48 protein-coding genes are annotated in these 42,168 nt (G+C 46.4%); 15 read left to right on the top strand and 33 right to left on the bottom strand.

Going from position 1 to position 42,168, the window contains the following annotated elements:
- Positions 1 to 339 precede the first annotated feature (339 nt).
- The 4 genes from PMG25_RS07690 to PMG25_RS07675 form a co-directional block, all read right to left on the bottom strand.
- Entirely contained in the window at positions 340 to 789 is a 450-nt protein-coding gene (locus PMG25_RS07690; RefSeq protein WP_283766314.1) for a hypothetical protein, read from the bottom strand.
- A 73-nt stretch (positions 790 to 862) separates the two neighbouring features.
- Positions 863 to 2,020, bottom strand: a complete 1,158-nt coding sequence (locus tag PMG25_RS07685) for an anhydro-N-acetylmuramic acid kinase (protein WP_283766313.1) — start codon at positions 2,018 to 2,020, stop codon at positions 863 to 865.
- A 22-nt stretch (positions 2,021 to 2,042) separates the two neighbouring features.
- Positions 2,043 to 2,741, bottom strand: coding sequence for a potassium channel family protein (locus tag PMG25_RS07680; RefSeq protein WP_283766312.1), 699 nt, complete (start codon positions 2,739 to 2,741; stop codon positions 2,043 to 2,045).
- A gap of 213 nt (positions 2,742 to 2,954) precedes the next feature.
- Positions 2,955 to 4,310, bottom strand: coding sequence for a TrkH family potassium uptake protein (locus PMG25_RS07675; RefSeq protein ID WP_283766311.1), 1,356 nt, complete (start codon positions 4,308 to 4,310; stop codon positions 2,955 to 2,957).
- Between the two features lie 151 nt (positions 4,311 to 4,461).
- Between PMG25_RS07675 and PMG25_RS07670 the strand changes: the two genes are divergently transcribed.
- The gene (locus tag PMG25_RS07670; RefSeq protein ID WP_283766310.1) at positions 4,462 to 5,691 is read left to right on the top strand and encodes a nucleotidyltransferase domain-containing protein; all 1,230 of its coding nucleotides are present in this window, start codon (positions 4,462 to 4,464) and stop codon (positions 5,689 to 5,691) included.
- Between the two features lie 2 nt (positions 5,692 to 5,693).
- On the opposite strand, the gene PMG25_RS07665 is transcribed toward PMG25_RS07670, so the two are convergent.
- The gene (locus tag PMG25_RS07665) at positions 5,694 to 7,487 is read right to left on the bottom strand and encodes an ABC transporter ATP-binding protein (RefSeq protein ID WP_283766309.1); all 1,794 of its coding nucleotides are present in this window, start codon (positions 7,485 to 7,487) and stop codon (positions 5,694 to 5,696) included.
- Positions 7,484 to 7,774 (bottom strand): hypothetical protein, encoded by a 291-nt coding sequence (locus tag PMG25_RS07660; RefSeq protein WP_283766308.1) that lies wholly within the window; start codon positions 7,772 to 7,774, stop codon positions 7,484 to 7,486. The genes PMG25_RS07665 and PMG25_RS07660 overlap by 4 nt, the downstream gene beginning before the upstream one ends.
- A gap of 43 nt (positions 7,775 to 7,817) precedes the next feature.
- Here PMG25_RS07660 and PMG25_RS07655 point away from each other — a divergent pair, with 43 nt between their 5' ends.
- The 9 genes from PMG25_RS07655 to PMG25_RS07615 all read left to right on the top strand — a co-directional run bounded on the left by PMG25_RS07655 (position 7,818) and on the right by PMG25_RS07615 (position 15,677).
- Positions 7,818 to 8,789 carry a hypothetical protein gene (locus PMG25_RS07655; RefSeq protein ID WP_283766307.1) on the top strand — a complete coding sequence of 324 codons (972 nt, stop codon included), beginning with the start codon at positions 7,818 to 7,820 and terminating at the stop codon, positions 8,787 to 8,789.
- A gap of 16 nt (positions 8,790 to 8,805) precedes the next feature.
- Entirely contained in the window at positions 8,806 to 9,102 is a 297-nt protein-coding gene (locus PMG25_RS07650; RefSeq protein ID WP_283766306.1) for a PqqD family peptide modification chaperone, read from the top strand.
- Positions 9,071 to 9,532, top strand: a complete 462-nt coding sequence (locus PMG25_RS07645; protein WP_283766305.1) for a lasso peptide biosynthesis B2 protein — start codon at positions 9,071 to 9,073, stop codon at positions 9,530 to 9,532. Before PMG25_RS07650 ends, PMG25_RS07645 begins: the two co-directional genes overlap by 32 nt.
- 159 nt (positions 9,533 to 9,691) lie before the next feature.
- The gene (locus PMG25_RS07640; RefSeq protein WP_283766304.1) at positions 9,692 to 11,593 is read left to right on the top strand and encodes an asparagine synthase-related protein; all 1,902 of its coding nucleotides are present in this window, start codon (positions 9,692 to 9,694) and stop codon (positions 11,591 to 11,593) included.
- A 40-nt stretch (positions 11,594 to 11,633) separates the two neighbouring features.
- Positions 11,634 to 11,780: a hypothetical protein gene (locus PMG25_RS07635; protein WP_283766303.1), complete on the top strand. Its 147-nt coding sequence runs from the start codon at positions 11,634 to 11,636 to the stop codon at positions 11,778 to 11,780.
- Positions 11,781 to 11,918: 138 nt separating this feature from the next.
- Positions 11,919 to 12,251, top strand: a complete 333-nt coding sequence (locus PMG25_RS07630) for a hypothetical protein (RefSeq protein ID WP_283766302.1) — start codon at positions 11,919 to 11,921, stop codon at positions 12,249 to 12,251.
- A complete protein-coding gene (locus tag PMG25_RS07625; RefSeq protein WP_283766301.1) occupies positions 12,241 to 12,624 on the top strand; it encodes a toxin-antitoxin system TumE family protein in 384 nt (127 codons plus the stop codon). Before PMG25_RS07630 ends, PMG25_RS07625 begins: the two co-directional genes overlap by 11 nt.
- Positions 12,625 to 12,642: 18 nt before the next feature.
- Positions 12,643 to 14,301: an O-linked N-acetylglucosamine transferase, SPINDLY family protein gene (locus PMG25_RS07620; RefSeq protein ID WP_283766300.1), complete on the top strand. Its 1,659-nt coding sequence runs from the start codon at positions 12,643 to 12,645 to the stop codon at positions 14,299 to 14,301.
- A gap of 422 nt (positions 14,302 to 14,723) precedes the next feature.
- Positions 14,724 to 15,677, top strand: a complete 954-nt coding sequence (locus PMG25_RS07615) for an NAD-dependent epimerase/dehydratase family protein (RefSeq protein WP_283766299.1) — start codon at positions 14,724 to 14,726, stop codon at positions 15,675 to 15,677.
- Positions 15,678 to 15,801: 124 nt separating this feature from the next.
- On the opposite strand, the gene PMG25_RS07610 is transcribed toward PMG25_RS07615, so the two are convergent.
- From PMG25_RS07610 to PMG25_RS07600, 3 genes are all read right to left on the bottom strand, one after another.
- A complete protein-coding gene (locus PMG25_RS07610; RefSeq protein ID WP_283754699.1) occupies positions 15,802 to 16,143 on the bottom strand; it encodes a ribulose bisphosphate carboxylase small subunit in 342 nt (113 codons plus the stop codon).
- Positions 16,144 to 16,195: 52 nt separating this feature from the next.
- Positions 16,196 to 16,582, bottom strand: a complete 387-nt coding sequence (gene rcbX / locus PMG25_RS07605; protein ID WP_283766298.1) for a RuBisCO chaperone RbcX — start codon at positions 16,580 to 16,582, stop codon at positions 16,196 to 16,198.
- A 125-nt stretch (positions 16,583 to 16,707) separates the two neighbouring features.
- Positions 16,708 to 18,138, bottom strand: coding sequence for a form I ribulose bisphosphate carboxylase large subunit (locus PMG25_RS07600; protein ID WP_283766297.1), 1,431 nt, complete (start codon positions 18,136 to 18,138; stop codon positions 16,708 to 16,710).
- A gap of 494 nt (positions 18,139 to 18,632) precedes the next feature.
- Here PMG25_RS07600 and gcvT point away from each other — a divergent pair, with 494 nt between their 5' ends.
- Positions 18,633 to 19,730 carry a glycine cleavage system aminomethyltransferase GcvT gene (gene gcvT / locus PMG25_RS07595; protein ID WP_283766296.1) on the top strand — a complete coding sequence of 366 codons (1,098 nt, stop codon included), beginning with the start codon at positions 18,633 to 18,635 and terminating at the stop codon, positions 19,728 to 19,730.
- 160 nt (positions 19,731 to 19,890) lie between these two features.
- On the opposite strand, the gene PMG25_RS07590 is transcribed toward gcvT, so the two are convergent.
- The 4 genes from PMG25_RS07590 to PMG25_RS07575 all read right to left on the bottom strand — a co-directional run bounded on the left by PMG25_RS07590 (position 19,891) and on the right by PMG25_RS07575 (position 22,114).
- On the bottom strand, positions 19,891 to 20,133 hold the full coding sequence (locus tag PMG25_RS07590; RefSeq protein ID WP_283766295.1) for an antitoxin family protein: 243 nt from the start codon (positions 20,131 to 20,133) through the stop codon (positions 19,891 to 19,893).
- Positions 20,134 to 20,222: 89 nt separating this feature from the next.
- On the bottom strand, positions 20,223 to 21,344 hold the full coding sequence (locus tag PMG25_RS07585; RefSeq protein WP_283766294.1) for an aldo/keto reductase: 1,122 nt from the start codon (positions 21,342 to 21,344) through the stop codon (positions 20,223 to 20,225).
- 8 nt (positions 21,345 to 21,352) lie between these two features.
- Complete coding sequence (locus PMG25_RS07580; RefSeq protein WP_283766293.1) at positions 21,353 to 21,859, bottom strand: bifunctional nuclease family protein; 507 nt, start codon at positions 21,857 to 21,859, stop codon at positions 21,353 to 21,355.
- Positions 21,860 to 21,991: 132 nt separating this feature from the next.
- Positions 21,992 to 22,114 (bottom strand): hypothetical protein, encoded by a 123-nt coding sequence (locus tag PMG25_RS07575; protein WP_283766292.1) that lies wholly within the window; start codon positions 22,112 to 22,114, stop codon positions 21,992 to 21,994.
- A 276-nt stretch (positions 22,115 to 22,390) separates the two neighbouring features.
- On the opposite strand from PMG25_RS07575, the gene PMG25_RS07570 reads away from it, so the two are divergent.
- Positions 22,391 to 23,068: a riboflavin synthase gene (locus PMG25_RS07570; protein ID WP_283766291.1), complete on the top strand. Its 678-nt coding sequence runs from the start codon at positions 22,391 to 22,393 to the stop codon at positions 23,066 to 23,068.
- Between the two features lie 45 nt (positions 23,069 to 23,113).
- On the opposite strand, the gene PMG25_RS07565 is transcribed toward PMG25_RS07570, so the two are convergent.
- Both PMG25_RS07565 and PMG25_RS07560 read right to left on the bottom strand, forming a co-directional pair.
- A complete protein-coding gene (locus tag PMG25_RS07565) occupies positions 23,114 to 24,604 on the bottom strand; it encodes a peptidoglycan DD-metalloendopeptidase family protein (protein WP_283766290.1) in 1,491 nt (496 codons plus the stop codon).
- A gap of 78 nt (positions 24,605 to 24,682) precedes the next feature.
- Entirely contained in the window at positions 24,683 to 25,474 is a 792-nt protein-coding gene (locus PMG25_RS07560) for a biotin--[acetyl-CoA-carboxylase] ligase (RefSeq protein ID WP_283766289.1), read from the bottom strand.
- 36 nt (positions 25,475 to 25,510) lie between these two features.
- On the opposite strand from PMG25_RS07560, the gene pgeF reads away from it, so the two are divergent.
- Positions 25,511 to 26,272 (top strand): peptidoglycan editing factor PgeF, encoded by a 762-nt coding sequence (gene pgeF / locus PMG25_RS07555; protein ID WP_283766288.1) that lies wholly within the window; start codon positions 25,511 to 25,513, stop codon positions 26,270 to 26,272.
- A gap of 19 nt (positions 26,273 to 26,291) precedes the next feature.
- Here pgeF and PMG25_RS07550 read toward each other — a convergent pair whose 3' ends face one another.
- The 4 genes from PMG25_RS07550 to pgl form a co-directional block, all read right to left on the bottom strand.
- Positions 26,292 to 26,708: an FHA domain-containing protein gene (locus PMG25_RS07550; RefSeq protein WP_283766287.1), complete on the bottom strand. Its 417-nt coding sequence runs from the start codon at positions 26,706 to 26,708 to the stop codon at positions 26,292 to 26,294.
- A gap of 268 nt (positions 26,709 to 26,976) precedes the next feature.
- Entirely contained in the window at positions 26,977 to 27,384 is a 408-nt protein-coding gene (locus PMG25_RS07545) for an FHA domain-containing protein (protein WP_283766286.1), read from the bottom strand.
- Positions 27,385 to 27,461: 77 nt separating this feature from the next.
- Positions 27,462 to 28,142 carry a double zinc ribbon and FHA domain-containing protein gene (locus PMG25_RS07540; RefSeq protein ID WP_283766285.1) on the bottom strand — a complete coding sequence of 227 codons (681 nt, stop codon included), beginning with the start codon at positions 28,140 to 28,142 and terminating at the stop codon, positions 27,462 to 27,464.
- 45 nt (positions 28,143 to 28,187) lie between these two features.
- Entirely contained in the window at positions 28,188 to 28,919 is a 732-nt protein-coding gene (pgl, locus tag PMG25_RS07535) for a 6-phosphogluconolactonase (RefSeq protein WP_283766284.1), read from the bottom strand.
- A 24-nt stretch (positions 28,920 to 28,943) separates the two neighbouring features.
- Here pgl and PMG25_RS07530 point away from each other — a divergent pair, with 24 nt between their 5' ends.
- Positions 28,944 to 29,591, top strand: coding sequence for a TIGR04282 family arsenosugar biosynthesis glycosyltransferase (locus PMG25_RS07530; RefSeq protein ID WP_283766283.1), 648 nt, complete (start codon positions 28,944 to 28,946; stop codon positions 29,589 to 29,591).
- A 16-nt stretch (positions 29,592 to 29,607) separates the two neighbouring features.
- On the opposite strand, the gene PMG25_RS07525 is transcribed toward PMG25_RS07530, so the two are convergent.
- From PMG25_RS07525 to PMG25_RS07495, 7 genes are all read right to left on the bottom strand, one after another.
- Positions 29,608 to 29,862, bottom strand: a complete 255-nt coding sequence (locus PMG25_RS07525; protein ID WP_283766282.1) for a TIGR02450 family Trp-rich protein — start codon at positions 29,860 to 29,862, stop codon at positions 29,608 to 29,610.
- A gap of 110 nt (positions 29,863 to 29,972) precedes the next feature.
- The gene (locus PMG25_RS07520; RefSeq protein WP_283766281.1) at positions 29,973 to 31,385 is read right to left on the bottom strand and encodes a multicopper oxidase family protein; all 1,413 of its coding nucleotides are present in this window, start codon (positions 31,383 to 31,385) and stop codon (positions 29,973 to 29,975) included.
- 107 nt (positions 31,386 to 31,492) lie between these two features.
- Complete coding sequence (locus PMG25_RS07515; protein WP_283766280.1) at positions 31,493 to 31,828, bottom strand: XisI protein; 336 nt, start codon at positions 31,826 to 31,828, stop codon at positions 31,493 to 31,495.
- A gap of 51 nt (positions 31,829 to 31,879) precedes the next feature.
- Positions 31,880 to 32,674 (bottom strand): SWIM zinc finger family protein, encoded by a 795-nt coding sequence (locus PMG25_RS07510; RefSeq protein WP_283766279.1) that lies wholly within the window; start codon positions 32,672 to 32,674, stop codon positions 31,880 to 31,882.
- Positions 32,675 to 32,775: 101 nt separating this feature from the next.
- Positions 32,776 to 33,087, bottom strand: coding sequence for a DUF4926 domain-containing protein (locus tag PMG25_RS07505; protein ID WP_283766278.1), 312 nt, complete (start codon positions 33,085 to 33,087; stop codon positions 32,776 to 32,778).
- Positions 33,084 to 33,437 (bottom strand): DUF6883 domain-containing protein, encoded by a 354-nt coding sequence (locus tag PMG25_RS07500; protein WP_283766277.1) that lies wholly within the window; start codon positions 33,435 to 33,437, stop codon positions 33,084 to 33,086. Before PMG25_RS07500 ends, PMG25_RS07505 begins: the two co-directional genes overlap by 4 nt.
- A gap of 61 nt (positions 33,438 to 33,498) precedes the next feature.
- Positions 33,499 to 34,905: a helix-turn-helix domain-containing protein gene (locus tag PMG25_RS07495; protein ID WP_283766276.1), complete on the bottom strand. Its 1,407-nt coding sequence runs from the start codon at positions 34,903 to 34,905 to the stop codon at positions 33,499 to 33,501.
- Between the two features lie 204 nt (positions 34,906 to 35,109).
- On the opposite strand from PMG25_RS07495, the gene PMG25_RS07490 reads away from it, so the two are divergent.
- Positions 35,110 to 35,493: a hypothetical protein gene (locus tag PMG25_RS07490; RefSeq protein WP_283766275.1), complete on the top strand. Its 384-nt coding sequence runs from the start codon at positions 35,110 to 35,112 to the stop codon at positions 35,491 to 35,493.
- 131 nt (positions 35,494 to 35,624) lie between these two features.
- On the opposite strand, the gene PMG25_RS07485 is transcribed toward PMG25_RS07490, so the two are convergent.
- The 7 genes from PMG25_RS07485 to proX form a co-directional block, all read right to left on the bottom strand.
- Positions 35,625 to 35,915 (bottom strand): nucleotidyltransferase family protein, encoded by a 291-nt coding sequence (locus PMG25_RS07485; protein ID WP_283766274.1) that lies wholly within the window; start codon positions 35,913 to 35,915, stop codon positions 35,625 to 35,627.
- Complete coding sequence (locus tag PMG25_RS07480; RefSeq protein WP_283766273.1) at positions 35,915 to 36,289, bottom strand: DUF433 domain-containing protein; 375 nt, start codon at positions 36,287 to 36,289, stop codon at positions 35,915 to 35,917. The genes PMG25_RS07485 and PMG25_RS07480 overlap by 1 nt, the downstream gene beginning before the upstream one ends.
- 54 nt (positions 36,290 to 36,343) lie before the next feature.
- Positions 36,344 to 36,697: a XisI protein gene (locus PMG25_RS07475; RefSeq protein ID WP_283766272.1), complete on the bottom strand. Its 354-nt coding sequence runs from the start codon at positions 36,695 to 36,697 to the stop codon at positions 36,344 to 36,346.
- A gap of 65 nt (positions 36,698 to 36,762) precedes the next feature.
- Positions 36,763 to 37,095, bottom strand: a complete 333-nt coding sequence (locus PMG25_RS07470) for a XisI protein (RefSeq protein ID WP_283752404.1) — start codon at positions 37,093 to 37,095, stop codon at positions 36,763 to 36,765.
- Positions 37,083 to 37,499, bottom strand: a complete 417-nt coding sequence (locus PMG25_RS07465) for an element excision factor XisH family protein (RefSeq protein ID WP_283752403.1) — start codon at positions 37,497 to 37,499, stop codon at positions 37,083 to 37,085. The genes PMG25_RS07470 and PMG25_RS07465 overlap by 13 nt, the downstream gene beginning before the upstream one ends.
- A gap of 26 nt (positions 37,500 to 37,525) precedes the next feature.
- Positions 37,526 to 40,741 (bottom strand): DEAD/DEAH box helicase, encoded by a 3,216-nt coding sequence (locus PMG25_RS07460; protein WP_283766271.1) that lies wholly within the window; start codon positions 40,739 to 40,741, stop codon positions 37,526 to 37,528.
- Between the two features lie 255 nt (positions 40,742 to 40,996).
- A complete protein-coding gene (proX, locus tag PMG25_RS07455; protein WP_283766270.1) occupies positions 40,997 to 42,046 on the bottom strand; it encodes a glycine betaine/L-proline ABC transporter substrate-binding protein ProX in 1,050 nt (349 codons plus the stop codon).
- Positions 42,047 to 42,168: the final 122 nt, after the last annotated feature.

Below are 42,168 nucleotides of genomic sequence, written 5' to 3'. Positions count from 1 at the left end.
CTTACCAAGAAGTTCGACAAGCTCATAGCGATTAAATAGAACACGGCCAATATTGGGGTCACTCATTAGACGTTACACCAGAATACTGGAATCAACTGGAATTATTCTTATACTTAATGACGGTATTGGGTAAGGAGAGCAAATGCACCTAATCTAAATTCTGCTGTTCCTTTTGCGTTTTACCGTCTACTCTAACCCACAGACCGATCGCTACTCCCTCAGATATAGGAGATCGGTTTGAGAAGGGTGTTGGATTTTTCAATTGTAATGGGTTCGACGATCGTGACAGTCGATCATTATCCTTTTATTGTAGCTTGAGTTCGGAGGGGTTTACCCGGTTTAGGTTTCGGTTTGTCGTTCTAATCGGGCTTCCATGGCACTGGTTAAGTAGTGTCCTGCCATGACTGCACTGGAGAGATGATAGGTGTCGTAGTCGATGCGATAGAGGGTTTCAAAGCTACTACGGCGTTGTTTATCTCCGAGAACCCAATAGCGCTGAATAATGGAGTCGGGGGCGACCCAACCTTCTCCTTCGACTTTTCCGAGGACGCTGTGTTGGAGAACAAAGGTATATTGGCGTTCGCCACTGTCGAGGCGGCCTTTGTACTGAAAGGAGATGGGGGGGCGATCGCTGTCGGTAAAGGTTAGTTTCATGACCATGGTAAACCAATTATCTTGAGACCATCGGACTAAGGTGGCTCCTCGGATGGCGAGGGGTAGACCATCTTTTTCTAGCCAGTTCCCTTCAATTGTCCAGCGTCCTGGTTCCATTAAGAATGTATGAGCCACGTCGATCGCCTCTAAATCGTTGTCTCAGATGGGTTCAAGTTTTAAGCAACAGTGCTTATGATATGGTTACTAATCATAACATTGTTGGCAGGTTGCTCCCAACGGGGTGCAGGTGTCCCAGAATTTGCCAAGAGTTGGCCCCGGTGACTTGGGGGAGATTACCGGGAATACCGAGATGATGCCAATAACCGAGGATGGCAAAGGCGATCGCTTCTTTAAATTCGGCATTTAAGCCCATTTCTTCAGTTGTGAGGACTGGAATGGGATTTAGGTGGTGTTGTATACGGTCTTTGAGGTACAGATTACGACTACCTCCCCCACACAGTAGCACGCGATCGGGCATCTGGGGCAGAAATTGGCGATAGTTTTGGACGACGGAAACGGCGGTAAATTCGGTGAGGGTGGCTAGGCGATCGGCATCACAGAGGTCATAGGCTTGGCTCTGTTGCCAACAGCGCTGCCAGAAGTCTAGCCCAAAATATTCGCGGCCGGTGGATTTGGGGGGCGGTTGCTGAAAATAGGGGTCTTGCATCCACTGGTTGACTAGGGGTTGGCAGGGGGTTCCACTGGCGGCCCATGCGCCCTGATTATCATAGTGTTGAGCGCCGTTGGTGAGCTGCTCTACGGCTAGATCTAGGAGGCTATTTCCGGGGCCGGTATCCCATCCCCGCACTTGGTCGAGGTGTTGATGACTGTTGGCGGGTAGATAGGTTAGATTGCCAATGCCGCCTAGATTCTGGATACATTGGCTGTGGGTGGGATGGCTGAGGAGGCAGGCATCTACGGGGGGGACAAGGGGGGCCCCATGGCCACCGGCGGCCATATCGGCTTGGCGAAAGTTACTGATGGTGGGAATACGGGTATTGTAGGCGATCGCCTCTCCGCGTCCGAGTTGCAGGCTATAACCGAGTCCTCCATTGGGGGGACGATGGAAGACGGTTTGCCCGTGGGAGGCAATGAGTTGGGCGGGGGGATGTCCTTGCTGTATGTTAAGGGCAGCTTGGCTAAAGGCGTGGGCAATTTGGTCATCAAGATTAGCCAGTTGGGGAAGGGAGAGGGATGCGCCAGAGGCGATCGCCAAAATTTCCCGTTGCAGCTCCTCCCCATAAGCATAGGTTTCCCCTGCCATCAAATTCACCCTTAAATCATATCCTTCCCCAGAAACTTCCACCAGCACCGCATCAATCCCATCTGCTGATGTTCCACTAATTAAACCAATAATATGCATCATTTTACCACGAATTTATTCATTCCTAAACCGGCAGTCGATTAATCGCCTTATTATGGCCAATTAACACCATAGAATCGCCTTTTTCCATCCGTTGAGTCGCAGTCGGGTTCACCTCCAGCTTCTGCCCCTGATGATTAATCGCAATCATCGTTAACCCATACTCATTTCTCAAATCCAACTCTAATAACGTTTTCCCCGCAAACTCTTCAGGAACCAACAATTCCACCATACTATTCTCTGGATCGAGTTCTACCCGCTCTAAAATATTCGGTTTCGTCAAAGAAATCGCCAAATTACATCCCATTTCATATTCCGGGAACACCACCCAATCCGCTCCCACCTTATTCAGTAATTTTTCATGAATTTTAGAAGAAGCTTTCGCCACCACAAATTTAACTCCTGCTTCTTTCAAGTTTAATGTAGTGATTATACTTTCTTCCACATAGTTGCCAATACTCACAATCACCGTATCAAACTCAAATACACCCGCCTGTTTCAATGCCATTGGATCGGTAGAGTCTAACTGCAAAACATGGGTTGCAATCTGACTATTGATGACTTGATTGACTTGATGTTCGCTCGAATCAATCCCCATAACCTCATAGCCCATATTATACAGGGTTAAACAAACAGCTTGCCCAAACCGTCCTAAACCAATCACCGCAAACTGTTGATTATTTTGACGCAAGCGACGAAACCACCCGAAAGATTCTTTTTTCACTGCACGATCTCCCCTGAGTTCATATGGGTACTCCAAATTTCAAGTTTAGAGTTTATATTTTTATTGTCCATGATTTCTAGGATAATCTAAGGATGGGTAGGATTCAAGAGGGCAAGACCTCAGAAACCAAATTTCTTCACCACATCAGCCAATTCTACAACCAGACCCTGCCCACCTGACTGGTATAGTTTAATTGATTACCCGAACTTAATATTATCCAATTAATAAATCTTCTTCAGAATAGCGAATAACCTTGGGTTTCGTATTTTGATAAAAAGAAGCCATAAGCAATAAAATACCCACTCTACCGATATACATAATCAGGATAATCACTAGCTTAGAAAATTGAGATAAACTAGCCGTAATTCCCGTAGATAAACCAACCGTACTAAAGGCAGAAACAACTTCAAAAAAGATAGCTAAAAATTCAATATCTTCAGAAGCAATGCTGACTAAAATTGTGCCACAAATAATCACAAACAGCGAAGCAATAATCACCCCTACCGCCTTAATGAGTAAAACATTGGGAATTTGCCGTTTATAACACAAGACTTGATCTCGCTCTTGCAGAGCGGCTCTAGTTGCACTGAGTAAAATTCTAAAGGTCGTGGTTTTGATTCCTCCCCCGGTGCTACCGGGACTCGCGCCAATAAACATTAAGGGAATGGTGATAAATAAGGAAGTGATGGTCATTTGACCAATATCAATGGTATTAAATCCAGCCGTTCTCGTGGTCACAGATTGGAACCAAGCGGCTAAAACCTTTTCCCAGAGATCCAAGGAGTCTAAAGTAGCTGGATTATAAAATTCGGTTTGAAAAAAGGCGAGTGCCCCAATCACAAACAGGGCGATATTGGTACTGGTGACAATCTTAAAATGGAGGGAAAAAGTAAATCCTTGATTGCGCTTAATCACGCGCCGATAGAACCAAGTATAGAGTTCCATGATCACTTGATAGCCAATGCCCCCCAGGATAATTAAGGCGGTAATTACAGTGACTAGGGGAGTGGACGTAGCATAGGAAGAGAGACTATCACTAAAGAGGCTAAATCCGGCATTATTGAAGGCGCTAATGCTGTGAAAAATGGCTAACCATAAGCCTTGGGCATCGCCATAATCGGGTTGAAACACTTGCATTAAGAGAAAGATACCGGTAATCTCAAAAATTAAGGTCACAGCAATAATAGATCGCACCAACTGCCCCACCCCTTCCATCCCCTGAGTGTCCAGAGACTGCTGAATGGCGAGTTTATCCCTGAGTCCCAACTGTCGCCCCAACAACAGCAGCAGAAAGGTGGTTGCCGTCATGTAGCCTAACCCCCCGACTTGGAAGAGCAAGCAGAGAAACAGTTGTCCCCAAAAAGTATAGAATTGACTGACATCAACAATGGATAAGCCGGTGACACAGACGGAGGAGGTGGCCGTAAATAGAGCTTTCATCATGTAATCGAGGGGCCCGTCGATGGTGGCGAAACCTTCTGAGGTGATGGCAAACGGTAGCATCAGTAACAGTGTACCGATCGCAATGACGGCCAAAAAACCAAGACAAATGGTACGGGCAACACTCATATCAATTAACAATTAACAATTAAAAATGGGCTTAGGATTCAATGCTCATTATAAATCACCAAGGGTTCCATCACTGCATCTGTGACCGAACACTTTCCCTTAAGTTAATCAGGTTACTATAGATTTCAATTTTAATGTATAATACTAAAACATGATTAAAAAAATAGACCAACCATCCTTAGACTTGCAAATATCCACTCCCACTAAAATTGATTCATCTGAAAATCAATTCCTGTTGTGCTGTATTCGTTCTCAACTCAATTCAGCCAAGGCTTCTGACGTTCAAGATTTGCTAAGAACTGATTTAGATTGGGATATTCTGCTTCAAAATGCAGTGAATCAGAATGTATTTATGCTGCTCTATCGAACCCTAAAACAAAATCAGTCACAGGGCGTGCCTTTATCTGTATTTGAGAGAATAGAAAACGAAGCTCAAAAACGGATGACGTATAATTTATTTTTGACCAATAAATTGTTACAAACGCTTAAATTATTTGCAGAACATAAGATCCAAGCTATTCCTTTTAAGGGGCCAATCTGGGCACACTTAGCCTATGGCAATATGGGACTTCGAGAGTTTTCTGATTTGGATGTTTTAGTGCGTCCTGAAGATTATTCTAAAGCTAAAGATGTACTGATCGAGCAAGGGTATTATGACAAACACTTTGGTGGACTTGAAGAGAGTATTGGAGAAGCTCAGATGGTGTTACCCGATGGCCGAGTCAATATCGACCTGCATTATAAGTTAACGCCACAAAACTTTTATCTACAGATCGAGAAGGAATCGTTTTTCGATAACTTGCAAACTTTATCTCTTTCGGGTAAAGAAGTCGCCACCTTCTCTCCAGAAAATTGTCTCGCTCTTGGTTATCTACAGGGAGCAAAAGACAGTTGGAATTCATTAAAAAGAATCTGTGATTTTGGAGCCTTAATTCAGACTTATCCAGAAGCAAATTGGCAGAAAGTCATCGCTCAATGTGGAACGGATGAGAACGATCGCGTATTTTTGCTAGGAATTGCGATCGCCCAAACCTATCTACAAGTTTCCCTTCCTGAAAGATTTTCAGAAAAGCTGAAGCAGTTTCCAGAAGTGGTGAAACTTGCCAGACAACATGAAGCATATATGTATCATAAAAACATGGAATATAGCTATATCTTCTATATTGTCAGTTTGTGGGAGAAAAGAGAAATCACGTTATGGAGTAAGCTGCAATATGTTTTGAAGATTACTTTTCGTGTAAATGCAAGCGATCGAGAAGCTCTTGCTCTGCCCAGGTTCTTGTTCTTTCTCTATTATCCCCTGCGGATAGTTAGGTTAATCAAAACCTATAAGATTGACCCCAAAAAAATATCATCTCTCTGGAATTCATTCAAAGGTTAACTTTATTGATAATACTTGGATTGAATAGAAAATAAACGGGCATAAGTTCCACCGAGATGTAACAACTCTTCGTGGCAACCTGTTTCTACAATTCTACCATTAGCTAAAACAAAGATGCGATCGACCATCTTAACGGTAGACAAGCGATGGCTGATTAGAATAGCCGTTTTTCCTTCAATCAGTTGACGGAATTTTTCAAACACTTCATATTCTGCTTCAGGATCGAGTGCGCTGGTGGGTTCGTCGAGAATCAGCAGTTGAGCATGACGCAAAAAGGCGCGGGCGATCGCTACTTTTTGCCATTCCCCAATACTCAATTCTTCTCCTTCCTCAAATTGGGTTCCTAACATGGTATCATAGCCTTTAGGGAGTCTAGAAATTGCCTTCTCTGCTCCTGATTTTTGGGCGGCTTCGATAATATCAGGATGATTGTCCATGTGGGCAATATTTCCCAAACCAATATTTTCTCGAACGGTTAAACTGTAGCGGACATAATCTTGAAATACCACACTAATTTGTCGTCGCCAATCTACAACATTGAATTCCCGTAAGTCAATGCCATCAATGGTAATTCGTCCGTAAGTCGGATCGTAGAGGCGACATAATAATTTAATTAGGGTGGTTTTTCCGGCTCCATTTTCTCCGACTAAGGCGACTGTTTCTCCTGCGGGAATGGTGAGATTAATGTTTTGGAGTAAGGGACGACTGCTATGGGGATATTGAAAAGAAACATTTTCAAATTTCAAGCTCTGTTTGATGGGTTGGGGAACCCATTGGGGATAGATCGGATTAGCAATCGTGGGTTTTAAGTCTAGGAATTCGTAAAGATGGGAAAGAAATAAACTATTTTCGTATAAACCGGCAAAACTAGACAGAAGTTGGCCTAAAAATGCCTGTCCCCGTTGAAAACCTTGATAATACATCACCAAACTTCCTAGGGTGATCTGTCCTTGAATGGTTTGATAGGCAATAAGGCTAAATACGGCAAAAAGAGCGAGAATTCCACTGAGTTGAGTTAAAAAATCGGCGATCGCCCGTTTTCGAGCCAGAGCTAACTTTTCTTGACGAATGTCCTGTCGTAGGTTATGGTAGCGTCTTCGGAACAAAGCTCCGAGATCGAATAGCCGGACTTCCTTGGCATAACTTTCGATGGTCAGCATCCAGTGAAAGTACCAGGCCATACGTTCTTTTGCTGTCCAAGTTTTTTGCTGTCGATAGAGTATTTTGCTCTGCTGTAAGCGAACGAATAAGACTGGAAGTGCTGCGGCTAATAAGACGATACTAATTGACCAATGGAGGGAAAGCAGTAATCCGGCGATCGCCACCAGAGAAATCGCATTTTGAGCCAACTGTAGCAAATTATTCAGTAAGTTTTGCGGTCGATAGCTGGCTTCTTGTTGAGCGCGGTGCAGGGAATTATAGAAATTAGCGTTTTCGTAATATTCTAAGTCAAGTTCAACGGATTTACTGTGTAAAATATCATTGACAAAATCGGTAACAATCTGGGATTGAGCTTGGGTAGCATATCCCGATAAAGACCGTAAAAGATTGGTGATGAGTGCCGTTATTCCCACCAGAAGAACGATCTTCAGGACATCATAAAAGGCCGACATGCCATTGCCAATCCCCGCAGTCACTGTATCGATGAGTAACTTCATTAAATACAGGGAGGCTAAGGGTAATACACCTTGTAAAAACACGAGAATAATCGTACAAGATGTCCAAAATGGTGTACTCTGCCACACTAGACCGATCGCTCTTTTCAGATTTTTGAGCAGTTGCAGTTTATCTTTCAAAATGGGGAATAATTGAACAGGGACTTGAATGGGTGACCGAGACGGATATAGCGCTTCGCGCTAGGGAATAGGGAATAGGGTTGTGGTACATGGCTTTGAGCCGTTAAGACTGTACACCATAACAGCGAAAACTGCTGTATCTCTAAACCAGTATATCTGAGCGGTTTATCTATCTTATCGATTGGGCCAAAATTGACCGCGATCGCCCCGTTGTTGGAGAAAATGGAGAGGTTAGGTAAAAATGGATAGCGCAGATATTGCCGGAGCAAGAAACCCCGTTTTTTCAAAAAACCGGTTTTCTAAGCCATCACATTCAACAAGCGGATTGCTATGAAAGAATCGAACACTCTCTATCGATATACGGTTTGTGGCTTGAATATTGCCTCTGAGCTAGTCTGTCCTGAATTGCGCCCCTACTCTGGCAATGACTCCGATTTTGATGTCCGCATTTCTGTTGGCCCTGTCAGCGATCGCCTCATAGAACCGGTCTATGAGGACTGGTTCAGTCAAATCAAACCAGGAGCTTATCTGCTAAAAGTGGATGAGATTGCCAAATATTTGGTGCTTGATGGCAAAGAGATTATCATCGATCCTGCTGCCGGTTGTCCTGAAGAACTCATACGTCTCTATCTTTTCTCCCAAGGTTTCGGCTCCTTGCTGCACCAACGCGGTCGTTTAATCCTCCATGCCAGCGCTGTTGAGAGCGATCGCGGTGCTATTATATTTCTGGGTCGTTCGGGTGCAGGCAAATCAACCTTAGCGGCTGGATTCCTAAAAACCGGTTATCAGATGTTAGCCGATGACTTGTGTGCGATCGACTGTTCTCCAGACCAAGGGCCGCAAGTTTGTCCTGCTTTGGCTCAAATTCGCTTGTGGAACGATACCTTACAACAGCTCGACTACGATCGCCAGACCATGCAACGGGTGTGGCACAAAGAAGACAAATATACGAAATATTTGCCAGAGTTGCTGGCCAGCCATCCCAGCAAATTGTACCGTATCTATTGGCTCAACCCTGCTGATGTGTCCACGGTTTCAGTCACCTCTTTAACCAAAGTGGAACAGTTTGAGGCATTGATGAAGAATGTATTCCGAGTAGAATTTATTAAAGGTCTGGGCGTGAGAGAAAACGTTTTCCAACAAATTTCTCAAGTCCTCGGCTCTAGGAAGGTAAAACGGGTGGTTCGACCACAAAGCTATTTTTCCCTCGGCCAAGTGATCGAATGTCTGGAAGAAGATATGGCTATAAACGCTAGAAACCCGGTTTCTCAAAGAAACCGGGTTTCTCTGGAGTTTGAATAAAAATAAGGTGTTTTTTATGGGATCGAATCAAACCATTACTCTGACTCAAAAACTCGTTCGCAACCCAGATATTTTGGCCTCCAATCTGGAGGACGAACTGGTGATGATGAACATAGAGAGCGATAGCTACTACGGTACGAACCCAGTCGGCACGCGCATCTGGGAGCTACTGGAGCAACCTTTGAGTGTGGCCGAACTCTGCGGCCTGCTGCAAGAGGAGTTTGACGTAGACGCTCGAACCTGTCAGCAAGATGTGTTGCCTTTTATCCAGAAGATCATCGATGAAAAACTGGTTCGCATTATTGCAGAATAAAGCCGCTCTATTTTGGCAACAACCGAGCCACAGAAAAATGGCTTTCCTAGAAGCGTTTCTCTGGCTCGGTTTAGCGCGAGGCTGCGTGCTGCTTTTTCCTTTTCGGTGGATCGCGCCCTATTTGGGGGGTCTCAACCAAGAAACCTCAGAAGACGGCATTCAGCCAGCAGAACAGGCAGTAGTTGAGCAGATCGCTTGGGCGATCGCCACCAGCAGCCGCTATACCCCCTGGCGCAGCAACTGTTTGGCACAGGCGATCGCCGCTAAGATCATGTTGCGGCGGCGCAAGATTGCCAGCACCCTCTATCTGGGTCTGAAAAAAAATGCCGATAAACTCGAAGCCCATGCGTGGCTCAGAGTCGGCCAAGAAATTATCACTGGTGGCGCAATTGAATCTCAATTTAAGGTTATTTCTTTTTTCGGTAGCTAGGGCTGTGTCAAACCTTATACTATTTATACTTCATTATCCAACACTTCAGCTCTCTAAATCCCCCTTTTTAAGCAGAAGTCCCTCTCCCGTGGGAGAGGGATGTAGGGAGAGGGCATTTCCCGTTGTACAACTCATTAATTTCTTGGGAGATGGCAAACATTGAGCGGAATCTACGGCATTTTTTATAAAGACGGTACAGCAGTCACCCCAGAGACCATCGAGCCGATGCGAAGAGCTATGGCAGCTTGGGGTAAAGATGGTCAAGGTTCTTGGTGTGAAAATTCCGTCGGGTTGGGTCATTTGATGTTACACTCCACTCCCGAATCTCTCCACGAAAAATTGCCTATTGCCCATCGGCAGAATCCCAATTGGGTGATGACCGCCGATGCCCGCATCGATAATCGGCAGGAACTATTGGCAGCGCTAAACGTGCCACCTGCCGAGGGTCGAACTATGCCCGACAGTATTCTAATTTTATTGGCTTACGAAAAATGGGGGCAAGACTGTGTAAGTCGGCTCATCGGCGAATTTGCTTTTGCCCTCTGGGATCGAAAAGAGCAGATCCTTTTTTGCGGTCGAGACCATATGGGCTTTAAGCCATTTTATTACTACGAAAACGATCGCAGCTTTATCTTTGCTTCCGATATTGAGGGGGTGCTGGCTCGCTCGGAGGTTCCGCACCGCCCCAACGAACCTTTACTAGCCGCTTATTTGCAGGAAGACACCTATTTTCCCGAAAAACGCCAGACGTTTTTGGCCGATATTGTCAAATTGCCGCCAGCTCATCAATTGACGGTGACGGCAAAGAGTAGCCAACTGACTCAATACTGGTCTCTCAATAATGTAAGAGAAGTGCGTCTTCCCTCGGATGAAGCTTATGCAGAGCAGTTGCGCGAGTTACTTTTGGAGGCGGTGCAGTGCCGCATTCGCACCCCTTTCCCGGTAGGCTGCCACCTCAGTGGTGGGTTAGATTCCTCTAGTGTAACGGCGATCGCCGCCCAATTGCTCCGCCAGCAAGGTAAAACCCCCACCGCCTATTCCTGGTCTCCGCCGCCCCCAGCTACAGGTGAATGCCCCGATGACGAGCGCCGGTTAATCCAGGCCGTTTGTCAGCAAGAAGGCATTGAATGCCAATATATCGACTTAAAGGTGGAGGATGTGGTCAGAACTTATATGCGAGACTTCAGCCGCGACCCAGCAGAGATGATGTTTCGCGAACAACTCGTCCAGAAGCAAGCCGCCCAAGATGACGTTCGCATCATGCTTTCGGGCTGGGGTGGAGACGAAGCGATTACGGGTCATGGTTGGGGCTTTTGGTCAGAGCTATTTTTGCGGGGACGTTGGAGGAAACTGCATCGAGAAATTCGTTGCTTGTCCCAACAGGAGGGCGCTAACCTATTATACGCTCTCAGATTAGATGCTCGTGTCGCCTACAAGAAAGTCTTACTGCCCCTGATTCCCGAAGCGATCTGGTCTTGGCGGTACGGCCGGAACAGTAGAAGCAGTTGCTACCCCATAACCTGCATCAATCCCAGCTTTGCCCAGCAGCATGAAGATGCCGTTTTGTCAATGCGTGGGCCCTCCTTGCAGGAGAGTCCGGGAGTTCAAGAAAATCAGTGGCGTTGGCTCAATAACGGGCATTTGACCAAACGAATTGAAGCCTGGGCAGTCAATGGCGATCGCCAGGGGCTGCTCTATTCTTACCCCCTACTCGACCGACGCATCCTGGAGTTTTGTCTTGGCACGCCCCCAGAGCAGTTCGTACAGCAGGGGTGCGGACGATCCTTGATGCGTAGAGCCGTTGAAGGTATATTGCCAGCCGCAGTACAATGGAACCGCTCTAAACGAGAAGCTGCTGCTTTTGCCGTCCTCGATCGCGTATGGCCGGCAGCTCTACCTGTTTTGAGCGATCGGCTTTGCCGGAAGGAGGGCGATCTTCCAGCAGCTAAATATGTAGACTTAAACAAGTTAGAGGAGGTGATATCCCAAACCAAAGAAATGAAACGGGATGTAGAAGTCCTGTTGATTACCCTAGCCTGCGTCAATTGCTTTAGAATTTAATCAGTTTCGTCACTTTAATCTGAGAAAGGAGTTCAATCTTATGAATGCAGATCCAAACAACCAGCCGCAACAGGCAAAAAAAATCTGGCTGGCCCCCGAGCTGAATAAAATTGCGGTACGAGAAACAGAAAGCGGTCCGTTCCAACCCAATGCTGAAAGTGGTGCATGTCAACCCGTCCCTTCTTAATGCAGGATTACCTCCCTTGAGTAGGGTTTGATCTATTAGAAACCCGGTTTCTTCAAGAAACCGGGTTTCTAGACCCTGTTTCTAGGCCCCAATTGCGATCAGAGCCATTGTTTTTCGAGCGGAGTGAAGGTAAATCAGATGCTAGAAACAAGCGATAGAGTAGTTGCACAAAAACGCGATAAGGCAGAACTCAAGATTAGATGTAGCGATCCAGAAGCGCTCAAGATATTCATAGAGAGAACCATGGCAGAACGATTGCGTTCTCTCTCAGATGGAATTCGGCAAACTGAAGACCGCTTGCAGGAATTTGAGGCCAAGTATCAGCAATCTACTGAGGAGTTTCTGCGTCGTTTCAAGAACGACGAGCTACAGCATACCTTTGACTTTGATGAGTGGATTGGCGAATCTCGGATGCTAAAGCGCTTGCGAGCAAAGGCAGAGCAATTGAAAGGTATTGAGTTTGTCGATTGAGAATTATTTTCAGCAAATTCGCGTCACAATTGAAGGATATCCCGGAGTGCAGTCGTTCGAGTTCTTTTCCCAAAAGCGGACTGAGTATGAGGGTTTTGTTCGTGGCAATATACTTTTTAAGGATGGCTCGATTCTCCACTGGCGCGAGTATGTAGATATTGAATACGGCATAGAGCGCGATATGTATTCGTACCAGTATATGGATGCTTCAAAACATCTGATTTTTCGCTATGATAATGCCGAACATCATCACAAGCTTAATTTAGCTAACTTTCCCCATCACAAGCATGAGGGTAGCGAGGATAATATCGTTTCTGCAAATGCTCCAATTTTGGAGGATGTGTTGAGGGAGATTGAAATACTGTTGCCATAGCGTAAGGAATTACTAATATTGCTTAACCCCAACCCACCAGCCCAAGCAGCAGAATACAACCGCATAGCGGCTTCCTTTCTTCGGCATCCACCAGACCCCAAACTCAGCGCCCTAGCCATTGCTTGGTATCGGCGGTCTCTGGAGGTGGAACCCAACTGTATCAAAACCCATCTGGCTTTAGCACAAGCCTATCACCAGATCGGTCAATTACCAGAAGCATGGGATTGTTGCCACAAAGCAGCAGCAATTGACCCAGAATCCCTACAGCCGGACTTTTATCGCTGTATGCTGCAATTGCCCATTGTCTATCGGCAGCCAGAGGAAGTATGGCACAGTCGCCAGCAATACCAGCAACAGTTGATCGCCTTGGGCGAGAAAATCGACCAAGCTCAACCAGAGGCGATCGCCGCTCTAGCATACGCAGTTGGCCGCATTGCGCCCTTTTATCTCGCTTACCAGGGCCAGGACGATCTAGACTTAATGGGCCTTTACGGGCAGATAATCACCCGGATCATGGCCGATCGCTATCCCCAGTGGGCGCAGTCTCTGCCAAGCGTTGCCCCCAAACCAAACGAAGCCATCCGAGTCGGCATAGTTTCGGGACATTTTTATCGCCATTCGATCTGGAAAGATATTCTCAAAGGCTGGATCGCTCAACTCGATCGCCAGAAATTTCACCTCATTGGCTACGCGCTCAACAAAACCGAGGATGAAGAAACCGAATTTGCCCGGAATTGTTTAGCCAAATTTGTCACCGGCTCTCATACCATTGAGGAATGGGGACAGCTCATCCAAGCCGACGAGTCCCATATCCTGCTCTATCCCGAAGTCAGCATGACTACCAAGGGCATTCAGCTTTCAGCCTTGCGACTGGCTCCGGTTCAAGTCACCACTTGGGCGACCTATGTTACCAGTGGTTTGCCCACGATTGATTATTGTTTAAGCGCAGCGCTCCTCGAACCAGAGCAGGCAGAAGAACAGTACACTGAAAAATTGGTTCGACTGCCCAATCTCTCCATGTACTACACCCCGCTAGAGGAAACCCTTTCATCGGAGCAACGCCAGGACTTTGGCTTGCGTTCTTCAGCCGTAGCCTACTTCTGTACCCAGTCCCTGTTTAAATATTTACCACAATACGATTGGTTCTACCCGCGCATTGCCCAAGCAGTGGGCGACTGTCAGTTTATCTTTCTGAAGCACAAAACGTCAGAAGCGCTGACGAAAATCTTTACCAAACGATTGCAGAATGCGTTTGCGCTTGAAGGTCTGGACATGCAACAATACGTCGTCATGCAGCCAGCCCTATCCCATGCCAGTTACCATCGCCTGAACGATATCGCCGATATTTTCCTGGACAGCATCGGTGTAGCTGGCACTACAACTACCCTAGAAGGAATTGCTTACAATTTGCCCATTGTCACCCTGCCAGGGGAGTTTTTGCGCGGGCGCGTGAGCAGTGGCATTCTGCAACACATGGGAGTTAGGGAAACTATTGCCAGCTCCCCGGAAGATTATGTCGAGATCGCGATTCGTCTGGGCAAAGATGCCCCTTTCCGAGAGCAGGTGAGGGCGCGAATGGCGGAAAACAAGCATAAGATTTATGCAGATAGGGCTTGCATTGAGGGCTTAGAACACTTTCTAGAACATGCTGTCAGGGGTGATATCATGTCCGGTTAAATAGTTGTCATTGCGACCGCAGGGAAGCAATCGCCAAGATTACCGGGATTGTTGGGATTGCTTCATTTCATATCAAGTCCGGTTAAACACTTGTCATTGCGACCGCAGGGAAGCAATCGCCAAGATTCCGAGATTGTTGGGATTGCTTCATTCCACTTCGTTCCATTCGCAATGACATACTAAACTGATCCAACGGACTTGATATCATTCCACTTGCGCGACCTTCGCAATGACATATAGTCAATTCAAATAACAGTGAGACATTTTTGTAGGGGCGAGCGGCCGCTCGCCCCTACAGATACGGGTATTCTAGACAGGTTGTGTGTGTATCGTCGTGTCTCAACCTTAATCCAATTGACTATACTAAACTGATGCAACGGACTTGATATGAGGGGCAATTGTAAGGCTAATGACAAAGATTAATGGCGATCGCAATTCAAGGTAAGCACATTCTCGTAACCGGAGTAAGCGGTTTTTTAGGACGGGTAGTCTGCCAGCAACTGAGAAAGCATGGCGGATATGTGACGGGTATGGATAGAAATCCACCGGAAGCAAAAGAGCCAGCAGCCGAACCCTTGATGTTGCCCCAGGACTTTATCCAACTGGATCTGACTAGCCCAAATTTGTTGGATCTTTTGGCTCACCAGCACTTTGATGCTGTTTTCCACCTGGCAGGATTCGTTTATTTTGCCGATTCCGTGAAAACTCCGGCTCTGGATTTTAATCAAAATTTGGTAGCAACTTTTAACCTGCTCGAAGCCCTCCGCAGCAGTGGGTTTTCCGGTCGCTTGGTCTATGCTTCAACCGCAGCAGTCTATGGGGAACCCCGACAAGTTCCCATTGACGAACAGACAGCGACTCGACCGATTTCTCCTTACGGCGCGAGCAAGTTGGCTGCTGAGGAGTACATTCGCGTCTTTTCCCAGTGCTACGGCTTTCAAAGCGCGATCGCCCGGATTTTTTCTCTCTACGGGCCGAGGCAACAGAAACAAGTGATATTTGATATTTTGTGTAAAACGCTGCTTTCTGACGAGGCGATAAAGCTGTTTGGCGATGGTTGCGAAATGCGGGATTTCGTTCACGTCAGTGATGCCGCTCGCGCTTTGATATGGCTGGCGAACGAAGCCAAAATCAATGCGCCAATCTTCAATGTTTGCTCTGCTGAAGGAATCACGATCCGCGACCTAGCCACCCTCATCGTTACTTTAGCCGATCGCCATCCCGATCGCATTGTCTTTACGGGCGATCGCAGAAGCGGCGATCCCATCCACTGGATTGGCTGCAATCAAAAACTGCTCGGCACTGGCTTTTCTTTGGAGCGATCGCTATCAGATGGCTTATCAGGAACTCTAGCATGGTTTCGCCAAGAGTTTTAAGTTGTAGTAATACAGCGCAAAGCGCTGTAATATGGCATCACTCCTGATTCATCCCGCTCGATCAGCAAAGGAGGGGTAAGCGACTTACCCCTCCTCAAATCCGATTAATTGACTAAGTTAGAACTTAGTAACGACGGAGGTTAGCATTGGGTTTGTGAACAATGAAGCTCAGAACTTGACATTGTTTAATGTTGTCAAATCCCATAACCCGCACATAGCTTTCGCGATATTCTGCACGACAAGCATCAATTTCAGCCATCACTTCATTCACGGTTCTGGCGTGGAACAGGGGAAGTTTCCACAGCGTCCAGTAGTGCATTTCGGGGCTGGAATCTTCACTAAATTCCACGCCAGCAATGTAGCCTTGATCCAAAATGTATTGGATTTGCATCTTGATCTGGGCATCAGTCAGAGGAGGCAGATAAGAAAGCGTTTCGTAACGGCGCTCTTTAGGTAAAGTTTGCATGGTTTTTAAGCAGTTGTGTCTAGAATTTGGACTCGAAGTGATCCAGCAATTATCAATCTGAATCGGCTGGTGATTCGGTATCAGAAGAAGAATCAGGGATATTAAGTCGCGTTACCCGTTCGAGATATTGACGGCGATGTTCCATATTGCTTTGTTGAATATTACTGCGAACCATTTCAGGTAAGAAATCAGTAACTTCTTGGGCAAGATGTTCTCGTACTGTCATCACCCGGAAGGCCATCTCTGGTTTGGCTTGGAACAGCTCGTCAAGATAGGCTTCTCCGTCCTGAATTTTCCCTGTTGAGGAAAATCCACTGAGCCAAACGGCTTCACCGGGGTTGGTTTCTCTTAACTGGTTCGTGACTACTTTGACCGCTTGATAGGTGAGATAACTCGCCAGTACACGGCTAGTAGCTTTGGCAACGTTTTTAATATCCATGTCCTGATCTCGGCCGCTAAGATGGAAGAATCCCCGATTTTAGAGGGAGAACTGGGGCAAGATTGTTATCAACAACACTCTTGCCTTTTCTTCCTCTTAACGGATGCTCTAACTCTGGGCAGAGATTAGACGGTATCCATGGCCTCGAACTCGAATTTGATTTCTTTCCAGAGTTCGCAAGCAACGGCCAATTCAGGAGACCATTTGCAAGCTTCGCGGATGACATCTCCGCCTTCACGGAAGAGGTTACGACCTTCGTTACGAGCTTGGATACAAGCTTCGAGAGCGACCCGGTTAGCGGTTGCACCGGGAGCGTTACCCCAGGGGTGACCCAAGGTTCCACCACCGAACTGTAAGCAGGAGTCGTCGCCGAAGATTTCAACCAGAGCTGGCATGTGCCATACGTGAATACCACCGGAAGCAACGGGCATTACACCAGGCATGGAAGCCCAATCTTGGGTGAAGTAAATTCCGCGTTGACGGTCTTGTTCGATGTGGTCTTCGCGCATGAGGTCAACGAAGCCCATGGTGATGCCTTTTTCACCTTCGAGTTTACCGACAACGGTTCCAGAGTGCAGGTGGTCGCCACCAGACATGCGTAAGCATTTGGCGAGAACGCGGAAGTGGATACCGTGGGCTTTTTGACGGTCGATAACGGCGTGCATGGCGCGGTGAATGTGCAGCAGTACGCCGTTGTCGCGACACCATCTGGCGAGGGTGGTGTTGGCGGTGAATCCTCCGGTGAGGTAGTCATGCATGATGATGGGGGTTCCGATTTCTTTGGCGAATTCGGCCCGTTGCATCATTTGTTCTACGGTGGGAGCGGTTACGTTCAGGTAGTGACCTTTGATTTCACCGGTTTCCGCTTGGGCTTTTTCGATCGCCTCTTGAACGAACAGGAAGCGGTCTCTCCAGCGCATGAAGGGCTGGGAGTTAATGTTTTCGTCGTCTTTGGTGAAGTCTAGACCACCGCGCAGACACTCGTATACCGCACGACCGTAGTTTTTAGCGGATAAACCGAGTTTGGGCTTAATGGTACAACCGAGCAGGGGACGACCATATTTGTTGAGTTTGTCCCGTTCTACGGTGATTCCGTGGGGAGGGCCTTGGAAGGTTTTCAGATAGGCGATGGGAATCCGCATATCTTCTAAACGCAGGGCACGCAAGGCTTTAAAACCAAATACGTTACCTACAATGGAGGTCAACATATTGGTTACGGAACCTTCTTCAAATAGATCCAGAGGATAAGCTACATAACAAATGTATTGGTTATCTTCTCCGGGAACCGATTCAATATCGTAGCAACGACCTTTGTAGCGATCGAGATCGGTTAATAGGTCAGTCCATACGGTTGTCCAGGTTCCGGTGGATGATTCCGCAGCTACCGCAGCGCCTGCTTCTTCGGGAGGAACGCCCGGTTGGGGGGTCATCCGGAATGCGGCTAGAACGTCGGTATCTTTCGGTGTGTAATCTGGTGTGTAGTAGGTTAACTTATAATCCTTTACACCAGCTTGATACCCAGATTTAGACTGGGCTTGAGTTTGAGCGTAAGACATGAAATCCCTTCCTAAAAACTAGCACTTAATACGTTTTGTGCCGATTGGCTAGATGTTTAAGAATATATCAAGATTCGGGCCTCTTTTTGTTCACTTCTACTTGTTTTGCAAATAATCCTTACTTATGTTTACAGGGATTGTTAAGCTTTATCACAACAAGATTGACAAAAGTGTATCTTTATTAAGAAAATATAAAACTCGATTTTGGGGGTCAGGTTGGCGATCGCCAGTAAACTTCAGTTTCCTAGAGATAAATGAGTAAAAATCCTTATTTTTACTCCTCAGTCAACGCAATATAACGTTATCTTTACCAAGAGCAATACTAGAGAGAATTGTTACAACCTGGCCATGATTTTTGACAAAAAGATAAGTAAATGCTAAGAATCAAGCTAAAGGTTCGATCGCTCCTTATGATGAGTCTGACCAGTTGAAGTGCTTCTAGCATGGGGCCATCTTTTGGTATAGTGCCTCTAGGATCGTTGAGACGGTAACTTATGGCTTTACTTCATACTCCACTGTTTGACTCGTGTGTAAAACTCAAGGCAAAGATGACTGAATTTTCCGGTTGGGAAATGCCGGTACAGTTTTCGGGAATCAAACAAGAACATGAAGCGGTCAGAACCCAAGTCGGAATGTTTGACATCTCCCATATGGGTAAATTCTTCCTCAGCGGCCCTTCAGTCATTGCCAGCTTACAAACCCTTGTCCCCTCAGATCTGGCTCGCTTAAAACCGGGTGAAGCCCAATATACGGTACTCCTAAATCCAGAGGGCGGAATTATTGACGATATTATTGTCTATCTGCAAAGCCAAGAGGCCAACGGAGAGGAAAAAGTGGCTATTATCGTCAATGCTGCCACTTGTGAAGGCGATCGCCAATGGATCGAGCAACACCTTGATCGCGATAAAATCCAATTCGACAATAAAACCCTCACTCAAGCGCTGATCGCTGTGCAAGGCCCCAAAGCCATAGAAACCCTACAACCCCTCCTCAAAACCGATCTCTCATCCATTCCCCGCTTCGGTCACGCCACCCTTCCCCTGCTCGGTAGCTCCGCATTCCTCGCTCACACCGGCTACACGGGCGAAGATGGAGTCGAAATTATGCTCGATCCAGAAACAGCCATTCAACTTTGGGACACCCTCCTGAAAGCAGGCGTTACTCCCTGCGGTTTAGGAGCCAGAGATACCCTACGCTTAGAAGCCGCCTTAGCCCTCTACGGTCAAGACATCGATCGCACCACCACCCCCCTAGAAGCGGGCTTAAAATGGTTAGTCCACCTCAAAACCAAAGGTGATTTTATCGGTCGCTCCGTCTTAGAAGACCAGCAAACCAATGGAGTCTCTAAACGCTTAGTCGGACTGCAAGGAGAAGGTCGTCGCATTGCTCGTCATGGCTATCCCCTTTTAGCCGGAGGAGAAGTCGTTTCTGAAGTGGCCAGTGGAACCCTTTCCCCCACCCTCGGTTATCCCGTTGCTATGGCTTACCTACCGAAGAAATGGGCTAAAACTGGCCAAGAAATTGAAGTGGAAATTCGCGGTAAACGTTATCCCATGAAAGTGGTGAAAAAACCCTTTTATCGGGCTGGGTAAAGTCAAAGTTAATATTGGAAAAAGTTTACGCACTGTCAAAAGGATTGACAATTTTGAGTCCATCAATCTCTGAGTACCCAAAATCTTCTGTATAAAGAGTGCTAACATTTGCTTCTAAACAAGCAGCAACTACCATTGAATGTAAATTAAGATGTTTGTGTCAACGGCTCTCATACAGCATATCTCGTGTAAACCGGGGGGCATTGGAGGGAATTGGGTTGTGTTGCATTTTTTCAACCAGTTGCCTTAAAAAATCCTCTCTGGCATTGGTATTGGAAATTTTTGGTGGAAGTGCTGGAGTAGATTGTACTAATAGCTCAACTTCAACTCCTTCAGGTAAATCACAAGCTGTCTGAAGGATAAATGTACCACTATGGTAAATAGCTTTTATGGTTGGTGGCATAGTCAATGATTTATATTGGCAATGACTTAATCATAACGAATTAGCCAGGTATGGTATTACCTTCCGTTGTCCATGACCAGCGCAAAGTGCTATTCATCTTCCCACAGTCTGCGCCCTTGTTTTCCTTTGAGTAACTCGTGGGTTTCATTGAGCAGTTCAGGAATATTGAGTTGAGAGGGACATCGGGGTAAACAGTCCCCACATTCGGTGCATCGGGAAGCCTTGTTTCCCGGAAACCAATGACCGGCATTTTCAAACATGCCGTAGCGATATTTTCCATACTCGACCATATTATAGGCGATCGCCAAATTCCGTAGGCGTAAAACTTCCGGAATATTAATGTCTTCAGGACAAGGTAAGCATTGATAGCATTGATGACATTGGGTTGGCCCCAAGCTGTCGCTCATGTGCTGGTCTAGATGGGATAAAACTTGTTGTTCTGCTTCTGTGAGGGGATGATCCTCGATGTCTAGGAATGGCCCCAACTCGTCTACAGTAGCGGGGCCGATGCTGAGGGTGGTAATCCTAGAATCGCCGAGTAAAAACCGATAGGTTAATTCTAGGGGTGAAAAGGGTTCGCACAAGGCTTTGAATTGAGCAGGAGGACTATACAAGCGTCCCCCTTTATCGGCTGGAGAGATAATAAAAACACCCATATCTAACTGATGGGCGATCGCCAACAGGGGAGCATGGCGTTGAAAAGACCAATAATAATGTAAATTGACAAACTCAAATAAACCCGTTTCTAGGGTCGATTGGATTAACTCCAGGGAACCATGAGTGGAAAACCCCACATGATCGATCTTACCGTCGGCGATCGCCTCATGCACCGCCTGCATACAGCCGCGATCGCTCTGTATCCACTCCAGATGCTCCCTAGTATTGACACCATGGAGCGCCAAACAATCAATTCGGTTTATCCCCAAACGGCACAAAGACTCATCGATCCATCCTGCCATCATTTTCGGGTCAGGAGTCGGCGGTAGTTTCGTCGTCAGATAAACAGACTCCCGGTCTAACTGACCCAATATCCGGCCTAAATAAACCTCACTTTTACCATATCCTCTCGCCGTCTCAATATGATTGATTCCTCTTGAGAGTGCCCGTAAAACAATCTGGCCAAACCCTTCCTCCGATCCCAAAGGTCGCATTGTCCCCAGGGAAAAAACCGATAAATCCAGATTCGTTTTACCAAAGCGCCGATATTGCACCCGCTCTCCTACTCACCATTCACCGATCGCCCTTTACCCCGTTGGGCAAAATCCTCCGGTCGCAAACTCGACACAAAATCGCGAAAGGCCTCCTGTTCCGCTTCATCCGCCTCTTGATCCACCGGAATAGAAGCATCGGCGATCACCTCTTCCATCACCCAAATCGACGTACCGGTACGCAAAGCTAAGGCAATAGCATCCGAGGGACGAGCATCAATATCACGGGTTACCTCTCCTTGGCGAACCGTCAACAGAGCATAAAACGTATTATCATGGAGCGCGTGAACCACCACTCTCTCCAGGGACATCTCCCAAGTTTCCAGCACATTCACCATCAAATCATGGGTCAGGGGTCGAGGGGGTTTTTGCCTCTCCAGAGCATTAATGATCGCCCGTGCCTGGTCTTGGCCAATATAAATCGGCAAGGCGCGGCGCTCAGTCGTATCCTTTAACAAAACAATGGGGCTGCGCGTGCCCGCATCTAATGCAATTCCAGCAACTCTCATTTCAATCATCGGGTAAAGCCTCTAGATCACTCTCTGGCAAGGGACGCTTATCCTTGGGCTGCGTTGCTCGTAGATAAGATCGGGTTTTGTCGGGGGTTTCCTAAAGGATAAACTGATTCAGGAAACGCCTATATAGCTAGTCTAAATCAGTTGTTCAATGGGAAAGTCCCTCTCCCTAAATCCCTCTCCCACGGGAGAGGGACTTTCCCCTTCTCCTGCGGGAGAAGGGGGTAGGGGGATGAGGGGCAATCGTTTATCACTCATTTAGGTTGGCTATCGTATTCTCTACCTTAAAATCGATTATCCTAATTAGACCATAAGTTTATATATAGCTCGTCTAAATGAGTTGTATCACAGGAAATGCCCTCTCCCTTTCATGTCCGCAGGAAAATCCCTCTCCCACGGGAAGAGGGACTTCTGCTCCCCTTCTCCTGCGGGAGAAGGGGCTGGGGGATGAGGGGCAGCCATTACATAACTCATTTCGGTTTGCTATAAAATCTCTCCTTCTCATCTTAAGCTCACTTTTCCAGAACTTTACTCGTGTTTACCGGATTAATTCAAGGCCTAGGGACTCTCACCCCTCTGAATGATTACCAAGTCCAAATTATCTGTTCTCCAGAAGGGAGACGGCTAATTTTGGCGGATTTAGCTATAGGCGATAGTGTAGCAGTCGATGGCGTATGCCTGACCGTAGAAACACTACTTTCCCAGGGATTTATCGCTGCTGTTTCGCCGGAAACCCTCAGTCGTACTACCTTGAAACATCGAGCCATGAGCCAAGTGCCTGTTAATCTAGAAACTTCTCTCCGGGTGGGGAGTAAACTAGGGGGTCACTTTGTCACGGGTCATGTGGATGGTACGGGGGAAGTCCTTTCGATTATACAGACGGCGATCGCCTGGGAAATGGTTTTTGATCTCCAAACTCCCAGTCTCGCCCGCTATATTGTCCCCAAAGGCAGCATCGCGGTAAACGGGATTAGCTTAACCCTAGCCCAAGATCAAGGCGCAACTCACACTTTTAAGGTCGCCGTGATTCCCCATACCTTCCAAAATACGAATTTACAGTATCTTCACCCTGGGGATGTGGTGAATCTGGAAGGGGACATTTTAGGCAAATATGTAGAAGGGTTATTGCGATGCTCCGCGCCCCATCAGAAACCAGAAAGTCCGATCACTGCTGATTTCTTGAGCGAACATGGCTATGGGATGGGGGGATAGGGGAATGGGGGAATTATCCCATTCTCCGCGTTCCCAGGTTTTACCCTACATCGGGCGAATGTTCACAAAAGGCAACTCTTCTACCGCCAATTCTGGAGCCGGTAAGACTTGCAACTCCTTAGCGTTGCCGCCAGTATAGGGGGTTGCCGAGGCCGTTTCCCAAGATTGGATTAACCGAGCTAAGGCATATTCCAACTGCGCCCCAGCATCTACGGCTACCCAGCCCTCTTCCGTTTTTTCTCGCAGCTCAAAGTGCAAATGGGGCCCGGTAGAATTACCGGTACTGCCCACACTGCCAATGACGGTTCCCTGCTCCACTTCTTCGCCCGGTTCTACAAACACTTCCGACAAGTGAGCGTAAAGAGTTTCTTGGGTTCCATTGCTGTGTTCGAGAACCACAGTTAAGCCATATCCGCCTAAGAAATTAGAGATCGCCACCCGTCCTGCTAAAGCGGCCAACACATGGGTTCCCGTAGCTGCCGCAATATCCGTACCGTTATGTAATCTCCAATCTCCATGAATGGGATGTAATCTCCAACCAAAATGGGAGGTAATTTGAGCAGGAATAGCCAGAGGATATAACAAACTCACATTGCCATTGCCGGGACGACCGACAGGTTGGCGAGAATTGAAATAAGACCGACCACTTGCCGTCGTTCCGCCAGCCACTGGTGCAGGTACAGGTGCAGGTGCAGCAGTATAGCCTTCATTGCTGGTTCCACCGGAGGGAGCCGGCTGATGATTGTCTGGAGACCAAGCGGGGATGGGTTCCGATGGGGCGCTAGGCGCGGGAGCTGAAGCCGTCTGATTCACCGGTGTCGGAGCAGCCGGAGCAGTCGGCTCATAAACTACTACTTCCGTGGGTTCTTCATAAACAGCCGTTGCTCCCGCCGTTGCCCCTGTATCAAAGTCGTTAGAGGTGTCAATATAGGCACTTTCTTGAGCTGTATTGTCTTGAGCCGTCGTTGTGTTTTCCGGCATCAAGTCCTCAGCAGAATAGGAAATGGGAGCCTCTTCACGGGTTTCTACCACCACCGGTACAGAGGTATCATCAATCGGTTCTGGGTCGTAGGCGGCTGGTTCCGGTGTCCATTCTGGCTCGTAGGCAGCCGGTTCGGGAGTCCATTCTGGCTCATAGGCGGCTGGTTCCGGTTCGGGAGTCCATTGCGGCTCATAGGCGGCTGGTTCTGGTTCGGGAGTCCATTGCGGCTCATAAGCCGGCTCATAGCTCGGCTCATAGCTCGGTTCATAGCTCGGTTCATAAGCGGGTTCCGTCCATTCCGCTTCAGGAACTGCGTCATAGGCAATGGGGTCAATGGAGTCTTGTTCGTAGGCAGCTCCTCGGTTAGGAGTCCAAACCATGGTGCCACTGAGTAAACCCAGGGCCCCTAACCAACCGAGTCCTTGCATGAGCAGGGAACGGTGACAGGTGAGGCAAAAGAAGGTGCGAGTATATTGGCGATCTGGGTTGGGATTGGGGGTTGGTGTTGTCTTATCCGTACTCATCTGGATTCGTTGTCGGTTAAGTGTTTTCACGATTAGGGGTTGGATCTTTATCCCATTATTGGGTCTCTGACAAGTTTTATCATATATTTCTTAACTTCTGTAGGCATTCTAATAGCCTAATTGAATTTCACCAGGGTTGAGGAGCCGTTGGGAAGAGTTAAAGTCAATACAGAGCTGACCCGTAGGAGTAATGCCTCTAATCTTGCCCTGTTGCCCTTGGATGGCGATCGCCTGTCCTCGATGGATCAGCAGTTGATTGTAAGCAGAGATTAGGGTTGCTCCTTTTTTCTGCTCGATCGCCTCATATCCGGAGATTAAACCCCTTAAGGTTAGGGCTAAAAGGTCTTCTAGGCAAGTAACATCTCTAGCAACCGATCGCTCTGTGAATCCTTCTTTGAGGCTAATTCCGGGTTCAGGAACGGGGTTGTCCCAATTAATGCCCACACCAATCACGGCCTGGTGAATTTGGTTTTGATGCAGGCGAGTTTCGGTGAGAATGCCGCCCAGTTTTCTTTGATGAAGGATTAAGTCGTTGGGCCATTTGATTTGAATGGGCAGGTTTTGGTGTTGGCGCAAGATAGTCGCGATTCCCCAAGCGCTGCTGATGGTGAGTAACAAGGCTTGCTCTGTGGGCAGGTTCGGGGCGATCGCCCAAGAGAGATATAAACCCCCAGCCGCAGACGACCAGGATCTTCCCCATTGTCCTCGGCCAGAGGTTTGCTGACGGGCGATCGCCACTGTACCGGGTGGGGCCCCTTCCCTGAGCAGTTGCCACAGGGTTTGATTGGTGGATTCTAAGGTTTCAAACCCATGGATCGGGGGCAGAGCATGGGGTTCTAGGTTCAGTTTTTGGGTAATCTGTTCCCAGGTTTGATGAATTCGTTCTCGATTCAGAGTCATAATGAGTAATGAGTAATAAGTAATGAGTAATGAGTAATGAGTTCAGTTTGGCATTGGCAAATGGCTCAGGGATTGACCTATCTGACCTGTAGCTTACTCGACCCTTGGAAACATGGATTTTTTACTCGCCAGTTTGCACCCCAAACCCCTGAATCTTTAGCGCTTCTTCTGGATGAGCAGGCCCAGGTGTATCGGGTGAAACAAGTCCATGGTCAACGGGTTTTGACCCCTTCAGAAGTTAAAGCGTTAGGGGTTGAGCGTCCAGAGGCGGATGGCTTGTTATCGGAACATGCCCATGATGCGGTTTGGGTTTGTTCGGCCGATTGTGTGCCGGTGTTAATGGCAGATTTGGGAACGGGTCGGGTGGCGGCGCTCCATGCGGGGTGGCGGGGGACGGCGGCGGAAATTGTCCCGGAGGCGATCGCCCGTTTTCAAGCATTCGGCACTCGACTGGAGGATCTGCGAATTGCTCTTGGGCCAGCTATTTCTGGTTCTCAGTATCAGGTGGGCTTAGATGTAGCCCAACAGGTGGGGAAAACCCTGATTCAGGGTGGGACTCCCTCAGATTGGATGGAGGGTTTATCCGTGGGGGAAAACCCGGTATTGTTGCCCGATTCTGAACCCGATCGCATCCGCTTAGATGTGCGTCAGGTGAATCTCAGGCAACTGCAACAGTTAGGTATTGATGTAGAGCAAGTGGCGATCGCCCCCTATTGTACCTATCAAAATCCCGATTTGTTCTTTTCTTATCGGCGCGATCGGCTAAAATCTGTCCAGTGGTCAGGCATCGTTCAATAGTGCAACCCTAATGATCGGATTAGGCTTGAGGCCCATTGATAAACGTACTATGTTTTTCTGCTTCACTCGGTTCTGCATTCGGTTTGCGATCGCCTTTTCTAACCAGCTTCGCCTTCGGATCGCTTACTCCTAGACGAATTCGCAATCTCGGCCCAGAATGGCCCAGACGGATAATCATTTCATCCTCTAAGACCTCTTGTGTAACCAACTGTTGGTTAACCAACGTACCATTTGCACCAAATCCCTTGAGACTCCAACCCTCTTCACTGGGCCATAACTCCGCGTGATGGCGGGAAACCACAGAACTATACACTACAATGTCGTTATCGTGAGAACGACCAATGCGAATGGGTTCATCGCGATCTGGCTCAAATGTCCAACTATGCATCGCGATCGGTTGGGTCGGATGCATCAGAGATATGGTAATCGTTGACATAAAATTATCCTGATGGAGTTTAAATGAAGCACAACTACTAGGTCAAAAACCTGAAAAATCGGGGAACTCATTAAGATAATTATTATAACTCGACTCACTCAATCAGGCCATCGGTTTCTATTTATTGAAAAAATAAATATCCCCACTTTGCACTGGTAATAGCGAATAGGTAATGATTGTTTTTTTTCTTGATAAAAAGTTCAAAAACTATTTTTGTTTCATATTTCTATCCTCACTCTATTGGGCTTTATGCAAGATCGGCCCATCCCTAGGGATCGATCGCCGTAATAATTTTGCTATTCACCGGCTTAACGGGGATCTGGGATTGATTCACAGATTTGCGGTCTCCAGGAGAAGGAGAAGATTGATCCGCTTCAAAATCAGTTTTAATCTGAATCTTGGGGCCAGAGCGAGCCAGTCGGATCACCACTTCACCGGTAATCGGCATTTGCTCAATTCGCTGACCTTCCAAATAAGTGCCATTGGTTCCCAGGTTCACCACATCCCAAGCCCCCTCTCCTAAACGGAGTTCCACATGGTGACGGGAAACCACTGCACTATAGAGAACTACATGATTATCTGTAGAACGTCCGATCCGCACGACAGATTCTTGTTGGAATTCCCAATGCTGAATGGGGGTATCTTTAAGAGGATGCAATAAGGTTAGGGTGATCACATTAAATAACACAGAAATAACGAAGAATAAGGAAAGAATTGTTGGTACTTTTCAGTTCAAAAATAATTTAGAGATTGTCACATTTGAAACAAAAAAGTTACCAGATCATTTTTACCTAATGTAATGCGATCGCCCGCTTGTAATTGATGGCGATCGCCTGGACTTAAGGGAAGGTGATTAATATAGGTTCCATTAGAACTGCCCAGATCTTCTATATAATAGTGACCCTCTTCAATGCGAATGGCAGCATGAACCCGTGAGACCACATCCGAATGGGCAAATCCAGAAACGTCTATTTCTGGGGGCAGGCGGTCATTGGGTTTGCCGATGTTTAACACCGGAAGATGGGTCGATAGCTCGAAGCTCTGACCGGTCGAAACATGCACCAAGGAAGCGCTTGGTGATTGCAGTTCGGTCGATCGATTGACTGAGGGTGGAGTTGAGGCTTCTGAGGCTTCAGATTCTATTTCTGATGATTCTGATGATTCTGAGCTAGAAGGGGTAATCGGATCGGGAACGACTAGGGGATCGGGTTCGACCAAGGCAGGAATCTCTACAGATTCTTCTTCTTCAGAAGCATCTGGAGCAGGAGGAGTAGGATTTAAGGGCGTTCCGCACTGCCCACAAAAGGTCGCATCTTGCTGCACTGTGGCTCCACAGTTGAAACAGGTGGTCAGGGCAGGGAGGTCAGTATAACAGGCTTCACAAACTTGAGCGCCGTCAGGATTTTGGTGAGTACAATTGGGACAAACAATCATAGGATCAATGGGAAGGCAATCGGGGAAAGATTTAATTAAAAAGATTTAATTCGATGTCACTCTTAAGCGATCTCCGGCTGCTTCATCTAAGAGCCACCAAAGTTCGCCTTTGGGAGCAATTAAACGAGAGGGATACTGTTGGCTATCTCCTTCTGGGGCAAAGACTTGGGTTAAAGCATTGATTTTATTGGCTCCTGCGACGAGAAAAACGACACAGCGAGCGTGATTAATCAGGGGAACGGTAAAGGTGAGACGGGGTTGGCCCTCTTTATTGCCGACCGTCACTAGGCGATCGCCGACCGCCAAGGCTTCAGTCTGGGGAAACAGGGACGCGGTATGGCCATCATCACCCATCCCTAAGAGAATAATATCGAAGGTGGGGAAATCTCCAGAGGCGTTGCCAAAAAACTGCTGTAACTGAGTCTCGTGGGTTTGGGCATCCTGTTGGGGGTCTTGCGCTCCGGTGGGCATGGGATGGATATTTTCTGGGGGAATGGGAACCTGATTGAGCCAGGCTTGGCGAGCCATATTTTCGTTACTATCGGGATGATCGGAGGGAACGTAGCGCTCGTCTCCCCAAAAAATATGAATTTTGTCCCAAGGGAGATTTTCTTGGCTCAGGAACTCGTACAGGGGTTTGGGGGTGCTGCCTCCGGCGAGGGCAATGGTACAGTAGCCTTGGGAGGCGATCGCCGTTTGGATTTTTTCTTTGACTAAAGAAAGGGCGCGGCTAACAAGGGCGCTTTTATCTGGTAAAACTTCTACAATTTTAGTCATGTTCCTAACAATAAGAAAGGTCTAGTGAGCGCTTTTCCTGATTTATCTTCCCAATTATCTAGCCCATGCCAACTCCTAGTTTTTACTCGATATCCAGAATTGGGCAAGGCTAAAACCCGCTTAATTCCTGCATTAGGAGCTGAGGGGGCAACTGAATTACACCGTCAACTGGCCGAATGGGCGATCGCCCAAGGAAGGCAGCTACAAGATCGGCATAGGGAGTCTATTAAGCTCGTGGTTTATTTTACAGGCTCAACGATTCAGGCCATGCAGACCTGGTTAGGTGCTGATCTAGTTTATCGCAGTCAGGTACAAGGCGATCTAGGGGAAAAGCTCTACAGAGCTATCGATCTAGGGTTTGCCCAAGAAACGGAGCGCATCGTGGTAATTGGAACTGACTGCCCCAGTCTCACCCCAACTCTTTTAGCTCAAGCCTTTCATGCTTTAGCTTCCCACGATTTAGTCATCGGGCCAGCCGCCGATGGAGGTTATTACTTAATTGGTCTATCGCGCCCCATCTCTGCATTATTTCAAGGCATTGATTGGGGAACCTCAGAAGTGTTCACCCAAACCCTAAATATTGCTGACTCTCTAGACTTATCCTATTCTCTCTTACCCGTTCTCACCGATATTGACCGCCCAGAAGACTTGTATTGTCGCTGTAATAGGTAATGGGTAATCGGTTCTCTTAAAAGTCCCCATTCCTTAATTCCCCCATCTCCTGGAGCGTTTGCCATCCGGGTTGCCATAGGTCACGGTCTTTGAGTTGAGCTGCATTTAACCAAAAGCGCACATTAGGATCGCAAGAAGCAACCATTTCGGCAAAAACAAACTTTCCCTGGTTTTTACGGTTAGTGACCTGAAAATGTCGCCATCCCCAAGTCGTTTGCTGGGCTGTCCATTTAGAGCCAACCAGAAAGGGAAATTTTTGTTTTTTAGCCATAATCTGCGTTTAAATGGATACAGCACTTTGCACTAGACTTTAGAATCTTTGCTGACGGTTTCTTGAATCGTTAACCCTGGTTATTGATGCAGGAATTACCTCATCTCTACTTACCCTATCTCTAACATGCCCATCATGCCTTGATCTTCATGATCGAGGATATGACAGTGGTAAACGGTTTTGCCGATAAAATCTTGATACTGAATCCGCACGCGAAGGGTTTCCCCACGACGCACATTCACCACATCTTTCCAGGCTAAAAGGGGTTCGGGGGTTTGATTGCGACTGATGACTTGAAATGAGTTGACATGGATATGAAAGGGATGATCCATTGCACCTTGATTGATGATTTCCCAGTCTTCAATTTGATTTAATTTGGCCTTAACGTCAATGCGTTGATGATTAAAGGCTTGATTGTTAATGAAAAATACCATACCCATGCCTGGATTCATGCCATGATTGAGGGTAAACCGGCGCAGGGTTTGGGGTTCAGGTAACCGAGTGATGGGGATCAGGGTTTTGGGTAGGGGAAGGGGGGCGACGGCTTCGGTATACTTAAAGGTGGCGATCGCCTGAGTTTGGTTACTGCTAGAGGATGATCTCATATGGCCCATCATGCCCAGGGTTCCCCGATCGTAAGGTAAACTTAACAACGTATACTGAGATGGGGGGCGATCGCCTTTCACCAAAACTTGCACCCGCTCCCCTGGTGCTAAGAGTAACTCTTTTAATTCTACCGGCTCCGCAATTGCGCCCCCATCGGTAGCTATTAAATAAAAGGGATGTTCTGCTAAGGATAAGCGATAAAAGCGAGAACTCGACGCATTCAACAGATGTAAGCGCACCAAACCTTGGGCAGGAATAGAAAACTCTGGTTTCATTGTGCCATTAACTGTCACAAATTCCCCTTCTCGCCCTAACATGATCGCTCCATGAGAGACGTGAGAATTGGGATTAGCGGTAAAATCTTTGATGACTAAAAACTCTTCAGAAGCCGATTTTATTTCTGGGATTTCGTCTAATTCACCCCGCACAATAAACAATCCCGCCAATCCCTTAAAAACCTGTTCCGCTACTTGTCCGTGATAATGGGGATGATACCAAAAGGTTCCTACCGGATGATTTTCAGGCAATTTAAATTCATAATTAAATGTTTCACCGGGAGGAACCGAAAGAAACACATTATCAGCCGTTCCTGTGGGCGGAATATGCAACCCATGATAGTGTAGATTAGTCGTTTGCGGTAACTGATTTTGAAAATTAATTTTAATCGTGTCTCCCGGCTTTGCTTCTAGTCTTGCCCCCGGAATTTGTCCATTATATCCCCATTGTATCAACCTTTTTCTGCCAAGCTGTATCGGTGTTTCTTGGGCAACTAAATTCACAGATAATAATCCATCTTGACTAATATGGGTATTGGCCATAGCTGGCGCTTGGCTAATCGTTTTCTGACCACATTGACTGAGCAGCACTGTACCGCTTGCGCCTGCCATATAAGTGATGAACTTTCGTCTGTTTAGCATAAGTTTTTGTTTCTTATTTTTACTTATTTGACTGGGAATAATTTCTCGATTAAGCAACAACTATAGTTTGTTTCGTCTAAATTCCTTCCCCTCGCTCACCCACATCCTTAACCCACTGCAAAGCCCGTATGAGGACGCACCTCTGGGGGATGAAATCCTAAAACAATCTTCTCCTTGGGAATTCCTGCTCGCAACAAATCATCGGCTATTCCATCCTCCAACCCGTCCTCATGAATCCAAATTTTATCCCCCACCACTTCTAAATGAACAATACAACCATGAACCCTAAGTCCACGTTCCCATCCCCAAGTCATAAAAAAATAGTGTGTTTTATCATCACTCACAATCAAGCGGCGTTCTACTTTACCGAAACGATAGGGAAGGTCTGCATATTCTTTTAAAATGGGATAAATGATTGAATAGTATTGAGCTATTGTATCCATTCTAGAATAACCTCCCAATCTAGACTAAGCCTGAGATAATTTTTTATGACCCTAGTCTCCGCGCAAGGCCGATCGCGTGGCATTCTGGCTCACCTCCTGATATAGGGTGCTTAGGTAAGCCATTAACTGTTTAGATTCGGTGATTTTGGTGCGCTCATTGATAATCGGCCCTAGCACATCTAACACCGTTTCTGGGTTCGCGGGGGGAGCAATGACGACCAAAGCGGACTCTAACTCGCGATCGTATTGCCAGAACTGGTCTAGATCGACCTGGGGATAGGTCAGGGGTGCGGGTTCATTGCTGGCGTTTTCTGGTGCAATTCCCCGCTTGTCGCGCAGTGCAGAGATGATGTCATCCTTACTTTTGCCGCGCAATTGAAACAGCACAAAGGGATCGGCTCCGAAGCGATCGCCCAACAAATAATACACCGCCGCAATATGTTTACAAGGATTCGCCTTATCCGGACAACTACAGCGAGAATGAACTTCACCCAACGTAAACGGAAATAAGCTTAACCCATTAGCCGCAAACACCGATTCAATATTATCCGGCATTTCTCCCGCTAACAACTTCGCCACATAAATCGCCTTTTCTGATAAAGTTTCAATTACATGCTCCCAATCTTCCGACGTAAACGCATCCAACCAAATCGAAAGATGATAGGGTTCAGGATCAGTTCCTTGCACCTCTGCAACCACTTTTTGATCGCGAAACTGAATCGATAACACATTCCCTTCTCTTGCATAATTTCGCCCCCGCTCCAGTCGTTTTTTAAACCGATAAGAGTTGAGCAAATCTAACCATTGTTGTGTCCACCATTCCCGCTCGATGCCATAAGATTTCATGTTTCTCTCCTAGTTTCCTAACTGTTTCAATAATAAATTTCGCAGCAAATCATTGTAAAATCTGAAGAATCTCACACCTTCTCCTGCCCACCCTACCGACCTTATACCTTTTGATAGAGAAAGCAGGCAAAGTTTAAGAGTTCTTCCCGTTTTGCTTCAGGTAAGCGATCGCTCATCCACTTTATTTTATCGGCAGTAGCGAGCCATTGTTGTGTTTCACTCTGCCAAACGACGATAAATTGCTCAGTAGACAGAGGACAAAGGGCTGTGGTCTCTCCCTTTGGGTTAGCAAACTCAATTTCAAAGTGAGTTTCGTCTAAATATTCGACAACCGCACCGCGATCGCCGATGGATAGGTTATATTCTGGTACATTGACCAGCAGTTCTACAAGGTCGAACAGTTCGGGTTTCATGGCGATCGTTTTTTAATAAAAAGGGTAGTTAGTCGAGCGTGTTGGGAGTTTTCGGGAACTAACCAACCCGTTCGCACGGTTTCGATTTGTTCGGGTTCGATTCCTTGAATTTCCAGATCGATTTGATATCTTGTGCCATATTGGTCTTGACTTTGGGGGATAGCTTCTGCATCAGGAACTTTTTGATAAATTTGGTCGAGTAAAGCTTGATAATTATCTTTTGTATAACCTAAATATTTGGCAAACATTAAGGCCTTATTTTTTCCTTTAGGATTGTCTGGGTCTAGGGCATAATGAGTCAGTTTGCGAGGATCGATAAAGATCTCATCAACTAGTTCTTTGAGTTTCATTGCGGATTACAGAAAATTGAATACTATCGCTTACCCTCCTGCCCACCTTACCCGCTACCCGCTATTGTATCTCAAGGAGATACTGTTGCCAGAGGGGATGGAGGTAAAAGTGCGATCGCTCCTCTACTAATCTTTTTTCCACTAACCCCCGTCTCCCCAAGGATTGCATCCCTTCCAACAATTCAGACCTAGAGAACTCACTATGGGTCAATTGTACTGAAAGATCGACCCCTTCCTCCTGACTCCCTAACCAAGCCATCACCCGTTGTTCTACTTCTGATAACCGTTCTAATTGAGCCTCTAAAATCGGTTCTAAATCTCCTAAATATAGCTCTTTTCTGTGCCCCACCTTTTCAAGGGGGGGTTGGGGGGGATCGGCTAAAAATTGGGCAACTTGACCCTCAAAAAGTTCCCGAATAGTTGCCGCGATAATGGTTAACCAGACGGGATGACCTTGATACAAGTTAATTAACTCTGGCCAGTGTTCCTCATCGGTTAATTCCTGTTCTCTAAAAATGGCCTCAGCCTCTGAATCTAATCCTTTCAGGTGCAAACTTCGCGTCGGTCTATGCGTTCCTTCTAAGGTAGCGATTTCTCTCGGTTTTTCCCAACTCAGGAGAATGACACAACTGTAGTGCTGCGTTCTAGCAATTTGTTTAAAGAATTTGCCATAGTCTTTATAGTCCGTTAAATATTCACCCGCCAGTTGACCGCTTGCAAAAATATTTTGCACATCATCCAGGATGACTAAACAGCGAGTCTGGCGAAAAATGTCAATAACCGTTGCTGATGGGTTCGCTGGAGAGGGGGCTAAAAATTCTTTCAGTTCAGTTTGCAGCGTCGATAAGGTGGGAGTCTGGCTCAGACTGCGCCAAATAATAGCGTCAAATTCGGTCTGGATGTCTTCGATGAGTTTCAGGGTGAGGGTGCTTTTGCCAATTTCGCTCACACCGTAAATGGTGATTAAGCGCGTCCGATCTTCTAATATCCACTGTTTCAGGGTGGAGAGTTCTGTGGTGCGGTTGTAGAAGTCGGTGAGTTCTGGTGCGTCGCTTAAGTCGATGATGGGTGAGGGATGTTGGGTGCTGGAGTCTGGGGGAGATGGCGATCGCTGTTGGCTATCTTTAATTGTTTGTATAAGTTCACCTCCAATATTCACATTATCAACTTGTACTAAACAGTGACCTGATTGAGAACACGGGGAAACTCTATGCTGTTTTTCTACCTTAGAACGAAAATTAAACTTATTCAGGTCATCTCCTAATTCTTCCCGCAGCTTATTCCATAATTTAGAAGCTTCTTTCTTAATATGAGATTCACTACAATGAAAATCTTCAGCAATTTGAGGATATTTTTTCCCTTCCCACGAACCTCTCAAGATAGCTGACTGTATAGATGTCAAATTTTTTCCTGTTTTATCCAACATCAACTGGTCAACCCATTGTAGTATATCTTCAAGATCGTTCATAACTAGATACATCTAGAGATTTCTTGTAACATACTCTACTAAATGCTACTTTGTCAACCTAATTATACCAAATCCCACTAAATTGACTCAGGATAATTAGAAAAATTGTGTACTAGATATACTATTTTAGCATGGTCGCACATAAATACTACAAGCTAAAATTAAGGCAACAATCAAGAGCAAATTCAATAAGGAGAAAATCTTATGCTTTTGGTAATTCTTAATCACATTAAACATTTCATGCCTCGTCGCAGCAGAGCGCGTTTACATACTATTATTCACACAGCAGCAACAGAAGGCATGGCAATTGGGTTTGCTACTGCTCAAATTCCGGGAGACCGCTTTGTGATTGGTGCTGTTCAAATCAATATGGTAATTGAATTAGCGGCTGAGTTCGGAGCAGATCTTGATAGAGCAGCAGCGATGTCTCTAATAACTTCAGGTGTAGCAGCTTTTATAGGAGTTGAGGTATTTAATGGTATCATCAAATATGCTCCAGGAATAGGAAATGTAGCTAATATGGTGACTGCTAGTTCTGTCACTGAGACTCTGGGTTGGGCAGTTGTTGAATATTACGAAAATCAATAATATTCATTACGGCTATTCTTAGACGAGAACCAGAAACCGGGTTTTTCCAAAAAACCCGGTTTCTATTTTTTTGGGTAATTTCGGAGCAGAAGAGAAAGGCGCGGAGGATATCTTCCAAGTACAGACGCACACTACGCGACATAAATTGCCTCCTGTTCTACGGTAGAACGAATCAAAGGTTTGAGCATTACTCGACTCACCAAATCGACTCGCGTCCCTAAATGATCCTCTAGATAAAACTTGACATCCATATAGCGATCGAAGGTCACCAATCCGTCAAATTCTACTAAAATATCCACATCACTATCGGGTCTAGCTTCATCCCTAGCAACAGAGCCAAATATGGCCAGCGAAGTTATGCCAAACTCTTTTAAGGCTTGCTGGTGTTCTGCCAAAATCTCCAATACTTTGTCCCGTTGCATCATTTTTTAGCCTCACGTTTGGCTTTAGCTGCTTTAATTTTTGCTCGAATCTCTTCTTGACCGGGTTTTGGGGGCATGGCGGCAATTTTGGCAATCAGATCGCGATTTTTTTCTTCATAATATAGCCGCAGTTCTTCCGCTTCCTTCAAAACTTGCTGATACTCCGCTTCAACCAGAGCGCGATTTTCTTCAATATACGTTAAAGCGTCGTTGATTTGTTGTTCTGTTAGGTCAAATAATCCCCGGATAAACTTGGGGGGATATTGAGCAGTAACATAGTCCATGATATCGTAGATCGTGATCCTTGTCCCAGCGATAGTTAGTCCTCGTTCTGTACGGATAATTCCGGTTTGTTCATTGGATGGGTTGGTCATGATTTTTTCCGAAAGTCTAGTTGCTGAAGGTCAATTTTATTTTAAGCCAACTAATTAAGCTGTGGCAAATTCGGTCAAATGCCGTTTGCTAGGATGATGGAACCCTAAAACAATATCATTTTGAGGAATGCCCGCAGCGAGTAAATCATCGACAATACATAAATTTGTTAAGTCTTGTTCCACCCAAACTTTGCTATCTTTAATTTTCAAATAGATAATGATATGCTGTACTAGCTTCTTATCCTTCCAACCAAAGCGAAACCAAAGATATTCATCTCTAATTTCATCTAAGGCTAGGCGATCGCTGACTTCACATTCAGGATTTTTCTGGACTTGATGAATCTTCATACCATAATATTCAGTCAAGATTCGTTTTATGATCCGGCGGTAATGTTCTAAGTCAGCCATTTGACCAGTTCCTCCTTCGCTGTATCTACTACAATTAACAAAACTCGATTATCTTTAATCACTTCTTAACCCACAGCAAACCCGGTATGAGGTCTGACCTCTGGGGGATGAAATCCTAAAACAATCTTGTCCTTCGGGATACCTGCTCGTAACAAATCATCGGCGATGCCATCCTCTAACCCATCCTCATGAATCCAAATTTTATCCCCCACCACCTCCAAATGAACGATGCAAGCGTGAACCCGCTTACCATTCACATCCCCCACCGTCAACAGCACATAATTCTGATGGTCTTCTGCGATCGCCAATTTTCGTTGTAAATTCCCATGAGCATAGGGCAACTTGGCGTAATCTTCTAAAATTTCCTTGATAATGTAATAATAGTTTAGGGAATCCATCGCTCGATAACCTCCTGTTTTTTCTCAAAAATTAGCAAATTAAAACGCTGATTTCTTAATAAAATTTCTCCAATAGCTTCTTGAAAAAGAGTGTCAAATACATCTTTGGTAATAGCAAGATAAAGTATCCGGTTTGGATCGATATCCCGCATAATGTCGCTATACAAAGTATACTGACCTAACGCATTCTCCAAATCATTAACCCGTGACTTACCGATAAAACTCTTAATTTCTACCGCTATTTTCTTCTCGCCTTTTTCCGCAGAAAGCAACTTTTCTGCTCCGATATCGACAAATAAATCTCTACGCCCAATATTCAAAATATAGGGATCGTCGGTAATTGTCCACCCATCCTTAATTAAAGCATTCTTTACCGCATTGTGATAAATATCCTTAGCAGGCATCACTCCACCTCCAAACTTTATCCATCCTAGTCTTCCGACTGTTCTAATAATAATAAATCTCGCAGTTGGTTCGAGTCCAAACTGGCTAACCAATTTTCGCCTGAACCTACAACTTGTTCGGCGAGTTCCTGCTTGCTGGCTATCAGATCGTTAATCTTCTCTTCTAATGTACCTTCGCAAACGAATTTATGCACTTGTACATTGCGGGTTTGACCGATGCGAAATACTCGGTCGGTGGCTTGGTTTTCTACGGCTGGATTCCACCATCGGTCAAAGTGAAAGACATGATTGGCGCGGGTTAAATTTAAGCCGACACCGCCTGCTTTTAAGGATAAAATAAATAGTTTTGGCCCTTGGGGATCGTGTTGAAAACGGTCAATCATTTCTTCTCGTTGCGATCTTTTGGTGCTTCCGTATAAGAAGAAAACTTCGGATTGGAATTCTTGTTCTAAATAGGGTTTGAGCAATTTACCCCATTCGGCAAACTGGGTGAAAATTAAGGCCCGATCGCCGACATCAACCACTTCCTCCAGCATATCCCGCAGCCGCATCAGTTTCCCGGAGTTCTCTGGCTGCTTGAGTTTGCGCTTCTTCAGGAACTGCTCTGGATGGTTGCAAATCTGCTTTAACTTCGTCAGCAATGCCAAGACTTCCCCATGGCGTTGAATGCCTTCGGCTTGCTCGATTTCTGCTAAGGCTTTCTCTACCGCGTCTTGATAGAGCTGTTTCTGCTCATCAGAGAGAGCGCAGAATACGGTCATTTCCTGTTTTTCGGGCAAGTCTTCGATAATGGTGCGATCGGTTTTCAAACGCCGCAGGATAAAGGGTTGGGAGAGCGATCGCAGGGTTTGCAAGGATTCGCGATCGCCGTATTTCTCAATCGGAACCGTAAACCGGCGCTGGAAAAACTGCCGAGTGCCCAAATAACCGGGATTGAGAAAGTCCATAATTGACCAAAGTTCTTGCAAGCGATTTTCTACCGGTGTTCCCGTTAAGGCAATGCGAAACTCTGAGGTTAGCTCGCGCACTGCTTGCGACTGTTTCGCCTGGGGATTTTTAATATTCTGCGCCTCATCTAACACCACCCCTTGCCATTCTACTGCTTGCAAGTCTTTCTGGTCTCGAAATACCAAAGGATAGCTGGTAATCACCAGATCTTTTCTCTCAACGGCTTTAATAAATTGCTTGTTTTTAACTCGCTTATCCCCATGGTGAAGTAACAGGTTCAAACTGGGAGAAAACCGTTTAACTTCCCGTTGCCAATTGCCTAAAACGGAGGTGGGACAGACCAATAAAGTCGGTTTTTGCAGCTTTTTCTCCTGTTTCAAAACCAACAAAAATGCTAGAAACTGAATCGTTTTTCCCAGCCCCATATCGTCGGCTAAACAGGCTCCTAAGCCCCATTGTTCTAGAAACGCCAACCACCCCACACCCCTGGATTGGTAGGGGCGCAACTGTCCGTTAAACGTCTCTGGAGGGGCGATCGCCTCAATGGTGCGCGGCTCCATCAAACGAGTCAGTAATTCACCCAACTGGTCGGAAGCCTGAAAGTCTACCACCGGCAGCTTTTCCACCATCTGCGTATCCCCCGTACTGATGCGAAGGGCATCTTCGAGGGATAAACTCATTTGGTCTTTACGCTTGCTGAAAAACTCCTGAGCCACGCGCACATCTTGGGGGCGCAATTCCACCCATTCCCCATTAATCTCCACCAAGGGAGAATCGAGAGCCACCAATTGGTCAAATTCTTTCTTGGAAACCCGTTGCCCTCCTAGGGTTAATTCCCACTTAAATTGCAATAAACTTTGTAAACTTAAGCGATCGGTTTTCTTCCGTTTGGGCGTATCAGCAACTAAGCTTAATCCTAAGCGATTAGAAAATCCTTGTTCCGGTGCAAGAGACGGGGGCAAAATTACGCCTAATCCACTTTCTCGCAATCGCCCCACTCCCGTTTTCAGCAATTCATAGGCGTGCTGGGGATTGAGGCGACAAAAGAGGGGTTGGGAGGTGTTTAAGCTCTCTTCTAAAGGGGGAAAAATGCGCGAGGCTAATCCTAATCCGGCTAGAAAGGTTTCTTGCGGATAGCGAACAGTATAGCCTTCATAGATCAGAGATTCTACGGGATTGCTCCAAATGGTATTAGCATCCACGACACAATCGGGATTTTCCACAGATTGCAATCCATATTCGAGTAACCAATCTTGGCGTTTTCCCTGGGGAGGATGGAGTTTTAAGACGGTGGTAAAGGCGCTCTCCCGATCTAGGTGTTGCAGGGGAGCTATCCATTCCGTTAACTGGGTTTTGAGCTTCTCTATTTCGCGGGTGGGGGAGAGAGCATTACCCGTACCATTTAAGCCTTGCAGCCATTGGGCGATCGCCCCTTTCAGATTCGGCAGGGGAGTCTCCTGCTTCTGGATCTCGGCGTTGAGAATTTGGCTCAAAAAGTCCCACAGCAAGGGTTTAGGAGCTGTGGGAAAATCCAATTTTAGGCACTCTTCAACCGGTTGATAGGTGTGGCAACTGCCCGGCATCAGGCTGTTAAACTCAGTAAAGCGGTGGCGATCGCTCTGACTATCGAGTAACGGTTGCCATTGAGCAATTAAAGAACCTTCCGCACCAGCCTCAAGAGTGGGCAAAAACTTACACCGAGCGAGTAGATCCAAACACCACCGGCTAATATGAGACCAAAAGCGCAGATCCGCCCCCAACCAAGCGGGTTGAGAGTCTAATAACCCCAGAGGCAGACTGTGCAGAAAGGGTAAAGTTTGTGCAGGAGTTAGACAGAGGGCTTCAATGCGCCAAGGATGCAGGAAAATACAGCCATTTTCGCTTTCATCAGCGACATTAAGATCCCCCCAACCCCCCTTAGAAAGGGGGGCAGTAGAGGAAGTCCCGCTTTCTAAGGGGGGATCGATACTGGAGGCGATCGAGTATAACGGTGTACAAGCAATCCCCGGCGTTTGCTTCCGTTTTGATTTGGACTTGGGTGCAGCTTCAGGAAACTCGATTGAGGTGGGCAGAGCCAATTCTACCGAGACTGTCTTACAATCAGCCAAAGCCTGTTGCACCGACTCTGGTATTGGACTCGACTGTAACCAAGTTTGCAGATCTTCGGCACTGAGAGCTAAGGGATGCATGGCACACAATGAGCGATCGCACTCTTGGGGGGGAACTCTGCGCCAAGTTTCTGCCCAAATCACAAATTGATGTTGAGTTAACCAACTCCCATGTAAAATTGTCATGCGATCGTAGTCTTAAAGTTTGCTCAGTTAGAGTGAGGATGATTTACGGGTGACTTAACTCAATTTCTCATAGCCACCTCATTTCAGTAACCATATCACGACAATGGCCCGATGGATCGCTATAGCGCCAAGCGCCGTAACTTTCTGATTATACCATTGCTTTTTCTCTTGTCTCTCAAGAATTAACTGAGTGGCACGACTGAAGCAAATGCTATTAGCTCTTGTTAGCTGTAACGACATTCATTTTCCCTGGGTTTACTCCCCCGCCGCTTTCGCCTCTTCGATCCAGCGATCGAACTGCTCTTGATTTTCAGCAACCCATTCTTCTGCCAACCGGCGAATAGCTTCCGATGTATTTGCCCCTTCTTTAATCTTTAGACTCGCTTCATTCATATCTTCCAGGGAAATTTGCACCAACTCAAACCAGCGTTTCGCTACTGGATTCTGTGCTAAGAACTCAGGATTAGACATCACTTGCTGAGTGGTTGCTGGCAAGCCCAAATTTTTACCATTAAATGTGGTATCTGCTTCTGATATATTAGTCATCTCCTCTGGTAAAGACGTAAAAGGAACTTCTAACCAAATTACATCTTCACCTGGCCTTAAAACAGCACCCACCCAATGGGGATTATAAGCATAGTAAAAAATCGGCTCTCCTTCTTCGTAACGAGTAATAGCATCTGCTAACAAAGCCGTATAACTTCCTTGATCGTGTTCTACGGTATCTTCAAGTTCATAGACTTCAATATGATGATTGGTATTTTTTTCACAACCCCAACCCGGATTACATCCCGTTAAATTAGCTTTTCCATCTCCATCAAAGTCAAATAACTGGGCAATTTCCGGGTCTTGAAACTGCTCTATATTTGTAATTCCATATTCATCGGCTGTTTTTTTATCAATCAGATATCCTTGGGTTCCTGATTCAATTAAAAGTCCTACACCTGTTAATTTTTCTTCACCTCCAGCATTGTTAAAAAACTCTTCATGCCCAGGCTGATAATAGACCACACTATAATCTAAATCTCCATTGGCAACAGAAAGATAAATACCGGGATACTCCAACTCTTTGACCGAATCAATCTGATAACCGAGCTGTTCCAGACCAATATTAACCACCTGAGTTTGAAAGCTTTCTTCCACCCAGCTACTATGTCCTGAACGAATGGTCACCTCTTCAGGGGGTAAACTACCACTCGAACTCGAAGAACTAGACTCCGAGGTGGGTTGACAGGACGTTAATCCCAGAAACAGCGACACACAAGTGGTAAGGAAGATAGTTTGGGGAGATAATTGGGTTTTCACAGTCTTCTTAAAAGTTTTATCTAGGACAAAAAAGGTATATAGCAAACCTAAATGAGTTGTGTAATGGCTGCCCCTCATCCCCCTGCCCCCTTCTCCCGCAGGCGCTGTCCTGCTTGCCCTGA

The sequence above is a fragment of the Roseofilum capinflatum BLCC-M114 genome, from assembly GCF_030068505.1.
Taxonomy (GTDB): domain Bacteria; phylum Cyanobacteriota; class Cyanobacteriia; order Cyanobacteriales; family Desertifilaceae; genus Roseofilum; species Roseofilum capinflatum.
Note: the sequence above shows the minus strand (reverse complement) of the source record. Positions and strands in the feature narration are given on the sequence as shown.

Excerpts from the sequence above, each read along its gene's own strand:
- PMG25_RS07485 (WP_283766274.1), bottom strand. The coding sequence starts at position 35,915 with ATGCAACGGGACAAAGTATTGGAGATTTTGGCAGAACACCAGCAAGCC.
- PMG25_RS07520 (WP_283766281.1), bottom strand. The coding sequence starts at position 31,385 with ATGCTAAACAGACGAAAGTTCATCACTTATATGGCAGGCGCAAGCGGT.
- PMG25_RS07475 (WP_283766272.1), bottom strand. The coding sequence starts at position 36,697 with ATGGCTGACTTAGAACATTACCGCCGGATCATAAAACGAATCTTGACT.
- PMG25_RS07510 (WP_283766279.1), bottom strand. The coding sequence starts at position 32,674 with ATGAAATCTTATGGCATCGAGCGGGAATGGTGGACACAACAATGGTTA.
- rcbX (WP_283766298.1), bottom strand. The coding sequence starts at position 16,582 with ATGGATATTAAAAACGTTGCCAAAGCTACTAGCCGTGTACTGGCGAGT.
- PMG25_RS07650 (WP_283766306.1), top strand. The coding sequence starts at position 8,806 with ATGGGATCGAATCAAACCATTACTCTGACTCAAAAACTCGTTCGCAAC.
- pgl (WP_283766284.1), bottom strand. The coding sequence starts at position 28,919 with ATGACTAAAATTGTAGAAGTTTTACCAGATAAAAGCGCCCTTGTTAGC.
- PMG25_RS07550 (WP_283766287.1), bottom strand. The coding sequence starts at position 26,708 with ATGTCAACGATTACCATATCTCTGATGCATCCGACCCAACCGATCGCG.
- PMG25_RS07685 (WP_283766313.1), bottom strand. The coding sequence starts at position 2,020 with ATGATGCATATTATTGGTTTAATTAGTGGAACATCAGCAGATGGGATT.
- PMG25_RS07645 (WP_283766305.1), top strand. The coding sequence starts at position 9,071 with ATGAAAAACTGGTTCGCATTATTGCAGAATAAAGCCGCTCTATTTTGG.
- PMG25_RS07500 (WP_283766277.1), bottom strand. The coding sequence starts at position 33,437 with ATGAAACTCAAAGAACTAGTTGATGAGATCTTTATCGATCCTCGCAAA.
- PMG25_RS07675 (WP_283766311.1), bottom strand. The coding sequence starts at position 4,310 with ATGAGTGTTGCCCGTACCATTTGTCTTGGTTTTTTGGCCGTCATTGCG.
- PMG25_RS07590 (WP_283766295.1), bottom strand. The coding sequence starts at position 20,133 with ATGCCACCAACCATAAAAGCTATTTACCATAGTGGTACATTTATCCTT.
- PMG25_RS07465 (WP_283752403.1), bottom strand. The coding sequence starts at position 37,499 with ATGCCTGCTAAGGATATTTATCACAATGCGGTAAAGAATGCTTTAATT.
- PMG25_RS07460 (WP_283766271.1), bottom strand. The coding sequence starts at position 40,741 with ATGACAATTTTACATGGGAGTTGGTTAACTCAACATCAATTTGTGATT.
- PMG25_RS07655 (WP_283766307.1), top strand. The coding sequence starts at position 7,818 with ATGAAAGAATCGAACACTCTCTATCGATATACGGTTTGTGGCTTGAAT.
- PMG25_RS07580 (WP_283766293.1), bottom strand. The coding sequence starts at position 21,859 with ATGATTGAAATGAGAGTTGCTGGAATTGCATTAGATGCGGGCACGCGC.
- PMG25_RS07490 (WP_283766275.1), top strand. The coding sequence starts at position 35,110 with ATGCTTTTGGTAATTCTTAATCACATTAAACATTTCATGCCTCGTCGC.
- PMG25_RS07515 (WP_283766280.1), bottom strand. The coding sequence starts at position 31,828 with ATGGATACAATAGCTCAATACTATTCAATCATTTATCCCATTTTAAAA.
- pgeF (WP_283766288.1), top strand. The coding sequence starts at position 25,511 with ATGAGTTCAGTTTGGCATTGGCAAATGGCTCAGGGATTGACCTATCTG.
- PMG25_RS07575 (WP_283766292.1), bottom strand. The coding sequence starts at position 22,114 with ATGAGTGATAAACGATTGCCCCTCATCCCCCTACCCCCTTCTCCCGCA.
- PMG25_RS07615 (WP_283766299.1), top strand. The coding sequence starts at position 14,724 with ATGGCGATCGCAATTCAAGGTAAGCACATTCTCGTAACCGGAGTAAGC.
- PMG25_RS07630 (WP_283766302.1), top strand. The coding sequence starts at position 11,919 with ATGCTAGAAACAAGCGATAGAGTAGTTGCACAAAAACGCGATAAGGCA.
- PMG25_RS07670 (WP_283766310.1), top strand. The coding sequence starts at position 4,462 with ATGATTAAAAAAATAGACCAACCATCCTTAGACTTGCAAATATCCACT.
- PMG25_RS07540 (WP_283766285.1), bottom strand. The coding sequence starts at position 28,142 with ATGATTGTTTGTCCCAATTGTACTCACCAAAATCCTGACGGCGCTCAA.
- PMG25_RS07635 (WP_283766303.1), top strand. The coding sequence starts at position 11,634 with ATGAATGCAGATCCAAACAACCAGCCGCAACAGGCAAAAAAAATCTGG.
- PMG25_RS07495 (WP_283766276.1), bottom strand. The coding sequence starts at position 34,905 with ATGAACGATCTTGAAGATATACTACAATGGGTTGACCAGTTGATGTTG.
- PMG25_RS07525 (WP_283766282.1), bottom strand. The coding sequence starts at position 29,862 with ATGGCTAAAAAACAAAAATTTCCCTTTCTGGTTGGCTCTAAATGGACA.
- PMG25_RS07610 (WP_283754699.1), bottom strand. The coding sequence starts at position 16,143 with ATGCAAACTTTACCTAAAGAGCGCCGTTACGAAACGCTTTCTTATCTG.
- PMG25_RS07505 (WP_283766278.1), bottom strand. The coding sequence starts at position 33,087 with ATGAAACCCGAACTGTTCGACCTTGTAGAACTGCTGGTCAATGTACCA.
- PMG25_RS07480 (WP_283766273.1), bottom strand. The coding sequence starts at position 36,289 with ATGACCAACCCATCCAATGAACAAACCGGAATTATCCGTACAGAACGA.
- PMG25_RS07600 (WP_283766297.1), bottom strand. The coding sequence starts at position 18,138 with ATGTCTTACGCTCAAACTCAAGCCCAGTCTAAATCTGGGTATCAAGCT.
- PMG25_RS07470 (WP_283752404.1), bottom strand. The coding sequence starts at position 37,095 with ATGGATTCCCTAAACTATTATTACATTATCAAGGAAATTTTAGAAGAT.
- gcvT (WP_283766296.1), top strand. The coding sequence starts at position 18,633 with ATGGCTTTACTTCATACTCCACTGTTTGACTCGTGTGTAAAACTCAAG.
- PMG25_RS07560 (WP_283766289.1), bottom strand. The coding sequence starts at position 25,474 with ATGACTCTGAATCGAGAACGAATTCATCAAACCTGGGAACAGATTACC.